This window comes from Microbacterium gawkjiense (assembly GCF_031932225.1).
Classification (GTDB): Bacteria; Actinomycetota; Actinomycetes; order Actinomycetales; family Microbacteriaceae; genus Microbacterium; species Microbacterium gawkjiense.
Map to the genome: position 1 here is coordinate 337057 of NZ_JAUZVV010000002.1, position 56976 is coordinate 394032.

58 protein-coding genes (2 of these 58 cut by a window edge) are annotated in these 56976 nt (G+C 71.1%); 51 read left to right on the plus strand and 7 right to left on the minus strand.

Translation table 11 applies throughout. The features are described 5' to 3' along the window. Positions 1-1017: the 3' portion of a threonine--tRNA ligase gene (thrS, locus tag Q9S71_RS09740; protein WP_311862041.1), read on the plus strand. It extends 993 nt beyond the left edge of the window; 1017 of the gene's 2010 nt are visible here — the last part of the coding sequence; its start codon lies off the left edge, out of view; its stop codon occupies positions 1015-1017. Then, positions 1014-1562: an HIT family protein gene (locus tag Q9S71_RS09745; RefSeq protein WP_311862042.1), complete on the plus strand. Its 549-nt coding sequence runs from the start codon at positions 1014-1016 to the stop codon at positions 1560-1562. Before thrS ends, Q9S71_RS09745 begins: the two co-directional genes overlap by 4 nt. A gap of 21 nt (positions 1563-1583) precedes the next feature. Here the strand turns inward: Q9S71_RS09745 and pdxY are convergent, their stop codons facing one another. Together pdxY and Q9S71_RS09755 are read right to left on the minus strand one after the other, a co-directional pair. Then, positions 1584-2435: a pyridoxal kinase PdxY gene (gene pdxY, locus Q9S71_RS09750; RefSeq protein WP_311862043.1), complete on the minus strand. Its 852-nt coding sequence runs from the start codon at positions 2433-2435 to the stop codon at positions 1584-1586. Next, positions 2432-3784 (minus strand): aminotransferase class I/II-fold pyridoxal phosphate-dependent enzyme, encoded by a 1353-nt coding sequence (locus tag Q9S71_RS09755; protein WP_311862044.1) that lies wholly within the window; start codon positions 3782-3784, stop codon positions 2432-2434. Before Q9S71_RS09755 ends, pdxY begins: the two co-directional genes overlap by 4 nt. Before the next feature lie 39 nt (positions 3785-3823). On the opposite strand from Q9S71_RS09755, the gene pdxS reads away from it, so the two are divergent. The 10 genes from pdxS to Q9S71_RS09805 all read left to right on the plus strand — a co-directional run bounded on the left by pdxS (position 3824) and on the right by Q9S71_RS09805 (position 14044). Beyond that, positions 3824-4714, plus strand: coding sequence for a pyridoxal 5'-phosphate synthase lyase subunit PdxS (gene pdxS, locus Q9S71_RS09760; RefSeq protein WP_311862045.1), 891 nt, complete (start codon positions 3824-3826; stop codon positions 4712-4714). Continuing rightward, positions 4708-5301: a pyridoxal 5'-phosphate synthase glutaminase subunit PdxT gene (pdxT, locus tag Q9S71_RS09765; protein ID WP_311862046.1), complete on the plus strand. Its 594-nt coding sequence runs from the start codon at positions 4708-4710 to the stop codon at positions 5299-5301. The genes pdxS and pdxT overlap by 7 nt, the downstream gene beginning before the upstream one ends. Positions 5302-5359: 58 nt before the next feature. Beyond that, positions 5360-6124 carry a YebC/PmpR family DNA-binding transcriptional regulator gene (locus Q9S71_RS09770; RefSeq protein WP_217531651.1) on the plus strand — a complete coding sequence of 255 codons (765 nt, stop codon included), beginning with the start codon at positions 5360-5362 and terminating at the stop codon, positions 6122-6124. 53 nt (positions 6125-6177) lie between these two features. Beyond that, positions 6178-6741 (plus strand): crossover junction endodeoxyribonuclease RuvC, encoded by a 564-nt coding sequence (ruvC, locus tag Q9S71_RS09775; RefSeq protein ID WP_311862047.1) that lies wholly within the window; start codon positions 6178-6180, stop codon positions 6739-6741. Between the two features lie 61 nt (positions 6742-6802). Next, positions 6803-7414, plus strand: a complete 612-nt coding sequence (ruvA, locus tag Q9S71_RS09780) for a Holliday junction branch migration protein RuvA (RefSeq protein ID WP_311862050.1) — start codon at positions 6803-6805, stop codon at positions 7412-7414. After that, on the plus strand, positions 7407-8438 hold the full coding sequence (ruvB, locus tag Q9S71_RS09785) for a Holliday junction branch migration DNA helicase RuvB (protein WP_253034626.1): 1032 nt from the start codon (positions 7407-7409) through the stop codon (positions 8436-8438). The genes ruvA and ruvB overlap by 8 nt, the downstream gene beginning before the upstream one ends. A 76-nt stretch (positions 8439-8514) precedes the next feature. Further along, positions 8515-8964: a preprotein translocase subunit YajC gene (locus Q9S71_RS09790; protein ID WP_311283723.1), complete on the plus strand. Its 450-nt coding sequence runs from the start codon at positions 8515-8517 to the stop codon at positions 8962-8964. A gap of 38 nt (positions 8965-9002) precedes the next feature. Continuing rightward, entirely contained in the window at positions 9003-10718 is a 1716-nt protein-coding gene (secD, locus tag Q9S71_RS09795; RefSeq protein WP_311862051.1) for a protein translocase subunit SecD, read from the plus strand. Next, positions 10718-11707, plus strand: a complete 990-nt coding sequence (gene secF / locus Q9S71_RS09800; protein WP_311862052.1) for a protein translocase subunit SecF — start codon at positions 10718-10720, stop codon at positions 11705-11707. Before secD ends, secF begins: the two co-directional genes overlap by 1 nt. 69 nt (positions 11708-11776) lie before the next feature. Further along, positions 11777-14044: a RelA/SpoT family protein gene (locus tag Q9S71_RS09805; protein ID WP_311862053.1), complete on the plus strand. Its 2268-nt coding sequence runs from the start codon at positions 11777-11779 to the stop codon at positions 14042-14044. Here Q9S71_RS09805 and Q9S71_RS09810 read toward each other — a convergent pair. From Q9S71_RS09810 to Q9S71_RS09820, 3 genes are all read right to left on the minus strand, one after another. After that, complete coding sequence (locus Q9S71_RS09810; protein ID WP_311862055.1) at positions 14023-14574, minus strand: type IV toxin-antitoxin system AbiEi family antitoxin; 552 nt, start codon at positions 14572-14574, stop codon at positions 14023-14025. The genes Q9S71_RS09805 and Q9S71_RS09810 overlap by 22 nt on opposite strands. Positions 14575-14667: 93 nt before the next feature. Further along, positions 14668-15930 (minus strand): DUF349 domain-containing protein, encoded by a 1263-nt coding sequence (locus tag Q9S71_RS09815; RefSeq protein ID WP_374209360.1) that lies wholly within the window; start codon positions 15928-15930, stop codon positions 14668-14670. 58 nt (positions 15931-15988) lie between these two features. Next, entirely contained in the window at positions 15989-16315 is a 327-nt protein-coding gene (locus tag Q9S71_RS09820; protein WP_311862057.1) for a dioxygenase, read from the minus strand. Positions 16316-16444: 129 nt separating this feature from the next. On the opposite strand from Q9S71_RS09820, the gene Q9S71_RS09825 reads away from it, so the two are divergent. The 15 genes from Q9S71_RS09825 (at position 16445) to nusB (ending at position 30119) form a co-directional block, all read left to right on the plus strand. Then, positions 16445-17764: a replication-associated recombination protein A gene (locus Q9S71_RS09825; protein WP_311862059.1), complete on the plus strand. Its 1320-nt coding sequence runs from the start codon at positions 16445-16447 to the stop codon at positions 17762-17764. Beyond that, a complete protein-coding gene (locus Q9S71_RS09830; RefSeq protein WP_311862060.1) occupies positions 17757-18659 on the plus strand; it encodes a tetratricopeptide repeat protein in 903 nt (300 codons plus the stop codon). Before Q9S71_RS09825 ends, Q9S71_RS09830 begins: the two co-directional genes overlap by 8 nt. A gap of 166 nt (positions 18660-18825) precedes the next feature. Further along, positions 18826-19455, plus strand: a complete 630-nt coding sequence (gene rpsD, locus Q9S71_RS09835) for a 30S ribosomal protein S4 (RefSeq protein ID WP_311862061.1) — start codon at positions 18826-18828, stop codon at positions 19453-19455. Between the two features lie 130 nt (positions 19456-19585). After that, positions 19586-19837 (plus strand): ATPase, encoded by a 252-nt coding sequence (locus tag Q9S71_RS09840; RefSeq protein ID WP_217531957.1) that lies wholly within the window; start codon positions 19586-19588, stop codon positions 19835-19837. A gap of 68 nt (positions 19838-19905) precedes the next feature. Next, positions 19906-22572, plus strand: coding sequence for an alanine--tRNA ligase (gene alaS, locus Q9S71_RS09845; RefSeq protein WP_311862063.1), 2667 nt, complete (start codon positions 19906-19908; stop codon positions 22570-22572). Next, positions 22569-23021, plus strand: a complete 453-nt coding sequence (gene ruvX / locus Q9S71_RS09850; protein ID WP_311283728.1) for a Holliday junction resolvase RuvX — start codon at positions 22569-22571, stop codon at positions 23019-23021. The genes alaS and ruvX overlap by 4 nt, the downstream gene beginning before the upstream one ends. 20 nt (positions 23022-23041) lie before the next feature. Further along, on the plus strand, positions 23042-24400 hold the full coding sequence (gene mltG / locus Q9S71_RS09855) for an endolytic transglycosylase MltG (RefSeq protein ID WP_311862064.1): 1359 nt from the start codon (positions 23042-23044) through the stop codon (positions 24398-24400). Further along, entirely contained in the window at positions 24400-25230 is an 831-nt protein-coding gene (locus Q9S71_RS09860; RefSeq protein WP_311862065.1) for a shikimate dehydrogenase family protein, read from the plus strand. Before mltG ends, Q9S71_RS09860 begins: the two co-directional genes overlap by 1 nt. A 4-nt stretch (positions 25231-25234) precedes the next feature. Then, positions 25235-26461, plus strand: a complete 1227-nt coding sequence (gene aroC, locus Q9S71_RS09865; protein WP_311862066.1) for a chorismate synthase — start codon at positions 25235-25237, stop codon at positions 26459-26461. Continuing rightward, a complete protein-coding gene (locus Q9S71_RS09870; protein WP_311862068.1) occupies positions 26448-26993 on the plus strand; it encodes a shikimate kinase in 546 nt (181 codons plus the stop codon). Before aroC ends, Q9S71_RS09870 begins: the two co-directional genes overlap by 14 nt. Then, on the plus strand, positions 26990-28069 hold the full coding sequence (aroB, locus tag Q9S71_RS09875; RefSeq protein WP_311862069.1) for a 3-dehydroquinate synthase: 1080 nt from the start codon (positions 26990-26992) through the stop codon (positions 28067-28069). The genes Q9S71_RS09870 and aroB overlap by 4 nt, the downstream gene beginning before the upstream one ends. After that, positions 28066-28599, plus strand: coding sequence for a GNAT family N-acetyltransferase (locus tag Q9S71_RS09880; protein WP_217531943.1), 534 nt, complete (start codon positions 28066-28068; stop codon positions 28597-28599). Before aroB ends, Q9S71_RS09880 begins: the two co-directional genes overlap by 4 nt. 9 nt (positions 28600-28608) lie before the next feature. Next, entirely contained in the window at positions 28609-29052 is a 444-nt protein-coding gene (locus Q9S71_RS09885; RefSeq protein ID WP_217531941.1) for a type II 3-dehydroquinate dehydratase, read from the plus strand. Positions 29053-29143: 91 nt separating this feature from the next. Next, positions 29144-29704 (plus strand): elongation factor P, encoded by a 561-nt coding sequence (gene efp / locus Q9S71_RS09890; RefSeq protein WP_311862073.1) that lies wholly within the window; start codon positions 29144-29146, stop codon positions 29702-29704. A 7-nt stretch (positions 29705-29711) separates the two neighbouring features. After that, positions 29712-30119, plus strand: coding sequence for a transcription antitermination factor NusB (gene nusB, locus Q9S71_RS09895; protein WP_311862076.1), 408 nt, complete (start codon positions 29712-29714; stop codon positions 30117-30119). 116 nt (positions 30120-30235) lie between these two features. Here the strand turns inward: nusB and Q9S71_RS09900 are convergent, their stop codons facing one another. Beyond that, the gene (locus tag Q9S71_RS09900) at positions 30236-31048 is read right to left on the minus strand and encodes an endonuclease domain-containing protein (RefSeq protein ID WP_311862078.1); all 813 of its coding nucleotides are present in this window, start codon (positions 31046-31048) and stop codon (positions 30236-30238) included. 166 nt (positions 31049-31214) lie between these two features. Beyond that, positions 31215-31733 (minus strand): hypothetical protein, encoded by a 519-nt coding sequence (locus tag Q9S71_RS09905; protein WP_311862080.1) that lies wholly within the window; start codon positions 31731-31733, stop codon positions 31215-31217. Between the two features lie 108 nt (positions 31734-31841). On the opposite strand from Q9S71_RS09905, the gene pyrR reads away from it, so the two are divergent. From pyrR to hisI, 24 genes are all read left to right on the plus strand, one after another. Continuing rightward, a complete protein-coding gene (gene pyrR / locus Q9S71_RS09910; protein ID WP_217531933.1) occupies positions 31842-32372 on the plus strand; it encodes a bifunctional pyr operon transcriptional regulator/uracil phosphoribosyltransferase PyrR in 531 nt (176 codons plus the stop codon). Beyond that, entirely contained in the window at positions 32369-33340 is a 972-nt protein-coding gene (locus Q9S71_RS09915) for an aspartate carbamoyltransferase catalytic subunit (RefSeq protein WP_217531931.1), read from the plus strand. Before pyrR ends, Q9S71_RS09915 begins: the two co-directional genes overlap by 4 nt. Continuing rightward, positions 33337-34641: a dihydroorotase gene (locus Q9S71_RS09920; RefSeq protein WP_311862083.1), complete on the plus strand. Its 1305-nt coding sequence runs from the start codon at positions 33337-33339 to the stop codon at positions 34639-34641. The genes Q9S71_RS09915 and Q9S71_RS09920 overlap by 4 nt, the downstream gene beginning before the upstream one ends. Next, the gene (locus Q9S71_RS09925; protein WP_311862087.1) at positions 34638-35171 is read left to right on the plus strand and encodes a PH-like domain-containing protein; all 534 of its coding nucleotides are present in this window, start codon (positions 34638-34640) and stop codon (positions 35169-35171) included. The genes Q9S71_RS09920 and Q9S71_RS09925 overlap by 4 nt, the downstream gene beginning before the upstream one ends. Next, positions 35168-36331: a glutamine-hydrolyzing carbamoyl-phosphate synthase small subunit gene (gene carA, locus Q9S71_RS09930; protein ID WP_311862090.1), complete on the plus strand. Its 1164-nt coding sequence runs from the start codon at positions 35168-35170 to the stop codon at positions 36329-36331. Before Q9S71_RS09925 ends, carA begins: the two co-directional genes overlap by 4 nt. Then, complete coding sequence (carB, locus tag Q9S71_RS09935; RefSeq protein ID WP_311862093.1) at positions 36324-39611, plus strand: carbamoyl-phosphate synthase large subunit; 3288 nt, start codon at positions 36324-36326, stop codon at positions 39609-39611. Before carA ends, carB begins: the two co-directional genes overlap by 8 nt. Further along, complete coding sequence (gene pyrF / locus Q9S71_RS09940) at positions 39608-40471, plus strand: orotidine-5'-phosphate decarboxylase (RefSeq protein WP_311862095.1); 864 nt, start codon at positions 39608-39610, stop codon at positions 40469-40471. The genes carB and pyrF overlap by 4 nt, the downstream gene beginning before the upstream one ends. Beyond that, positions 40464-41360 carry a guanylate kinase gene (gmk, locus tag Q9S71_RS09945; RefSeq protein ID WP_311862097.1) on the plus strand — a complete coding sequence of 299 codons (897 nt, stop codon included), beginning with the start codon at positions 40464-40466 and terminating at the stop codon, positions 41358-41360. The genes pyrF and gmk overlap by 8 nt, the downstream gene beginning before the upstream one ends. Positions 41361-41436: 76 nt before the next feature. Further along, on the plus strand, positions 41437-42276 hold the full coding sequence (locus Q9S71_RS09950; RefSeq protein ID WP_311862101.1) for an ABC transporter ATP-binding protein: 840 nt from the start codon (positions 41437-41439) through the stop codon (positions 42274-42276). Next, the gene (locus Q9S71_RS09955) at positions 42273-43295 is read left to right on the plus strand and encodes an aliphatic sulfonate ABC transporter substrate-binding protein (RefSeq protein WP_311862104.1); all 1023 of its coding nucleotides are present in this window, start codon (positions 42273-42275) and stop codon (positions 43293-43295) included. The genes Q9S71_RS09950 and Q9S71_RS09955 overlap by 4 nt, the downstream gene beginning before the upstream one ends. Positions 43296-43297: 2 nt before the next feature. After that, positions 43298-44122 (plus strand): ABC transporter permease, encoded by an 825-nt coding sequence (locus tag Q9S71_RS09960; RefSeq protein WP_311862106.1) that lies wholly within the window; start codon positions 43298-43300, stop codon positions 44120-44122. Next, positions 44119-46137, plus strand: a complete 2019-nt coding sequence (gene acs / locus Q9S71_RS09965; RefSeq protein ID WP_311862108.1) for an acetate--CoA ligase — start codon at positions 44119-44121, stop codon at positions 46135-46137. Before Q9S71_RS09960 ends, acs begins: the two co-directional genes overlap by 4 nt. Positions 46138-46162: 25 nt before the next feature. After that, entirely contained in the window at positions 46163-47500 is a 1338-nt protein-coding gene (locus tag Q9S71_RS09970; RefSeq protein WP_311862111.1) for an O-acetylhomoserine aminocarboxypropyltransferase/cysteine synthase family protein, read from the plus strand. Then, positions 47497-48036, plus strand: a complete 540-nt coding sequence (locus Q9S71_RS09975; protein WP_311862112.1) for a CoA-binding protein — start codon at positions 47497-47499, stop codon at positions 48034-48036. Before Q9S71_RS09970 ends, Q9S71_RS09975 begins: the two co-directional genes overlap by 4 nt. Positions 48037-48144: 108 nt before the next feature. Then, positions 48145-48399 carry a DNA-directed RNA polymerase subunit omega gene (gene rpoZ, locus Q9S71_RS09980; RefSeq protein ID WP_064002061.1) on the plus strand — a complete coding sequence of 85 codons (255 nt, stop codon included), beginning with the start codon at positions 48145-48147 and terminating at the stop codon, positions 48397-48399. Positions 48400-48515: 116 nt separating this feature from the next. Next, entirely contained in the window at positions 48516-49709 is a 1194-nt protein-coding gene (metK, locus tag Q9S71_RS09985) for a methionine adenosyltransferase (protein ID WP_311862116.1), read from the plus strand. Positions 49710-49713: 4 nt separating this feature from the next. Further along, the gene (locus Q9S71_RS09990) at positions 49714-51663 is read left to right on the plus strand and encodes a primosomal protein N' family DNA-binding protein (protein ID WP_311862118.1); all 1950 of its coding nucleotides are present in this window, start codon (positions 49714-49716) and stop codon (positions 51661-51663) included. 8 nt (positions 51664-51671) lie between these two features. Then, entirely contained in the window at positions 51672-52604 is a 933-nt protein-coding gene (gene fmt / locus Q9S71_RS09995) for a methionyl-tRNA formyltransferase (RefSeq protein ID WP_311862120.1), read from the plus strand. Continuing rightward, on the plus strand, positions 52601-53956 hold the full coding sequence (locus Q9S71_RS10000; protein WP_311862122.1) for an RsmB/NOP family class I SAM-dependent RNA methyltransferase: 1356 nt from the start codon (positions 52601-52603) through the stop codon (positions 53954-53956). Before fmt ends, Q9S71_RS10000 begins: the two co-directional genes overlap by 4 nt. Positions 53957-53988: 32 nt before the next feature. Next, the gene (gene rpe, locus Q9S71_RS10005) at positions 53989-54672 is read left to right on the plus strand and encodes a ribulose-phosphate 3-epimerase (protein ID WP_311862124.1); all 684 of its coding nucleotides are present in this window, start codon (positions 53989-53991) and stop codon (positions 54670-54672) included. Positions 54673-54724: 52 nt separating this feature from the next. Further along, positions 54725-54988 carry a phosphoribosyl-ATP diphosphatase gene (locus Q9S71_RS10010; protein WP_311862126.1) on the plus strand — a complete coding sequence of 88 codons (264 nt, stop codon included), beginning with the start codon at positions 54725-54727 and terminating at the stop codon, positions 54986-54988. A 46-nt stretch (positions 54989-55034) separates the two neighbouring features. Next, entirely contained in the window at positions 55035-55877 is an 843-nt protein-coding gene (hisG, locus tag Q9S71_RS10015) for an ATP phosphoribosyltransferase (protein ID WP_064002054.1), read from the plus strand. Between the two features lies 1 nt (position 55878). Then, positions 55879-56643, plus strand: a complete 765-nt coding sequence (gene hisF / locus Q9S71_RS10020; protein ID WP_064002053.1) for an imidazole glycerol phosphate synthase subunit HisF — start codon at positions 55879-55881, stop codon at positions 56641-56643. Beyond that, a protein-coding gene (gene hisI / locus Q9S71_RS10025) for a phosphoribosyl-AMP cyclohydrolase (RefSeq protein WP_064002052.1) crosses the window boundary here: on the plus strand, positions 56640-56976 show its 5' portion. 23 nt of this gene lie beyond the right edge of the window; the window shows 337 of its 360 coding nt (coding positions 1-337); it begins with the start codon at positions 56640-56642; the stop codon falls past the right edge of the window. Before hisF ends, hisI begins: the two co-directional genes overlap by 4 nt.

The following is a 56976-nucleotide window of genomic DNA, read 5'->3' on the forward strand; positions in this document are numbered from 1 at the left end:
GATGAGGTGGTGGATGCCGACGGTCACGTCTCACGCGAGGGCCAGGAGTACTACCTCAAGCCCATGAACTGCCCGTTCCACAACCTGATCTTCCGCTCGCGCGGACGCAGCTACCGCGAACTGCCGCTGCGGCTCAGCGAATTCGGCTCGGTCTACCGCTACGAGAAGAGCGGCACGCTCGCCGGCCTCACCCGCGTACGGGGGATGACGCAGGACGACACCCACATCTATGTGACCGCCGACCAGGTCAAGGGCGAGCTCGAGCACAGTCTCGAGTTCGTGCTGAAGACCCTGCGCGACTACGGGCTGAACGACTTCTACCTCGAGTTGTCGACGAAGGAGGAGGGCAACCCCAAGTTCATCGGCGACGACAGCCTGTGGGACGAGGCGACGCAGACCCTGCGGGAGGTCGCCGAGGGTTCCGGTCTCGAGCTCGTGCCCGACCCGGGCGGGGCCGCGTTCTACGGCCCGAAGATCTCGGTCCAGGCACGTGACGCGATCGGTCGCACCTGGCAGATGTCGACGATCCAGCTCGACTTCAACCAGCCGGAGCGGTTCGGGCTCGAGTACACCGGTCCCGACGGTGAGAAGCACCGTCCCGTCATGATCCACCGTGCGCTGTTCGGCTCGATCGAGCGCTTCTTCGCGATCCTCCTCGAGCACTACGCGGGTGCTTTCCCGGTGTGGCTCGCTCCGGTCCAGGTCGTCGGCATCCCCGTCGCCGAGGAGTACGGGCCGTACCTCGACGAGATCGTGGCGCGCCTGCGCGCCGAGGGCGTCCGCGCCGAGGTCGATCACTCCGACGACCGCATGCCGAAGAAGATCCGCACCCACACGACCCAGAAGGTCCCCCTTCAGCTCATCGCGGGGGAGCAGGACCGTTCGGGGGGCACGGTGTCGTTCCGGTTCCGCGACGGCTCGCAGACCAACGGCATCCCCGTCGACGAGGCGATCGACAAGATCGTCGCGGCGATCGCGGACCGCACGCTCGTGAACGCCGCCGCGGACCTGTCATGACGGACGACGACCGTCGTGTGGAGGATGCCGCTCAGCTCGCCGGCGTGCCCGACGAGTTCCAGCGCCTGTGGACGCCGCACCGGATGGCGTACATCCAGGCGGGCTCCGAGCCACTGAAGCACGACTGCCCGTTCTGCGCCGCGCCGGACAAGTCCGACGAGGAGGGGCTGATCGTCGCGCGCGGCGAGACGGCCTACGTGCTGCTGAACCTCTTCCCGTACAACTCGGGTCATCTGCTGGTGTGCCCGTACCGTCACTTCGCGACGTACGACGATGCGACCCCCGAGGAGGTCGCCGAGATCGGCGCGCTGACCCAGATCGCGATGCGGGTTCTCAGGACCGTCGCGAACTGCGACGGGTTCAACCTCGGAATGAACCAGGGGGCGGTCGCCGGCGCCGGTGTCGCCGAGCACCTGCACCAGCACGTGGTGCCGCGCTGGGCGACGGACGCGAACTTCTTCCCCATCATCGCCAAGACGAAGGCCCTGCCGCAGCTGCTCGGTGAGGTCCGCCAGGCCGTGCAGGAGGCCTGGCCGACTCTCTGACCCGGCCGGCCCTCCGTACGCTCAGCGGACCTGCGTGACCTCGAACTGCATCCGCGGGTGGGCGTAGGCCTCCTGCGCCTCGATCAGTCGGAGCTCGCGCGAACCCGCGTCGTACGTCTGCTGCAGCAGGTCGAAGACGCTCGAGGTCGTCCGCGCGAGGGCGTCCGCCGCGTCGCCGGTGCGGCGGAAGTGCGCCGTGAACAGAGCTGCCGTGACGTCACCCGAGCCGTTGGCCTTCATGGGGATGTGGGGGGTGCGGACGATCCACGCGCCGTCGTCCGTGACCGCGAGCATCTCGATCGTCCCCTCGGGGCGGTCGGGACGCTCGACGCTCGTGACGAGGACCGTCGACGGGCCCATCGCCCGGGCGGCGTCGACCGACGCGAGCGTCGACTCGAGGCCCGACGGCTCGGTCCCGGTGAGGAACCCCAGTTCGAACTGGTTCGGGGTGATGAGGTCGGCGGCCGGGACGACCCGCTCGCGCAGCAGGACCGGGATGGCGGGGGCCACGAAGCATCCGCTCTTCGCGTTGCCCATGACGGGGTCGCACGCGTAGATCGCGTTCGGGTTGGCGGCCTTCACCCGGGCGACCGCGTCGAGGATGACGTCGCCGATGCCCTCGCCGCCCTGGTACCCCGAGAGGACGGCGTCGATCTCGCCGAACGCGCCGCGCTCCTCGATGCCGGTGATGACGTCGGCGACGTCCTGCGGGCTGATGAGCGGGCCGCGCCACGCGCCGTATCCGGTGTGGTTCGAGAAGTTCACGGTGTACACCGGGTACACCTCGACGCCGATGCGCTGCAGCGGGAACACCGCGGCGGAGTTTCCGACGTGACCGTACGCGACGGCGGACTGGATGGAGAGGATCTTCACGGGGCGGTACTCGCTTCCGGTGAGGGCGCGATGGCTCGCGCCGAGGCGGCGACGTCGGCGGCCAGGCGCGCGAGGTCGGTGTCGGACAGATCGTGGACGGTCAGGCGCAGGCGGTGGGTCGCCGCGGGATCGGCGAGGACGAACTCGTCGCCGGGACGGGCGAGCCACCCACGACGCATGAGCTGCTCGGCGACGGCGCGGGCGGGAGCGGGGACACGCACCCACACGCTCAGCCCGTCGCCCGCCGCGGTGGGCAGGCCGAGTCGCGTGAGCTCCGCAGCGAAGCGGTCGTTACGCGCGCGGTAATGGCGTGCCGCGCGCTCCACCCCGGCCAGGACGGCGTCGTCGGAGACGAGCGCGAGCACAAGACGCTGCAGCAGGTGGCTCACCCACGTGGACCCGGGGCTCAGTCGGCGCGCCAGGCGCTCGGCGGTCTCGGTGTCGCTCGCGGTGACCGCGAGGCACATGTCGGGCCCGAGGAATTTCGACACCGAGCGGATGAGGGCCCACCGTCGGTGCCCGGGCCCGATGATCGAGTGGTACGGCTCGCGCGAGAGCATCGAGAAGTGGTCGTCCTCGATCACGAGGACATATGGATGCTGCTCCAGCACGGCGCGCAGCTGCGCCGCCCGCTCGGCGGTCAGGCTCACACCGGTGGGGTTCTGCGCGCGTGGGGTGCACACGATGGCGCGCACGCCGGCGTCGAGCGCGGCGCGTAGTCCGGCGACCGTCATCCCCTGATCGTCGACCGGGATCGGGACCGGCCGGTAACCGCCGATCCTTACCGTGCGGAGGGCGGAGAGGAAGCAGGGGTCCTCGAGCCCGACGGCGTCGTCGCGGGTGAGGGCGTCGGCGAAGAGGCGCTCGAGCGCGTCGACCGCACCGCCCGTGATGGTGAGGCGCAGCTCGGCGCGTTCGGGCAGATCCTTCGCGATCCACTGAGACGCCCACGCCTCGAGGTCGGGGTCGATCGTCGGTTCGCCGTAGAGGACGGGCCGACCCGCGAGGCTCGACAGCGCATGCGAGGGGTCCGGGATGAGCGCGGGGTCCGGGTTCCCGGTCCCGATGTCGCGCAGCACGGTGTCCGCGGCGAAGCCCTCCTGCGCCGGGTCGGAGCGCGGCGCGACGCGGGTACCGGCGCGGCCGGCGGTCTCGACCGCTCCGGCGGCGGCGAGGAGGCGGTACGCGGCGACGACCGTGTTGCGGTTCACCCCGACGAGCTCAGCGAGCGCGCGGACGGAGGGGAGTGCGGCGCCGGGGGTGAGGTCGCCTCGGTCGATGAGGGCACGGATGCTGTCCGCGATCTCGGCGGCGGTCTCGCCGCCGATCGTCAGGACATCGTCTGCCATGGGACGAGTCTATGTCCGTGTCATGCTAACTTTTGGCCTATGCCAACGAACACGACTGGAACCGCGCGGGTGAAGCGCGGCCTCGCCGAGATGCTCAAGGGCGGCGTCATCATGGACGTCGTCACCGCCGATCAGGCCAAGATCGCCGAGGACGCCGGCGCCGTCGCCGTCATGGCGCTCGAACGCGTGCCCGCCGACATCCGCGCCCAGGGTGGGGTCGCCCGCATGAGCGACCCCGACCTCATCGACGACATCATCGCGTCGGTCTCCATCCCCGTGATGGCCAAGGCGCGCATCGGGCACTTCGTCGAGGCGCAGGTGCTGCAGGAGCTCGGTGTCGACTACATCGACGAGTCCGAGGTGCTCTCACCCGCCGACTACGTGAACCACATCGACAAGTGGGACTTCACGGTGCCGTTCGTCTGCGGAGCGACGAACCTCGGCGAAGCCCTGCGACGCATCACCGAAGGCGCGGCCATGATCCGCTCGAAGGGTGAGGCCGGTACCGGCGACGTGTCCGAAGCGATGAAGCACATCCGCAGGATCCGCGGTGAGATCGCCGCCCTCGCCGCGCTGCCGAAGGACGAGCTCTACGTCGCGGCCAAGGAACTGCAGGCGCCCTACGAGCTCGTCGCCGAGGTCGCCGAGACCGGCAACCTGCCCGTCGTCCTCTTCGTCGCCGGCGGTGTCGCGACACCCGCGGACGCGGCCATGATGATGCAGCTCGGAGCCGACGGCGTCTTCGTGGGCTCGGGCATCTTCAAGAGCGGCAACCCCGCCGAACGTGCCGCGGCGATCGTCACGGCGACGACGTTCCACGACGACGCGAAGGTCATCGCCGACGTCTCGCGTGGGCTCGGTGAGGCGATGGTCGGCATCAACGTCTCCGACCTCGCCGCGCCGCACCGGCTCGCTGAGCGGGGATGGTGACCGCTCCCCGCGTCGGCGTCCTCGCCCTCCAGGGCGACGTCCGCGAACACACGCGCGTGCTCGCCGAGCTCGGCGCCGACGTCGTCCCAGTCCGACGGCCGGAGGAGCTCGCGAAGGTGCAGGGGCTCGTGCTCCCGGGGGGCGAGTCGAGTGTCATCGACAAGCTCGCCCGCGCGTTCGGGATGCAAGAGCCCATCCGTTCCGCCATCGCGGAGGGGATGCCGGTGTACGGCACCTGTGCCGGCCTCATCCTCCTCGCCGATCGCCTCGCGGACGGGATCGCCGGGCAGCAGACGTTCGGCGGCCTGGACGTGACGGTGCGCCGGAACGCGTTCGGCGGCCAGGTCGAGTCCTTCGAGACCGAGCTCTCGGTGCCGGCGGTCGGCGAGCCGCCGGTGCGCGCGACCTTCATCCGCGCCCCCGTCGTCGAAGAGGTCGGACCGGCGGCCGAGGCGATCGCCGCCCTCCCCGACGGCAGGGTCGTGGGGGTGCGCCAGGGTGCGGTCATCGGCCTCTCCTTCCACCCGGAGCTCGATGCCGAGACGCGTTTCCACGAGTTGTTCCTTGCGAGCGTGCAGGATGCGTAGCGGCCCCATGTCGGCACGGTCGTAGACTGGACCCCGCGCTTTTTCCGAGAGGAGTCCCGTGAGCGGACATTCCAAGTGGGCCACCACGAAGCACAAGAAGGCCGTCATCGACGCGCGTCGTGCGAAGTCGTGGGCGAAGCTCATCAAGAACATCGAGGTCGCCGCCAAGCTGGGTGGTGCGGACCTGCAGGGCAACCCGACCCTCTTCGACGCCGTCCTGAAGGCGAAGAAGACCTCGGTCCCGAAGGACAACATTGACCGCGCCATCAAGCGCGGCGCCGGCATCGGCGGCGAGTCGGTCGAGTACACCTCGATCATGTACGAGGCCTACGGACCCAACGGCGTGGCGCTCATGGTCGAGTGTCTGACCGACAATAAGAACCGTGCCGCCGCGGAGGTCCGCACGGCCCTCACCCGGAACGGCGGCACCCTCGCCGATCCGGGATCGGTCGCGTACAACTTCACCCGCAAGGGCGTCATCGTCGTCTCCGGTGAGGGGACGACCGAGGACGACCTCATGATGGCGGCTCTCGAAGCCGGTGCCGAGGAGATCGAGCCGCGGGCCGAGGGCTTCGAGGTCGTCACCGAGGCATCCGATCTCGTCTCGGTGCGCACCGCGCTCACCGACGCCGGCATCGAGTACGACTCGGCCGACGTCGAGTTCGTCCCGAACCTCAAGGTCGAGATCGACGCCGACACCGCGCGCAAGATCTTCCGCCTCATCGACGCCCTCGAGGACAGCGACGACGTGCAGAACGTCTACGCCAACTTCGACCTGACGCCCGAGGTCCAGGCCGAGCTCGAAACCGACGACGAGGACTGACTCCGCAGGCGCGCCGACGAGCGGATGCCGCACCTCCCGCCTAGCGTGGGGGAGTGGCATCCGCTCTTCGCGTCCTCGGCATCGATCCGGGACTCACCCGCTGCGGCGTCGGGGTCGTCGACGTGCGCGCCGATCGGTCGGCCACGCTCGTGCACGTCGGTGTCGTCCGTTCGGCGACCGATGCGCCGATCGAGCAGCGGCTCGCGAGCATCGCGGCCGGCATCCGCGCGGTGATCGCCGATCACGGGCCGGACGTCGTGGCCGTCGAGCGGGTCTTCGCCCAGCAGAACCGCAGCACCGTCATGGGGACGGCGCAGGCCAGCGGCATCGCGCTGCTGCTCGCCGCCGAGCACGGGCTGCCCGCCGCGACGCACACGCCGTCCGAGGTCAAGGCCGCCATCACGGGCTACGGCAACGCCGAGAAGCTGCAGGTGCAGACGATGGTCGCGCGGGTGCTGCGCCTCGACGCGCTGCCGCAGCCCGCCGACGCCGCCGACGCGCTCGCCCTGGCGCTCTGCCACGCGTGGCGTCGCGGTCCGGCCGCTGGAGGCGCCGTCGCGGCGCTCACCCCCGCCCAGCGTGCGTGGGCCGCCGCTGAGAAGGCGACGCGACGCTGAGACCGCACGTCCCAGGTGTGTCGCTCGAACATAGGTCCGAAGGCTCGCTTAGGCTCGGATCATGATCTCCTCGCTGCGCGGCCGTGTGCTGCACCTCGAACCCGACTCGGTCGTCATCGACGTGCACGGGGTCGGTTACGCGGTCGCCGTCACGGCGCAGCACGCGCGGCAGCTCCACCTCGGCGACGAGGTCCTCGTGCACACCTCGATGATCGTCCGCGAGGATGCCATGCTGCTGTTCGGCTTCGAGGACCGGTCCGAACTCGACGTGTTCGGCCATCTGCTCAGTGTCTCGGGTGTCGGACCGAAGTCCGCGCTCGGGGTGCTCTCGGCCCTCACAGTCGATCAGATCGCTACCGCGGTCGCCGATGAGGACGACGCGCCCTTCCGCCGCGTCTCGGGCATCGGCCCGAAGACCGCCAAACTGATCGTCGTGCAGCTCGCCGGCAAGCTCACCGCGCCGGCCCGCGCGACGCCCGGCGTCCCCGCCGCGCAGGGTCTCGGCGTGCAGCTGGCGGCGGCGCTCGTCGCGCTGGGGTGGAGCGAGCGCGTCGCGACGGAGACCGCCGAGAACGTCCTGGCCGAGGCGCCCGCGGGAGCCACCGTGCCGGCGCTGCTCAAGCTCGCTCTCGCCCATCTCGGTCCCGCACGTGCGGAGCGCACCGGTGTCTGAGGCTCGCGACCAGCGCCTTCCCGAGGACGAGGGCGAACTCGCCGTCGAAGGCGCGCTGCGCCCGGGGTCGCTCGCCGAGTTCGTCGGTCAGATGAAGGTGCGCGGGCAGCTGCAGCTGCTGTTGGATGCTGCCCGCATCCAGCAGCGTCCGGCCGACCACATCCTGCTGTCGGGCCCTCCGGGGCTCGGCAAGACCACCCTCGCGATGATCGTCGCGCACGAGAGCGAGCGTCCTCTGCGGATGTCCAGCGGTCCCGCGATCCAGCACGCCGGAGATCTCGCCGCCCTGCTGTCGAGCCTGGTGCCCGGCGAGGTCCTCTTCATCGACGAGATCCACCGGATGGCGCGCTCGGCCGAGGAGATGCTGTACCTCGCGATGGAGGACTTCCGCGTCGACATCATGGTCGGCAAGGGGGCCGGGGCCACCAGCATCCCGCTCGATCTCGCTCCCTTCACCCTCGTCGGCGCGACGACGCGGTCGGGAATGCTGCCGAACCCGCTGCGCGACCGGTTCGGCTTCACCGCCCACCTCGAGTACTACGAGCCGATCGAGCTCGAGCAGGTCATCGCCCGTTCGGCGGTGATGCTCGACGTCGACCTGCCGGCGGCATCCCGCGCCGAGATCGCACGTCGGTCGCGCGGCACACCCCGCATCGCGAATCGGCTGCTGCGCCGGGTGCGGGACTACGTCGTGGTCCACGGCGGCTCCTCGACGCAGGCGACGACGGCGGACGTGTCCGCCGCGCTCGACCTGTACGACGTCGACGATCTGGGACTCGACCGGCTCGACCGCGCGGTGCTCGACGCCCTCGTACGCCGCTTCCGCGGCGGCCCCGTGGGGCTCAACACCCTCGCGGTGACGGTGGGGGAGGAGGCCGACACCATCGAATCGGTCGTCGAGCCCTACCTCGTGCGCATCGGCTTCATGGGGCGCACCCCCCGCGGGCGCGTCGCGACCCCCGAGGCGTACGCGCACCTGGGCATCCCCCGCCACGACGGGGCGCTGACCCTCGATGACCTATAATCGCTGAAGGCTCCGGCCTCCCACCCTCTTCGCCGCATCGCTGCGGCGTGCCCACCCGAAAGGCGGACACCCGTTCATGTTGCTTCTCTCCCAGCAGAACACCACGCAGGCCACCGGAGGCAACTTCTTCACGGACTACGGCCTGCTCATCCTGCTGGCGGGTCTGCTCGTCTTCATGTTCATCAGCTCGCGTCGTCGCACGAAGCGGATGAAGGAGGAGCAGGAGAAGAAGGCCCTGCAGATGGTGCCCGGCGTGAAGGTGCTGCTCCAGGGCGGCCTCTACGGGACGATCGTCGAGTACGACCCGACCGACCTCTCGAAGCCTGCCCACGTCGAGCTCGCCCCGGGCATGGTCGTCGAGGTCCACAGCCAGGCGATCCTGCGCGCCGTCGAGGAGGAGGAGCCCGTCGTCGATGAAACCGAGCAGGTCCCCGGTGACGACGTGATCGTCTCCCGCGACGAGGCCGACGTCGACCCGCGCCCGGTCGACGGCACCCCCGACGCGGACGACAAGCCCAAGGCCTGACCTCACCGCTCCGGCGGCCCCTCACGAAAGTTCCCTCCGTGGCTTCATCCACCCCCGTCCGGCGCGCGTGGCGCGCACTGATCGGACTCCTGGCCTTGACGGCCGTCCTCTTCGGCGTGAACGCCGCGGGCGTCTACCTGTTCGAGCGGAGCTCGTGGGTTCCCGAGCTCGCCCTCGACCTGCAGGGCGGCACGCAGATCATCCTGCAGGCGCAGACGGAGGAGGGGGCGCAGCCCACCGCCGACCAGATGCAGCAGGCAGTCTCGATCATCCGCCAGCGCGTGGATGCCTCGGGTGTCGGTGAGACCGACATCACCACGCAGGCGGGCAACCAGATCGTCGTCCAGCTCCCGGGCATCGCCGACGAGGAGACCCGCGACCGCATCGGCCGTTCGGCGCAGATGCAGCTGCGCGCGGTGCTCTACACCGCCGCTCCGACGAACACCTTCATCGGCGACGACGGCAAGGAGACGCCCTACCCGACCCCGGGCCCCTCGCTGAACGCGACGCCCACCCCGTCGCCGACCAACGGCAGCGACCTGTCGTGGGCGACGGAGGAGGTCCAGGCCGAGTTCCTCGCCTACGACTGCGCGAACCCCGCGAACGACGCCGCACAGGAGCCCGCCGACCAGCCGCTCATCACGTGCGACGCCGACGGGTCGGCGAAGTACCTGCTCGGACCGGTCGAACTCGACGGTTCGGCCATCTCGGACGCGTCGAACGGTCTCAACTCGCAGAACGGTCAGTGGGCCGTCAACATCGTCTTCGACAGCGCCGGGACGGAGACCTTCGGCGAGATCAGCCAGCGTCTGTTCAACCTGCAGCCGCCGCAGAACCAGTTCGCCTTCGTGCTCGACGGCGAGGTCATCTCGGCGCCTTCGATGAACGCGGTCATCACCGACGGCAAGCCGCAGATCACCGGCAACTTCGACCAGGAGACCTCGAAGACCCTCGCCGACCAGCTCAAGTACGGTGCCCTGCCGCTGAGCTTCGAGGTGCAGAGCAGCAACGCGATCTCCGCGACGCTCGGTTCCCAGCAGCTGCTGATCGGCCTCGTCGCGGGCCTCATCGGCCTCGCCCTCGTCGCGGTCTACTCGCTCGTGGTCTACCGCGCGCTCGGGTCGGTCATCATCGCCTCGCTCGCCGTGATGGGCATCCTGACCTACATCACGCTCTGCATCCTCGCCTGGCGCATGGGCTTCCGCCTGTCGCTGGCCGGTGTCGCGGGCCTCATCGTGACGATCGGCTTCACCGCCGACTCGTTCATCGTCTACTTCGAGCGCATCCGAGACGAGCTCCGTGACGGCAAGTCGATCACGAGTGCGGTGGAGGACGGCTGGGCACGCGCCAAGCGGACGATCTACATCTCCAAGTCGATCAACATCCTCGCCGCCGTGGTGCTCTACATCCTCGCCGACGCGACCGTGAAGGGCTTCGCCTTCACGCTGGGTCTCACGACCGTCATCGACGTGCTCATCTTCGTGCTCTTCACCCACCCGGTGCTGCAGCTACTCGCGCGCACGTCGTTCTTCGGGGGCGGACACCCGCTGTCCGGGCTCGACCCGACCGCGCTCGGCGCGGTGTATCGCGGCCGTGCGCAGTTCCGCGCCCCGGTGGCCGCGGGCGGAAAGTCGCAGTCCGAGAAGCGGTCGTCGAGGTCCCGCAGTGAGGCGGTCCGCCGCCAGACGATCGCCGAGCGCAAGCTCGCGCAGCAGAGCGGCGATACCCGCTCCGCAGGGGAGGGGAACGACTGATGCGCTCCATGAACGATTTCGGTAACGACCTGTACACGGGGAAGGTCTCCTTCCCGTTCGTCGGCCGTCGGCGCCTCTGGTTCCTCATCGCGGCGATCCTCGTGATCGGTTCGGCGCTGGTGCCGGTCTTCCGCCCCATCCAGTTCTCGATCGAGTTCACGGGCGGCTCGCAGTTCACCGTCAACGACGTGGCATCCCCGGACCAGTTGCGTGCGACCGATGCGGTGCAGTCCGTCGTCCCGGATGCCGCGACCCGCGTCACCACGGTCGGCGACGACAGCCTCCGCATCCAGACCGACCAGCTCGGCGAGCTGGAGACGCGCGAAGTGACCTCCGCCCTCGTCGAGGCGTTCAACGTTCCGGATGACAGCGTGAGCTCGTCCTTCATCGGGCCGAGCTGGGGTGAGAGCGTCACCCGGCAGTCGCTGTGGGGTCTGGCGATATTCCTCGTGCTGACGTTCCTGATCCTGGCGCTGTACTTCCGCACGTGGAAGATGTCCGTCGCGGCGATGATCGGTCTGGTCGACGTGCTCGTCGTGACGGTCGGGGTGTACGCCCTGTTCGGGTTCGAGATCTCCCCGGCGGCCGTCATCGGCTTCCTCACGATCCTGTCGTACTCGCTGTACGACACGACGGTCGTGTTCGACAAGATCCGCGAGAACACGTTCGAAGACGGGGAGAAGTCCGGGAGGACGTTCGGCGAGTCGGTCAACCTCGCGGTGAACCAGACGCTCGTCCGCTCGATCAACACGACCGTCGTGGCCGTGCTGCCGACGGGAGCGATCCTCTTCATCGGCGCCCTGTGGCTCGGTGCGCAGACGCTCACCGACATCTCGCTCTCGATCTTCGTCGGAACGATCGTCGCGGCCTATTCGACGCTGTTCGTCGCGGCCCCGCTGTACTCGCTGCTGCGCGAGAACGAGTCCGACCTCAAGGCGCGGGATCAGCGCGTCATCGAGGCTCGTTCGGCCGCCGTCGCCGCGGTCTGAGCCGGATGCGCGCGGGCGTAGGATTGTCCTCCAGTTCCACGCGCGTGCGGACAGACGGGAGGCGATCGCATGGCTGAGGCGGTCACCCCGACAGGAGTCGCGACCGGGGGCCAGTCGCTGCGCCGACTCGTGCCGCGCATCTTCTCCCGCGCCCCCTCGCGGGACGCGCTCGAGGAGCTCATGCGCACGGTGCGCATGCACCACCCCAAGGGCGACATCGCGATCGTGGAGCGGGCCTACCGCACGGCCGCGAAGGCGCACGCGACGCAGAAGCGTCAGAGCGGCGAGCCGTACATCACGCACCCCCTCGCCGTCGCGCAGATCCTCGCCGAGCTGGGCCTCGGCCCCCGCGCCATCGCGGCGGCCCTCCTGCACGACACGGTCGAGGACACCGACTACTCGCTCGACCAGTTGACGGCGGACTTCGGCGACGAGGTCGCGATGCTCGTGGACGGCGTCACGAAGCTCGACAAGGTCAAGTACGGCGATGCGGCACAGGCCGAGACCGTGCGGAAGATGATCGTCGCGATGTCGAAGGACATCCGCGTGCTCCTCATCAAGCTCGCCGATCGCCTCCACAACGCGCGCACGTGGGGCTTCGTTCCGCCCGAGAAGGCCGCCAAGAAGGCCCGTGAAACCCTCGAGATCTACGCGCCGCTGGCGCATCGCCTCGGGATCCAGACCGCGAAGAGCGAACTCGAGGACCTCTCGTTCGCCGTCCTGCACCCGAAGCTCTACGCCGAGATCGACTCGCTGGTCAAGCAGCGCACCCCGCAGCGCGAGCAGTACGTGCACACGGTCATCGACGCCGTGGAGACGGACCTGCGCGATCTTCGTATCCGCGGTCGTGTCATGGGGCGGCCGAAGCAGCTCTACTCCGTGTACCAGAAGATGGTGGTCCGCGGTCGCGAGTTCGACGACATCTACGACCTCATCGGCATCCGGATCATGGTGAACACGGTCCGCGACTGCTACGCCGTGCTCGGCGCGATCCACGCGCGGTGGACCCCGATCCCCGGGCGGTTCAAGGACTACATCGCCACGCCGAAGTTCAACCTCTACCAGTCCCTCCACACGACCGTGATCGGTCCCGGCGGGCGCACGGTCGAGATCCAGATCCGCACCCACGAGATGCACCAGCAGGCTGAGTACGGTGTGGCGGCGCACTGGAAGTACAAGGAGCAGATCGCCGGCGGCAAGGCCGACTCCAAGGCCATCGACCAGGACATGGCCTGGCTGGCGCACATCTCGGACTGGCAGGCCGAGACCGCCGATCCGGGGGAGTTCCTCGACTCGCTTCGGTTCGAGATCGGTGCGAAGGAGGTCTACGTCTTCACGCCGAAGGGACGAGTCATCGGTCTTCCGGCCGGGGCGACCCCCGTCGACTTCGCGTACGCCGTCCACACCGAGATCGGCCACCGCACGATGGGCGCGAAGGTCAACGGCCGCCTCGTGCCGCTGGAGTCCGAACTCCACTCGGGCGACGTCGTCGAGGTGTTCACCTCGAAGAACCCGGATGCCGGGCCGAGCCAGGACTGGCTGGCGTTCGTCAAGAGCACCCGGGCGCGCAACAAGATCCGCGGCTGGTTCACGAAGGAGCGCCGCGACGAGGCCGTCGAGCAGGGCAAGGACGCGATCGCCCGTGCGATGCGCCGCCAGAACCTGCCGCTGCAGCGTCTGATGAGCCAGGACTCCTTCACCGCGGTGGCTCACCAGTTGCGCTACGAGGACGTCACCGCCCTCTACGCCGCAGTCGGCGAAGGACACGTCTCGACCCAGTCCGTGATCGAGAAGGTCACCGCGCTCGTGCGCTCGGAGGAGGAGGACACCTCCACCGGTCCGATCGACCTTCCGGCCGTCGGTCGGTCGAGGGCGCCGCGCGGCGGCGACTCCGGCGTGCTGGTGCGGGGTGCTCCCGACATCCTCGTGAAGCTCGCCAAGTGCTGCACGCCGGTGCCGGGCGACGAGATCGTCGGGTTCGTCACGCGCGGCAGCGGGGTCTCGGTCCACCGCGCGGATTGCACGAACGCGGCCGCGCTGCGCGACCAGCCCGATCGGATGATCGAGGTGTCGTGGGCACCGACGTCGAAGAGCGTGTTCCTCGTGCACATCCAGGTCGAGGCGCTCGACCGGTCTGGCCTGCTGAGCGACATCACGCGGGTGCTCAGCGAGCACCACGTGAACATCCTCTCGGCATCCGTTCAGACGACCAACGACCGCCTCGCCCTCAGCCGCTACGTCTTCGAGATGGGGGACACGGTGCACCTCGACCGCGTGCTGAACGCCGTCCGCCGGATCGACGCCGTGTACGACGTCTACCGGGTCACCTCGTCCTGACGACGCCGGAGCTCGGTGGCGGCCGCCCGTTTGTGGTGGACAGGTCCGGAGGTCTCGATCCAGCTCAGCGCATCCGCGAGGAGCTCCGGGCGCCAAGCCAGTACGTCGTCGACCAGCCGTGACGGACCGGCGCCGACGACGGCGTCCCGGACGAGGTCGACGAGCGTGCGCACCGGCGTCGTCACAGCCACGCCGCTGATGGTCTCGACGTCGGAGGCGGGGAGGGCCACGTCGCGGAAGCGGATGCGGGTGTCGAGGGGGACGGCGGCCCGCGTCCGGCCGGCGCGCTGCAGGGTCTGGATGAGGGGCGGTTCGGGGATCGCCCCGTGCACCCATGCCGCGCTCGCGTGCGTGACGGCCCGGTGGATCCCGGCAACCGCGCGGAACGAGGCCGCCCGCAGTTCGCGCGTCTCGACGGCGTCGGCGGGCATGAACGCCTCGCCGATCTCGATGAGGTCACCATCCAGCCGGGCCGCGGTCAACTCGGCGGTCGACAGGCGGTCATCGGCGAAGTAGAGGAACGGCCACATGAGGGCAGTCTGCGACACCGCGCCGAGACGACGACGCCGCGGCAGGACTCTGTGGAGAATCCCGCCGCGGCGTCGGTGCTGTGTCGGAGGCGGTCAGCCGCCGAGGGCGCGCAGCCAGCCCTTGCGGGCTTCGAGCGCGTCCTTCGCCTTGGCGATCGCGGCCTTGTCCTTCGAGGCCTCGGCGGCGGCGAGCTCGTCCTCGAGCTTGGAGATCGCATCCTGGAGCTGACTCGTCATGTCGTTCTGACGCGCCTTCGTCTCGGGGTTGTTGCGCTTCCAGTCCTCGTCCTCGCGCGCCTTCAGCGCGGTCTCGACCTTGCGGAGCTGGTCGTCCAGGCCGCGCTCGGTGTCACGCGGGAAGACCCGACCGATCTCATCCCACTGGCGCTGGATGTTGGTGAGAAGAGCGCGCGCCTTGCCGTTGTCTTTCTCCTTCGCGACGCCCGCGGCCTCGTCGAGAAGAGCGCGCTTGGCCTCGATCTTCTCCTTGGATGCCTCGACGTCGGCGTTCTCGCGTTCGATGCGCGCCCCGTAGAGCACGTCGCCGGCGGCCTTGAAGCGGGCCCACAGCGCGTCGTCGGCCTTCTTGCCCGCGCGGCCGGCGGACTTCCACTGGTCGAGGAGCGTGCGGTAGGCGGCGATGCCGTCCTCACCCTGCGGCGCGAGGGCCTCGGCGCGCTCGACCAGCCGGGTCTTCGCGTCGCGGGCGGCCTTGTGCTGCTCGTCGAGGCTCGAGTAGAACTCGCGGCGGTTCTTGTCGATGACCGCGCGGGCGTCGCGGAACCGCTTCCAGAGCTGCTGACCTACGGCCTTCGGCAGACGCGGGCCGCTGCTCTGGTGCTCCTGCCAGCGGGCGAACAAGGCAGCCACGTCCGCGGTCGTCTGCTTCCACTGGATGGAGCGGGGGTCCTTCGCGGCGATCGCCTCGATCTCGGCAACGATCGACTCGCGCTCGGCCACCGCGGCATCCACTGCGGCACGCTGAGCCTGGGCCTCCTCCGCGCTCGCCTCGGAGAGGGCGCCTTCGAGCGCGGTGACGCGGGCTTCGAGCGCGGCCAGGTCGCCGACGGCGGCGGCACCGTCCAGGCGCTCCCGGATGGTACGTGCCGTGGAACGGAGGTCGGATGCCGAGGCGCCGCCGCGACGGTGGCGCACTTCGAGGAGCGTCACCTCGGACGCGAGGTCGGCGAACTTGCGCTCGAAGTAGGCCAGCGCCTCTTCGGGGGTGCCGTCGGGGTACTGCCCGACGACACGCCACTGGTCGCCCTCACGGACGGAAACGGTGCCGTCGTCGTCGACGCGGCCCCACGGCTGGGTCTCGGCGGATTCAGGGGTGGCGGAACTCACGGGGGTCACCTCGTCGGCGGCATGCGCCGCATGGGGGTCGGATTAGTGACTCAGCCTAGTACGGCGGTCACGGGGTCGGAGAGGGGGTCGGCGAGCCCGACGGTGAGGCGGACGGCGTCGGCGACCCGCTCGGTCCCGGGGTGGGTGTCCCGCTGGGGGAGGTGGGCGCGGTCGGTGTCGGCTCCGGCTCCGGCATGCCCGGCCCGAGCGTGTAATAGGCGACCTGCGCACCCAGCAAGGCGGCGATCAGGAGGCCGCCGGCGACGCCCGCGATCAGGTTGTCCCGGCGCCTGCGCTGGATGACGGAGGCGTGGAACCGGCGCCGCGCCTCATACAGGCGGGCACGCTCGCGCTCCTGCGCGGTGTCGCGCCCCTTGCCTCTGCCCGCTGCCACGATGATCCTCTCGTCGGCGCCGCGCACGCCCGCGCGGCCATCTGCAGAGTATTCAGTCCCCGGCATCCGTTCCAAACCGGAGCCCCGCAGCCTCGGCACGATGTCGGTGGGGGCGGTTAGCCTGGGGGGATGGCCCAGAGTGACGCGCTTTTCCGTGGTGCGACGCCGCTGGCCGTGAGGATGCGGCCCGCATCGCTCGACGAGGTCGCAGGGCAGACGCACTTGTTGCGCCCCGGCTCTCCGCTCGTGGCTCTCGCCGACCCCGGCCGTGCGACGACCGGAGCCGTGTCGGTGATCCTCTGGGGCCCGCCCGGCACGGGCAAGACGACGCTCGCCCAGGCTATCGCGCGGACGTCGGGCCGTCGGTTCGTCGAACTGTCCGCGGTGACCGCGGGCGTGAAGGACGTGCGCGAGGTCATGCAGGAGGCGATGACCCAGCGCGACCTGTACGGAACGTCGACCATCCTGTTCCTCGACGAGATCCACCGGTTCACCAAGGCGCAGCAGGACGCCCTGCTCCCCGGCGTCGAGAACGGATGGGTCATCCTCATCGCCGCGACCACCGAGAACCCCTCGTTCTCGGTGATCTCGCCGCTGCTGTCGCGCTCGCTCCTGCTCACCCTGCAGCCGCTGACGGACGCCGACCTCGGCATGCTGATCGACCGCGCCGTGACCGACGCTCGCGGACTCGCCGGGGCCGTCGAGCTATCGGACGACGCACGTGCCGCGCTCGTCCACCTCGCCTCGGGCGACGCGCGCCGCGCCCTCACCTCGCTGGAGGCCGCCGCGGCCATGGCGGAGCCCGGGGAGGACGCCCCGGTCATCACCGCCGAGCACGTCGCCCAGGCCGTCGACCGCGCTCTCCTGCGCTACGACCGGCAGGGCGACGAGCATTACGACGTCATCAGCGCGTTCATCAAGTCGATCCGCGGTTCGGATCCGGATGCCGCCATGCACTACCTCGCCCGCATGATCGAAGCGGGGGAGGACCCGCGCTTCATCGCGCGACGGCTCGTGATCTCGGCCGCCGAGGACATCGGCCTCGCCGATCCGCAGGCGCTGCAGATCGCGGTCGCGGCCGCCGACGCCGTGGCCTTCATCGGGATGCCGGAGGGCCGCATCCCGCTCGCGGAGGCGACGGCGTACCTGGCGACGACGGCCAAGTCGAACGCGGCGTACAACGCCATCAACGCGGCGATCGCGGACGTCCGCGCGGGCGGCTTCGGGCGGGTGCCGGTGCACCTGCGCGACGCGCACTATGCGGGAGCCAAACGCCTCGGTCACGGCAAGGGCTACGTCTACCCGCATGACCTCGACGTGGGCGTCGCGACCCAGCAGTACCTCCCCGACGAGCTGCGCGGCCGACGCTACTACGAGCCGACCTCGCGCGGCGTCGAGCGCGACATCTCCGCCCGCCTAGAGAAGATCCGGAAGATCCTCGGTGACTGACTCGTGGGAGCGCCGCATCGAGGCCATCTGGGAGGGCGCCGACGACGGTAAGCCGGAAGCGCTGCGATCGGCGATGGCGGACGCCCTCGCCGATCGCCCGGAGGACGATGCGCGGTGCCTGTTCGAGCGGGCATCGGTCGAGGACTTCCTCGGGGAGGAGGCGGCCGCCATCCCGCTGTACCGGCGCGCGCTGGATGCGGGACTCCGCCCGCCCCTGCGCAGTCAGGCGATCATCCAGCTCGCGAGTTCGCTCCGGAACGTCGGCGATGCCTCCGGGGCGATGGCGGCCCTCAAGGGGATCGATCCCGCCGACCCGCTGTCCGCGGCGGCGGCAGGATTCGAGGCCCTCGCGCTCTACGACGACGACAAGCCCGCGCGTGCCCTGCGGACCGCGCTCGGCGCTCTCGCGGACGAGGTTCCCCTCTACGGTCGTGCGCTGCGCGCCTATGCGGCGGACGTCCGCACGCGCCCCCGCATCCGGGTCATCGCCGTCGCGGTGCTGATCCGCGACGGCCACGTCCTCGCCGAGGAGTACGCCGCGACGCCGGCCCGTCCCGTGTTCCTCCGTGCTCCCGGCGGAGGAGTGCAGCCGGGCGAGACCGCCGAGGCGGCCGTCCGCCGCGAGATCGCCGAGGAGCTGGGGGCGACCGTCACCGAGACCCGACTCGTCGGGGTGGTCGAGAACATCTTCGACAACGAGGGCCGGCCGGGACACGAGATCGCCTACGTCTTCGCGGTCCGGAGCCCCGAGCTGGAGGCCCACCCGCAGGGCGACCGCCTGCCCGTACTCGACGGCGACACCACCGTCGGCTGGTACCGCCTCGAGGACGTGTCGGAGGAGTCCGTGCCGTTCTATCCGCCCGGCGCCCTCGATCTGGCACGCGGCCGGGGATGATCCGGCCCGTCTGTTAGACTTGACCGGCTCGAAACCGTGTTTTCGGGCATCCTCTTCTCTCTTTCCCACCTTTCGGCGTGCCCCGGCGTGCAGTCCGGAAGGGCGAGAGACGGCGATACGCCCGTGAGCCGTGAAAGACATGGCCACGTCATGGAAGGAAGATTTCGTGGCAACGAAGTCCCAGGACCGCCGCAAGGTGCACCTCTCGCGCGCCCTCGGCGTCGCACTGACCCCCAAGGCCGCCCGCTACCTCGAGAAGCGTCCCTACGCTCCCGGTGAGCACGGCCGCACCAAGCGCAAGCAGGACAGCGACTACGCCGTCCGCCTCCGCGAGAAGCAGCGTCTGCGCGAGCAGTACGGCATCCGCGAGAAGCAGATGCGCAACACGTTCAACGAGGCCCGCCGCACCGAAGGGCTGACCGGTGAGAACCTCGTCGAGCTCCTCGAGATGCGTCTCGACTCGCTCGTGCTGCGTGCCGGCTTCGCCCGCACCACCGCACAGGCTCGTCAGCTCGTCGTGCACCGTCACATCCTCGTCGACGGCCAGCTCGTCGACCGCCCGTCCTTCCGCGTGAAGCCGGGCCAGACGATCCACGTCAAGCCCAAGAGCGAGGCTCTCGAGCCGTTCCAGGTGGCAGCAGCCGGCGGTCACGCCGAGGTCCTGCCCCCGGTTCCCGGCTACCTCTCGGTCGAGCTCGACAAGCTCCAGGCACGTCTCGAGCGTCGCCCGAAGCGCGCCGAGGTCCCCGTGACCTGTGAAGTCCAGCTCGTCGTCGAGTACTACGCCGCGCGCTGAGCGGGGCGTAGTACCGCTGCGGAGCAGCCAACGGCTCTACTACGCTGCGCGCTGAGCGAAGCTCATCACCGCCAGAAGGGGCGTCGGGTTCACCCGGCGCCCCTTCTGCTTTGCACCTAACATGGATCCCATGAAGAGCGTCCTCTGGTTCCTGCTGGGCATCGCCGGTGGCTTCGTCGTCGCGCACCTGGTCAACAAGGACCCCCGAGGTCAGGAGCTGCTCTCCGAGGTCGATCTCCGGATCTCCGAGTTCACCGACCGGATGGCCGACGCCTACCGGGCGCAGGAAGCGAAGATCGACGGCATCGTCGCCGACGCGAAGGACCTCGCCGCCGACGTGGCCGCCGCCGGCCGCTCGGCCGCAGCGAAGCTCGACGACTGACCACCCCCACATCTCCCGGTCGCCTCCTCGCGGATGCGACCGATCCCGCCTGCAGTTGAGGACACACGATGAAGACCGCTGAGATCGCCCGGCGCTACCTGGACTACTTCGAGAAGAAGGGGCACACGATCGTGCCCTCGGCATCCCTCGTCAGCGACGACCCGGCGCTGCTGTTCACGGTGGCGGGCATGGTCCCGTTCATCCCGTACCTGTCCGGCGACGTGCCCGCGCCCTACAAGCGCGCCGCCGACAACCAGAAGTGCATCCGCACGAACGACATCGAAGAGGTCGGCAAGACCCCTCGCCACGGCACCTTCTTCCAGATGCTCGGCAACTGGTCGTTCGGCGACTACTTCAAGGAAGGCGCGATCCGCTACGCCTGGGAGCTGCTCACGACGTCCGAAGAGGAGGGCGGCCTGGGCTTCGACCCGAAGGATCTGTGGGTCACCGTCTACGAGGAGGACGACGAGGCGATCAAGCTCTGGCTCGAGCTTTCCACGCTGCCCGAGGAGCGCATCCAGCGACTCGGCAAGGACACCAACTACTGGACGACCGGTCTTCCCGGCCCCGCCGGCCCCTGCTCGGAGATCTTCTTCGACCGCGGCCCGGCCTACGGCGTCGACGGCGGTCCCGCGACCGACGACGACCGGTACGTGGAGATCTGGAACCTCGTCTTCATGCAGTACGAGATCACGAACGTCCGCTCGAAGTACGAGTTCGACATCGTGGGCGACCTCCCGGCGCAGAACATCGACACCGGCATGGGCCTCGAGCGGGTCGCCTTCATCAAGCAGGGCGTCGACAACATGTACGAGACGGACCAGGTGCGTCCCGTCCTCGACAAGGCCGTCGAGCTGTCGGGCAAGCGCTACGGCGAGAACCACGACGACGACGTGCGCTTCCGCGTGGTGGCCGACCACATCCGGTCCTCGCTCATGCTGCTCTCGGACGGGGTGACACCCGCCAACGACGGCCGCGGCTACATTCTGCGCCGTCTGATGCGCCGCGCCATCCGTTCGATGCGCCTGCTCGGCGTCGACGGTCCGACGTTCGCCGAGCTGTTCGCCGTCTCCCGCGACGCCATGAAGGAGTCGTACCCGATCGTCGAGACCGACTACGCGCGGCTGTCGCAGTACGCCCTCGCGGAGGAGGCGACGTTCCTCCGGACCCTGGCGAGCGGTTCCGAGATCCTCGACACCTCGATCGAGTCCGCGAAGTCGTCCCAGTCGACGTCGCTCAGCGGCTCGCAGGCGTTCCTGCTGCACGACACCTACGGCTTCCCGATCGACCTCACCCTCGAGATCGCCGAAGAGGCCGGGCTCACGGTCGACCGCACCGGCTTCGACGCCCTCATGAAGGAGCAGCGCGAGCGCGCGAAGGCCGATGCGCGCTCCCGCAAGGGCCAGCTGGCAGACACGAGCGTCTACCGCGACTTCCGCGCGCTGGGCGAGACGGTCTTCACGGGGTACACCGACCTCGAGACCGAGTCCCGCGTGCTCGGCATCCTCGTCGGCGGCGCACCCGCCGACCGCGCCTCCCAGGGCCAGATCGCCGAGGTGATCCTCGCCGAGACCGCGCTCTACGCCGAGTCCGGCGGCCAGGTCGCCGACAAGGGCGTCATCGTCGGCCCGGGCTACGAGCTCGAGGTCCTCGACGTGCAGAAGCCCGTGCCGGGGCTGGTCAGTCACACCGTCGAGGTGACGACGGGCGAGGTCGCCGTCGGTCACGCCGCGACGACGGTGGTGGATGCCGCCAACCGCCGCGCGGCTGCGCAGGCGCACTCGGCGACCCACCTCGTCCACGCCGCGCTCCGCGACACCCTCGGCAAGGGGGCGACGCAGGCGGGCTCGCTCAACCGCGCCGGTTACCTGCGTTTCGACTTCTCGTGGGGTCAGGCGCTCTCGCCCGAGACCCGCAGCGAGATCGAGGAGATCGCCAACAACGCGGTCCGCGACGACCTCGAGGTCACGACCCGCGTCCTCTCGCTCGACGAGGCCAAGTCGGCCGGCGCGATGGCGCTGTTCGGCGAGAAGTACGGCGACCGTGTGCGCATGGTCGACATCGGCGGACCCTGGTCGCGTGAGCTGTGTGCCGGGACGCACGTGTCCTCGAGCGCGCAGATCGGGCTCATCAACCTGGTGGGGGAGTCCTCCGTCGGTGCGTCGAACCGTCGTGTCGAGGCTCTCGTGGGTCAGGACGCCTTCCGCGAGCTCGCCGCCGAGCGCGCGATCGTGTCGCAGCTCACGTCGGGGCTGAAGATCCCCCGCGACCAGTTGCCCGCGCGCATCGCGGAACTGCAGGCGAGCCTCAAGGCGGCGGAGAAGAAGATCGCCCAGTTCGAGGCCAAGGCCCTCGGCGAGCGCGTCCCGACGCTGGCGGCATCCGCTGTCCGCGCCGGTGCGCACAGCGTCGTCGCCCAGTCCGTCGGCACCGTCGGGTCCGCCGACGACCTGCGCTCGCTCGCCCTGCAGGTGCGCGAGCGCCTCGGCACCGACGCGGCCGTCGTCGCGCTCGGCGGCGAGGTCGGCGGGCGCCCCGTCGTCATCGTCGCCACGAACGAGGCGGCCCGCGCCGCGGGCGCCAAGGCGGGCCTGCTCGCGCGCTCTGCGGCGGGTGTGCTCGGCGGCGGCGGCGGCGGACGCGACGACGTCGCGCAGGGCGGCGGGACGGATGCCTCGGCACTGCCGGCGGCGTTGCAGGGCATCGTGTCGGCGCTGGAGAGCGCTGCCGCGTGAGCGGGTTCCGCCGCGGGGTGCGCCTCGGGATCGACGTCGGGCGCGCCCGTGTCGGCGTGGCGCGGTGCGACCCCGACGGCCTGCTCGCCGTTCCGGTCGAGACGGTGCCGCGTGCGGAGACCTCGGTCGCCCGCATCGTCGAGATCGCCCGCGAGTACGACGCGATGGAGGTGCTGGTCGGTCTGCCGATCAGTCTCGGGGGAGCGGAGACCGCGTCGACGACCGACGCCCGCGAGTTCGCGATCGCTCTGGATGCCGCGCTGGAGGTGCCCGTGCGCCTCGTCGACGAGCGTCTGAGCACCGTGTCGGCCAACGCCGTCCTCCGGCAGAACGGGCGTTCGCAGAAGTCATCTCGTAGGATTGTCGACCAGATCGCCGCGGTCGTCCTCCTCCAGCAGGCGATCGACGTCGAGAAGAGCACCGGTAACCCGGCCGGTGCGGCGCTGTAGGAAGACGCAGGAGTCCACCGATGCCCGAGACGCCTTCGCGCGACGACTATTCCGGCGCCCCCGCGGACGAGACCGCGACCACCGGCGCACCCGTGTCCCGGCGCGCCGCGCGTCAGGCTCAGCAGGACGGGACCGGTCCCGCGACGCAGGCGTCCGCTCCGACACCGCCGTCGCGTCCGCAGGCTCCACCGCGTGCGACGGTGTCCTCGACGGCTCCCATCGACGCCCTCTTCGAGGAGAAGGGCCTGGGCGCGCCCTCGACCGCGTCGAACCGCCACGACCGCGACCGGCGCAAGAGCCGGGTGGCGGCGTGGGGGGTCTTCGCGATCGTCCTCGCGATCCTGGGCGGTCTCGTCGCCGGCGGCTTCTACGTCTGGAACACCTACGAAGACCAGATCCGCGCCGTCATGGGCTGGGAGGAACCCAAGGACTACGACGCGGGTCTCGCCGAGGGCGAGGCGAGCGTCACGATCCTCTCTGGTCAGACGGGCGCCGACATCTCGCGTGCCCTGTTCGACGCGGGTGTCACGAAGACCTCCGACGCGTTCTACTCGTACCTCATCGACAGCGGCGAGGACCCCAACGTCCTGAAGCCGGGTGTCTACTCGCTCCAGCAGAAGATGACCTCCGAGGCGGTCTTCACCGCCCTCCTCGACCCGGCGAACAAGCAGGAGTACACGGCGCAGCTGCGCGAGGGGCTCACCGTCGCCCAGTCGGTGCCCCGTATCGCCGAGGGCATCGGTCTGCCCGTCGAGGACGTCGAGGCCGCCGTGAAGGACCCCGCCGCCTACGGCGTGAAGGCGCAGAGCCTCGAGGGGTGGCTGTTCCCCGCCACCTACACCTTCGATCCGGACGTCACGGCGACCCAGGTCATCCAGGCCATGGTGGATCGCACGGTGAAGGCCCTCGACGACGCCGGCGTCCCGGTGGATCAGCGCGAGCGGATCCTGACGGTGGCGTCGATCATCGAGAAGGAGGCCCGCAAGGAGGACGACTTCTACAAGGTCTCGCGCGTCATCGAGAACCGTCTCGACCCCGCCATCAGCGACACGAACGGCAAGCTTCAGATGGACTCGACTGCGCAGTACCCGTTCGCGGACCGCGAGGGCGGCACGAGCTCGCGGGCCGAGGAGCTCGAGGACGACAACCCGTGGAACACCTACGTCAACACGGGCCTGCCGGTGACCCCCATCGCCAACCCGGGCGAGCTCGCGATCAAGGCCGCACTCGAGCCGGCCGACGGACCCTGGCAGTACTTCGTGACCGTCAACCTCGACACGGGCGAGACCGTGTTCTCGGCGACCTTCGCCGAGCACGAGAAGGCTGTCGCGCAGTACCAGAAGTGGTGCCGGGACAACCCCGACGGAGGCTGCTCCTGATGACGACCGCCCTGGAGGTCTGGGGCGATCCGATCGGGCACAGCCTGTCGCCGGCCATGCACACGGCGGCCTACGCGCTGCTGGGGTGGGACTGGACCTACGGTCGGCGGCGGGTCGATGAGGCCTCCTTCGCCGATGAGCTCGCCTCGCTCGGCCCCGCGCACCGCGGACTCTCGCTCACGATGCCCCTCAAGCACGTCGCCTACGCCGCCGCTGCGCAGCACGACGCCCGGGCGACACTGACCGGCGCGGCGAACACGCTCGTCCGCTCCGGCTCCGGGTGGCATGCCTTCAACACGGATGCCGGGGGCATCGTCGCCGCGTTGGCGGAGGCCGGTGTCGTGGCCGCCCACCGGGCACGCATCGTCGGTGCGGGGGCGACAGCATCCGCTGCGCTCGTCGCGCTGTCGGAGATTGGCGTGCGGCAGGTGTGGATCGCGGCACGCCGTCCCGCCGCGGCCGCCTCGCTGCAGGACCTGGGGGAGCGGCTCCGGCTCCGCGTCGATGCGGTGCCGCTCGACTCGGCGACTCACCCGTCCGTGGACGTCACGATCGCGACGCTCCCCGGCGGCGTCTCGGTGGACTCGTCCGTCGCGGATCGTCTCGCCGCCGCCGGCGGCGCACTCCTCGACGTCGTCTACGGCCACTGGCCGACGGACCTGTCGCGGGCGTGGGACCGCATCGGCGCGCCCGCGCAGGGCGGGGCGGGGATGCTGCTGCATCAGGCCGTGCTGCAGATCCGCGCGTTCGCCTCGGGGGGTGTCGAGCAGCCGCTGCCGCGCGAGGACGAGGTGGTGGCCGTCATGCGCCGCGCGCTCGTGGGAGACTAGGGCAATGCTCCGCGTGCTCACCGCCGGCGAATCCCACGGCCCCGAACTCGTCGCCATCATGGAGGGTCTGCCCTCCGGCGTGCCCGTCTCGCTCGACGCGATCCGCGCCGACCTCGCCCGCCGCAAGCTCGGCTACGGACGCGGGTCGCGGATGAAGTTCGAGGAGGACGAGCTGAACCTCTCCGGAGGCGTGCGGCACGGCCTCTCGCTGGGCAGCCCGATCGCCCTGCGCATCGGCAACACCGAGTGGCCGAAGTGGGTCGAGGTCATGAACCCCGAGCCGGTCGAGATGACCGAGCGCTCGCGCGGGCGCGGCGCCGCTCTGACGCGCCCCCGTCCCGGCCACGCCGACCTCGTCGGCATGCAGAAGTACGACTTCGACGAGGCCCGCCCGATCCTCGAGCGCGCCAGCGCCCGCGAGACCGCGGCGCGCGTCGCGCTCGGCGCGATCGCCCGCGGATTCCTGTCGGAGCTCGGTATCCGCCTCGTCAGCCACACCCTGTCGATCGGTCCCGTGCAGGTGCCCGAGGGCTCCGCGCTCCCCGGTCCGGACGACGTCGCGACGCTCGACGCCGATCCGCTGCGCTGCTTCGACCCGCAGACCTCCGAGCGCATGGTCGCAGAGGTGGATGCCGCCAAGAAGGACGGCGACACCCTCGGCGGCATCGTCGAGGTGCTCGCCTACGGACTGCCCCCGGGACTCGGCTCCCACGTCCACTGGGACCGTCGCCTCGACGGCAAGCTCGCCCAGGCGCTGATGAGCATCCAGGCGATCAAGGGCGTCGAGGTCGGCGACGGGTTCGAGACCACGCGCCGCCGCGGATCCGCGGCCCACGACGAGCTCTTCGCAACGGCGGACGGCATCACCCGCGCGTCCGACCGCGCCGGCGGCACCGAAGGCGGCATGTCGACGGGTACCGTCCTGCGAGTCCGCGCGGGCATGAAGCCGATCGCGACGATCCCGCACGCGCTGCGCACCGTCGACGTCGCCACCGGCGACACCGCAGCCGCGCACCACCAGCGCTCGGACGTCTGCGCGGTCCCCGCGGCCGGCGTCGTCGCCGAGGCGATGGTCGCGATCGTCCTGGCCGACGTCGTCCTCGAGAAGTTCGGCGGCGACAGCGTGCGCGAGACGAGGCGGAACCTCGAGACCTACCTCGCGGCGATCCCCGAGACGCTGAAGACGACCCCTGCGTCAGAGGCGGCGCTGCTCGCGCATGACCTCGCCTGAGCGCCAGGCGATCGTCCTCATCGGCCCCATGGGGGCCGGCAAGACGAGCGTCGGCAAGCGCGTCGCGAAGCGATTAGGCCGCAGCTTCACCGACACCGACGCCGCCATCGTCCGTCAGCACGGTCCGATCGCCGAGATCTTCGCGACGCACGGCGAGAGTCACTTCCGCGTGCTCGAGCGCGACGCCGTCGCGGCGGCACTCGAGACCGGGGGCGTCGTGTCGCTCGGCGGGGGCGCGGTGCTCGACGAGACCACCCGGCAGCGGCTGCAGGCGCACCGGGTCGCCCTCCTGACGGTCGCCCCGCGCGTCGTCGCGCGTCGGCTCGGCGAGGCGGCGACCCGGCCCCTGCTCACCGCGGGCGACGAGACCCCGATCGCCCGCTGGGAGCGCATCTACGCCGAGCGGCGTCCCGTCTACGAGGCGGTCGCCGATGCGACCTTCGACACCTCGTCCGGCCCGCTCGAGAACATCGTGACCGCCATCGCGGAGTGGGCAGCCCCCTCCGCCGACCCTTCCGGAGCACACGAATGAGCCACACCACCATCAGCGTCACGGGAGCGACGGCGTACGACATCCACGTCGGACGCGGGCTCCTCGCCGGTGTCCGCGAGCACCTCGCGCCCACGGTGAAGAAGGTGCTCGTCGTGCACACGCCGCGGCTCGGCGCGAAGGCCGCCGACCTGCGCGAGACGCTCCTCGCCGACGGCACCCTCGAGGTCCTGACCGCCGAGGTGCCCGACGCCGAGGACGGCAAGCGCATCGAGGTGGCCGCCTTCTGCTGGCAGGTCATGGGCCAGGCCGACTTCACCCGCTCGGACGCGGTCATCGGCTTCGGCGGCGGCGCGGTCACCGATCTCGCCGGGTTCGTCGCGGCATCCTGGCTGCGCGGCGTGCAGATCGTGCAGATCCCGACCACCGTCCTCGGCATGGTGGACGCCGCCGTCGGGGGCAAGACCGGGGTCAACACGGCAGAGGGGAAGAACCTCGTCGGCGCCTTCTGGGCGCCGAGGTCGGTGATCTGCGACCTCGACGTGCTCGACACCCTGCCCCGCAACGAGACCGTGGCGGGCTTCGCGGAGGTGGTCAAGGCGGGCTTCATCTGGTTCCCCGAGATCCTCGACATCGTCGAGCGCGACCCCGAGGCCGCCGTCGACCCGACGACGGCGGAGTTCCGCCGCTGCATCGAGCTCGCCATCGAGATGAAAGCGCGCGTCGTGAGCGAGGACTTCCGCGAGGCGGGCCTGCGCGAGATCCTCAACTACGGCCACACGCTCGGACACGCCATCGAGCACGCCGAACGCTACCGCTGGCGCCACGGCGCCGCCATCTCGATCGGCATGATGTACGCCGCGGAGCTCTCGCGCCTCGCCGGCCGCCTCTCCGACGAGGACGTCGCCCGGCACCGCCGCATCTTCGATCTGCTCGGGCTCCCCGTGAGCTACCGCATGGACGGGTGGCAGCACCTGCTCGGCGTCATGCAGCGCGACAAGAAAGCCCGCGGCGGGATGCTGCGCTTCATCGTCCTCGACGCGATCGGCAAGCCGACGGTCATGCAGGCGCCCGACGAGTCGATCCTGTTCGCGGCGTACCAGGAGGTCGCGGGGTGACGGATGCCGTCGTCCGGCGGGTGCGCCTGCAGGAGTGGCGGCAGGTCCGGGATCTGCGTCTGAGGGCGCTGCGGGACCCGGTGGCATCGATCGCCTTCCTCTCCACCGCCGAGGAGGCGCTCGCCCAGGCCGACGACTTCTGGCAGCAGCGCACCGCGGATGCCGCGATGGGCGAAGACGCCGCGCAGTTCGTCGCCGTCGCGGGGGAGCGGTGGGTGGGCTCGGTGACCGTGCTGCTGCGCGCGGCGGGCTCGACCGACACCCTCGGCCGGACCGTCGACGCGCCCCAGGCCGACCTCGTCGGGGTCTTCGTCGACGCCGATCACCGCGGCCGCGGCATCCTCGACGCCCTCGTGGAGGCGGCCGCGGCGTGGGCGGAGGAAGCGGGCGCGAGCGGACTGACGCTCGACGTCCACACCGACAACGCGCGGGCGCAGGCGGCCTACCGCCGGCTCGGGTTCACGCCGACGGGGCTCGGTGTCGACACCGCAGCGGGGTACGAGATCCAGATGCACCGGGCCGCCCGATAGGGTGCTGACGTGTCGACCCGCCGCCTCCTGCTCGTCAACGGACCGAACCTGAACCTGCTCGGCATCCGCGAACCCGAGGTCTACGGCACCGAGACGCTCGCCGACGTCGAATCCCTGGTCGCAAGGACCGCGGCGGAGTCCGGCTACGAGGTGCGTGCCGTGCAGAGCAACCACGAAGGTGTGCTGATCGACGCGATCCACGCGGCACGCACCGACTGCGCCGGCATCGTCATCAACCCGGGCGGACTCACCCACACCTCCGTCGTCCTGCGCGACGCCCTCGCGGGTGTCGCCCTGCCCGTCGCCGAGGTGCACATCTCCGACGTGATGGCGCGCGAGGCGTTCCGCCACCACTCCTACGTCGCCGACGTCGCGGTGGTCCACGTCGTCGGTCGCGGGGTGGCGGGGTACGCCGAGGCGACCCGCGCGTTGCTCGCCCGGCTCGCGGACTGACCCGTTCCCGGGGCGGATGCCGCGGCATCCCGTAGAATCGATCGTCGGCCGCTCCGGCCCCCGAACTCATCGAACGGAAAACCGCACTCTCATGGCATCCACTGCAGACATCAAGAACGGCGTCGTCCTGTCCATCGACGGACAGCTCTGGAACGTCGTCGAGTTCCAGCACGTGAAGCCGGGCAAGGGCGGCGCCTTCGTCCGCACCAAGCTCAAGAACGTCGTCTCGGGCAAGGTCGTCGACCGCACCTACAACGCCGGCGCGAAGATCGAGATCGAGAACGTCGACCGGCGCGACTTCACCTACCTGTACAACGACGGTGACAGCTACGTCTTCATGGACGTGTCGGACTACGACCAGCTGAGCGTGTCCTCGACGGTCGTCGGTGACGCCGCGAACTACCTGCTCGAGAACCAGCAGGTCCAGATCGCGCTGAACAACGGCAACCCGCTGTACGTCGAGATGCCCGCGTCGGTCGTCCTCGAGATCACCTACACCGAGCCGGGCCTGCAGGGCGACCGCTCGTCGGCCGGCACGAAGCCCGCGACCCTCGAAACCGGGCACGAGATCCAGGTCCCGCTGTTCGTCGAGCAGGGCACGAAGGTCAAGGTCGACACGCGCACCGGGGACTACCTCGGCCGCGTGAGCTGACCCGTCGATGAGCGCACGGAGCAAGGCGCGCAAGCGCGCCCTCGACATCCTGTACCAGGCCGACATCCGCGGCGACGACCTCGCCGTCACCCTCGCCGCCGAAGCGAAGCGCGCGGCCAGCGAGCCTGCGCGTGAGGCGTCGTGGCTGTACGCCCGCGAGATCGTCGACGGCGTCATCGACACGCAGAGCGAGATCGACGAGCAGATCGTCACCCACGCCCGCGATTGGAAGCTCGAGCGGATGCCGGCGGTCGACCGCGCGATCCTCCGCATCGGCGTGTGGGAGATCCTCCACAACGACGACGTGCCCACGGCCGTCGCGATCGACGAGGCCGTCGAGCTCGCGAAGGAGTTCTCGACCGACGACTCCGGCTCGTTCGTGCACGGCGTGCTCGCCCGCATCGCGCGGAGCTGACCCCCCGGCCGCCGGCGGGCGCCGTCGCTGCGCTCGAGCGGAGATCCGCCTTCGCGAGGACGTTTGCGGTGGCATCCGTCCGCGGGAACGCAGATCTCCGCCGGACGGAAGCTCCGTCATGCGAGGTGGAGGCCCTGCGCCAGCGCCCGGAGGATCCGATCCTGGACGTCGGGCCACCGGTCCACGACGTCGGTGTATCCGACACGGATCACGGTGTAGCCGTGCAGGGCGAGGAGGGTGTCGTGCGCGTTGTCGGCATCGCGTTGTGCTCCGACGTGATGGCCTCCGTCGATCTGCAGCACGAGCCTGGCCCCGATGAGGAAGTCGACCCGGTGACCGTGCAAGTACACCTGGGGGTGGACGGTGGCCGGAATCCAGCGGAGCCGGACCGAGACGAAGGTCTCGAGGCCGGAATCGAGGTGAGCACAGGCATCCTCGAGCACGCGCCGCGCGGCCGGACGCAGGGCGTAGCGTCGCATGACCGCCGCGGACACCAGTCCCTGCCGCATCGCGGAGTCCCACACGGCGAGCGCCTGTTCGAACGGCCGGCACTCCGCGACGATCGCGAGGACGTTCTCGATGGGGTCCTCCAGCGCGCCCGGCACGCGTGCGATCAGCGGCGCGCTCCAGTGGACGCGCGCGCCGCGAGCAGCAACGGCACCGGATGCCGGTGGCGCGCCCACGTGCGGCCGTGAGGAGTCGTCCAGCGTCCAGAGACCGAGCCGCCGCGCCTGCGTGACGCACGTCAGGACCACGCCCGCGCGTGCCGCGCTGTACAGGAGCGGATCGGCTCCCTGCTCGGCGACCCAGCCGCGGCGCGGTCGTTCCAGGCCCGCCGTGCCGATCCGATGTCGGGAGAACCCGGCATCCCGAAGATCCGAGGTCCGCACCACGCCGCCGCGGTGCCGCACCCATTCGCGGATATCCATCCGTCGAGCGTGCCCCTATCGCCGCATCCGATCATGCGCGCGGGTGCCGTTGTGGGCGAGTGATCCGTCCGCAGCGGGTGTGGAGGGACCCAGGGACCGGCCCCCGAGCGGAGATCGGCCTTCCAGCGGACGACCGGGCCGCCATCCCTCCGCGCGAACGCAGATCTCAGCGCGCGGGGCGGAAAGCGGCGAGCTTCCCGACGCCGCGCCCGGCGCGGTGCACGAGGATCCCCGCCCCGACGCCGAGGGCGAGGAAGCAGGCGACGAAGCTCGTGCTCGCGAGGACGAGCCAGACCTCCGAGTCCGAGCCGCCGATGGGCAGCACGTCGCCGAGGTCGCCGAGGGACATCCCGACGCCGAAGGCCACGCCGAGGTAGGCGGGCAGACCGCAGACGAGCAGCGCGAGGTACGCGAGCGCGACCCACTCCGTCCGGAACACGGGGAACATGATCGCGGCGACGAGGACGGCTGCCGCCAGCGCGACCCCGACGAGCGGGAGGGCGACGGCGAGGGGCGTGAAGACGGGCTCACCGCCCGCCTCGGCGGCGACGGCGATCTGGCCGAGCGTCCGCCCCGGCACGGTCGACAGCGGTGTGAGGATCTGGGTGACGACGTACATCAGCTGCGCGTACAGGACGACGAGGACCGTCCCGGTCACCACGATGGTCGTGCGTACAGGTGCCATGTCTTCCCCCGGAGTCATCCTGGCATGCCGAGCGGGCGCACCCCGCTAGACTGGTCGCACACAAGCAACCTTTAACACCGTCCTGTGAGGCGGAGAAGGGAGCGGCGGATGACTTCGCGCATCGTCTTGCACGACAGCGACATCGCCCGCGCACTCACGCGCATCTCTCACGAGATCCTCGAGTCGAACAAGGGCCCCGACGGGCTCGTGCTCCTCGGGATCCCCACCCGCGGCGTCACCCTCGCCGAGCGGATCGCGTCACTCATCGCCTCGTTCACCGGGGCCACCGTCCCGGTCGGCGCGCTCGACGTGACCATGTACCGCGACGATCTGCACCGCAACCCGACCCGCACCCCGCGCCCGACGGAGATCCCCGCCGGCGGGATCGACGCCAAGACCGTCGTCCTCGTCGACGACGTGCTCTTCTCGGGGCGGTCCATCCGCGCGGCGCTCGACGCGCTGCAGGACATCGGCCGTCCCGCCGCCGTGCGGCTCGCGATCCTCGTCGACCGCGGTCATCGCGAACTGCCGATCCGGCCCGACTTCGTGGGCAAGAACCTGCCGAGCTCGCGCGACGAGCGCGTCAACGTCCGCCTCGCCGACGTCGACGGCGCCGAGGAGGTGACGATCGCGTCATGAGGCACCTGCTCGACACCCGCACGCTCGGCCGCGCCGACGCCCTCCGCATCCTGGACGTCGCCGAGGACATGCGCGACACGCAGTCGCGCGAGATCAAGAAGCTCCCGACGCTCCGCGGCAAGACGGTCGTGAACCTCTTCTTCGAGGACTCGACCCGCACCCGCATCTCCTTCGAGGCGGCGGCCAAGCGACTCTCCGCCGACGTCATCAACTTCTCGGCGAAGGGGTCGTCCGTCTCCAAGGGCGAGTCACTCCAGGACACGGCCCAGACCCTGCAGGCGATGGGGGCCGACGCCGTCGTCATCCGCCACGGCGCCTCCGGTGCCCCCCACACGCTCGCGACGAGCGGATGGATCTCCGCCGGCGTCCTGAACGCGGGTGACGGGACCCACGAGCACCCGACGCAGGCGCTGCTCGACGCCTTCACGATCCGCAAGCGCTTCTTCGGCGACGACAGTCGGGGTCGCGACCTGTCGGGCCTGCACGTCGCGATCGTCGGCGACATCCTGCACTCACGCGTCGCCCGGTCGAACGTCTGGCTGCTCACGACCCTCGGGGCGCGCGTCACCCTCGTCGCGCCGCCGACCCTCGTCCCGCAGGACGTGACGGCGTGGCCGGTCACCGTCCTCTACGACCTCGATCAGGCCATCGCCGACGCCCCCGACGCGGTCATGATGCTCCGCATCCAGCTCGAGCGGATGAACGCCGCCTATTTCCCGACTGAGCGGGAGTATTCGCGGCGCTGGGGATTGGATGCCGCGCGGATGGCCGCCCTGCCGACCGATAGCATTGTCCTGCATCCCGGGCCCATGAACCGGGGTCTGGAGATCTCCGCCGACGCCGCCGATTCGCCACGCTCGACCGTTCTCGAACAGGTCGCGAACGGGGTGTCGGTGCGCATGGCGGCGCTCTACCTGCTCCTGGCGGGGGAGCGACCCACCCACGACGCACAGGAGGAGGCCCGATGACCGAGACCACCCTCATCCGCGGAGCGCGGATCGACGGCGGCATCGCCGCCGACATCCTGATCCGGGACGGTGTCATCGCCGAGCTGGGTTCCGGACTCAGCGCCGCCGGGGCGCGGACGGTGGATGCCGACGGCCTGATCGCGCTGCCGGGACTCGTCGACCTGCACACCCACCTCCGCGAGCCCGGTTACGAAGCGTCCGAGACGATCCTGACCGGGTCGCGGGCGGCTGCCGCGGGCGGCTACACGACCGTCTTCGCCATGCCGAACACGTCGCCGGTCGCCGACACCGCCGGAGTCGTCGAGCAGGAGCTCGCCCTCGGCGAGGCCGCGGGTTACGTCCACGTGCAGCCGATCGGCGCCGTCACGGTCGGACAGAAGGGGGAGCGGCTCGCCGAGCTCGGCGCCATGGCGTCGTCGCGGGCCCGCGTTCGCGTCTTCAGCGACGACGGCTTCTGCGTGTTCGACCCGCTCATCATGCGGCGCGCGCTGGAGTACGTGAAGTCCTTCGACGGCGTCGTCGCGCAGCACGCGCAGGACCCGCGGCTCACCGAGGGCGCGCAGATGAACGAGGGCACCGTCTCGGCGGAGCTCGGGCTCACCGGCTGGCCGGCGGTCGCCGAGGAGTCGATCATCGCCCGCGACGTGCTGCTGGCTGAGCACGTCGGATCGCGCGTGCACGTGTGCCACCTCTCCACTGCGGGATCGGTCGACCTCATCCGGTGGGCCAAGAAGCGCGGCATCCACGTGACCGCCGAGGTCACGCCCCACCACCTGCTGCTCACCGAGGAGCTCGTCCGCGGGTACGACCCGCGGTTCAAGGTGAACCCGCCGCTGCGGCGCGACGAGGACGTGATGGCAGTTCGCGAGGGTCTCGCCGACGGCACGATCGACATCGTCGCGACCGACCACGCGCCGCACCCCGCCGAGGCGAAGACGTGCGAGTGGCAGGCGGCGGCGAACGGCATGGTGGGGCTCGAATCGGCGCTCCGCGTCGTCCACGCCGCGATGATCGAGACCGGTCTGCTGGAGTGGGCCGACGTGGCGCGCGTCATGTCGACCGCTCCGGCCCGCATCGGCCGCCTCGCCGACGCCGGCACGCCGCTCGCGGTCGGCGCCCCGGCATCCCTCACCCTCTACGACGCGAACCCGGTCCGCGTGTTCGGCACCGACGACCTGCGCGGCCGGAGCGTCAACTCGCCCTACCTCGGGCGCGAGCTGCCGGGCGAGGTGCGCGCGACGTTCTTCCGCGGGCGACAGACCGTGGCGGACGGCGTCGTCGTCGACGAGGTCGCCCCGTGAGCCGCGAGGCCGCCGGCCTCGTCATGGCGGCGGTCGCGGCACTGCTGATCCTCGCGGGCCTCCTCGCCTGGCGACGACGATCCCGGCGGGATGCGGGTCTGACCGCTCCCGTCGGCGAGGCACCGGCCGGCGCCACGACCCGACTGCGGTCCGAGGGACTGTACGTCGCGACGACGCGCCACGACGAGCCGCTCGAGCGGCTCGCGATCCGCGGGCTCGCCTTCCGCTCGCGCGTCGACGTCACCGTCACCGACCGCGGCGTCGCGCTCGATCTGACCGGCCAGCCGCGGGTCTTCCTCGCGGCGGACCGCCTCGTCGACGCGGGACAGGCCACCGTCGCCATCGACCGGGTCGTCGAGCGCGACGGGCTCGTCCGGGTCGCGTGGACGACGCCCGAGGGCACCCTCGTCGACAGCTACCTCCGCCCGCAGGACACCTCGGCCCGCTCGCTCGCCGACGCGATCGCCGGGATCCTCCCCGCCACCCCCACTCCCACCTCCCCCCAGCAGACTCCCGGAAGCGACGCATGAGCATTCAGAGATTCCAGGCTCCCGAACCCGCCGTCCTCGTCCTCGAAGACGGTTCCCGCCACCCCGGTCACGCCTACGGCGCGCGCGGCACCACCCTTGGCGAGGTCGTCTTCGCCACCGCGATGACCGGTTACCAGGAGACCATCACCGACCCGTCCTACGCGGGTCAGATCGTCCTGCAGACCGCGCCCCACATCGGCAACACCGGCATGAACGGCGAGGACCACGAGTCGCGCCGCATCTGGGTGTCGGGCTACGTCCTCCGCGACCCGTCGCGCATCGTCTCGAACTGGCGCGCCGACCACTCGCTCGAAGACGCCCTCGTCCGCGACGGCATCGTCGGGATCAGCGGCGTCGACACCCGCGCGGTGACGCGTGTGCTCCGTTCGGCCGGCTCCATGCGCGGCGGCGTCTTCTCGGGGGATGCCGCATCCCTCACCGACGACGAGCAGCTGCGCATCGTGCGCGAGGCGCCCGAGATGAGTGGGCAGAACCTGTCCGCCGACGTCTCGGTCGCCGCCGCCGAGGTGACCCCGGCGGTGGGCGAGAAGATCGGCAACCTCGCGATCCTCGACCTCGGCGTCAAGCAGGCCACCGTGAACAACCTCGCCGCCCGCGGGTTCGAGGTGCACATCCTGCCGCAGTCGATCACGTTCGCCGACATCCAGGCGATCGACCCGGTGGCGGTCTTCTACTCGAACGGCCCCGGCGACCCCGCGGCATCCGACCGTCACGTCGCGCTGCTGCGCGAGGTGCTGGATGCGCGCCTGCCCTTCTTCGGCATCTGCTTCGGCAACCAGCTGTTCGGCCGCGCTCTCGGGTTCGGCACGTACAAGCTGCCCTTCGGGCACCGCGGCATCAACCAGCCCGTCCTCGACAAGACGACCGGTCGCGTCGAGATCACGGCGCACAACCACGGGTTCGCCGTCGACGCGCCCATCGAGGGCGTCATCGACAGCCCGAACGGCTACGGCCGCGTCGAGGTGAGCCACGTCGGTCTCAACGACAACGTGGTGGAGGGCCTGCGCGCCCTCGACCTCCCGGCGTTCAGCGTGCAGTACCACCCCGAGGCCGCCGCCGGCCCGCACGACGCCAACTACCTCTTCGACCGCTTCCGCGACCTCGTGATCGCCACTCAGGAGACGACCCAGAATGCCTAAGCGCGACGACATCAACAGCGTCCTCGTCATCGGATCGGGCCCGATCGTCATCGGTCAGGCCTGCGAGTTCGACTACTCCGGCACCCAGGCGTGCCGGGTCCTCCGCGAGGAGGGCGTGCGCGTCATCCTCGTCAACTCGAACCCCGCGACGATCATGACCGACCCCGACTTCGCCGACGCCACCTACGTCGAGCCGATCACCCCCGAGGTCATCGAGACGATCATCGCCAAGGAGAAGCCTGACGCGATCCTGCCGACCCTCGGCGGCCAGACGGCGCTCAACGCCGCGATGGCGCTGCACGACCGCGGCATCCTCGAGAAGTACGGTGTCGAGCTCATCGGCGCGAAGGTCGACGCGATCCGCAAGGGCGAGGACCGTCAGGTCTTCAAGGAGCTCGTCCTCGAGTCCGGCGCCGATGTCGCCCGCAGCGTCATCGCGCACACGATGGACGACCTGCTCGCCGGCGCCGCCGAGCTGGGCTACCCGCTCGTGGTCCGCCCCTCCTTCACGATGGGCGGGCTGGGCTCCGGCTTCGCGTACGACGAGGAGGACCTCCGCCGCATCGGCGGCGCGGGCCTGCGCGACTCTCCCACGACCGAGGTGCTCCTGGAAGAGTCGATCCTCGGCTGGAAGGAGTACGAGCTCGAGCTCATGCGCGACACCGCCGACAACACGGTCGTCGTGTGCTCGATCGAGAACGTCGACCCGGTCGGCGTGCACACGGGCGACTCGATCACCGTGGCGCCGGCGCTGACGCTGACCGACCGCGAGTACCAGAAGCTCCGCGACATCGGCATCGACATCATCCGCGCCGTCGGCGTCGACACCGGCGGCTGCAACATTCAGTTCGCCGTCGACCCGCAGACCGGCCGCATCATCGTCATCGAGATGAACCCGCGGGTCTCGCGCTCGTCGGCCCTCGCCTCGAAGGCGACCGGCTTCCCTATCGCCAAGCTCGCCGCGAAGCTCGCGATCGGCTACCGCCTCGACGAGGTGCCCAACGACATCACGAAGGCGACGCCGGCGAGCTTCGAGCCGACGCTCGACTACGTCGTCGTCAAGGTGCCCCGCTTCAACTTCGAGAAGTTCCCCGCCGCCGACACGACGCTGACGACCACCATGAAGTCGGTCGGCGAAGCGATGGCGATCGGCCGCAACTACACGACCGCCCTGCAGAAGGCGCTGCGCTCCCTCGAGAAGCGCGGCTCGAGCTTCCACTGGGGCGCCGAGGAGCGCTCGGTGGAGGAGCTCCTCGAGATCGCGAAGACCCCGACCGACGGCCGGATCGTCGTGCTGCAGCAGGCGCTGCGCAAGGGCGCGACGCTCGAGCAGGCGTTCGAGGCGACGGCGATCGACCCGTGGTTCCTCGACCAGATGATCCTCATCAACGAGGTGGCCGAGTACATCCGCGAGGCCGACGAGCTGACCGAGGACGTCCTGCGCCTCGCGAAGGACCACGGCTTCAGCGACGCCCAGATCGCGGAGATCCGCGGCCTCGGCGAAGCGGAGGTGCGCGGCATCCGTCACGGCGTCGGACTGCGCCCGGTCTACAAGACCGTCGACACGTGCGCGGGCGAGTTCCCCGCACTCACGCCGTACCACTACTCCTCGTACGACCGCGAGACCGAGGTCACGCCGAGCGAGGGCCGCAAGGTCGTCATCATCGGCTCGGGCCCGAACCGCATCGGCCAGGGCGTCGAGTTCGACTACTCGTGCGTCCACGCGTCCTTCGCGCTGTCGGATGCCGGATTCGAGACCATCATGGTCAACTGCAACCCCGAGACGGTCTCGACCGACTACGACACGAGCGACCGGCTCTACTTCGAGCCGCTCACGCTCGAGGACGTCCTCGAGGTCCTGCACGCCGAGGCGCAGTCAGGCGAGATCGTCGGCGTCGTCTGCCAGCTCGGCGGTCAGACCCCGCTCGGACTCGCGAAGGGGATCGAGGCCGCCGGCTACACGATCCTCGGCACGAAGCCCGCCGCGATCGACATCGCCGAGGAGCGCGAGCAGTTCTCGCAGCTGCTCGACCGGGCGGGACTCATGGCGCCGCGCCACGGCACGGCCACCGACGAGGCGGGCGCCATCGCGATCGCCGAGGAGATCGGGTACCCCGTCCTGGTGCGCCCGAGCTTCGTGCTCGGCGGACGCGGCATGGAGATCGTCTACGACACCGAGAGCCTGCGCGACTACTTCGTCCGCATCGCCGACCAGGCGATCATCCGCGAGGACGCGCCGCTGCTCGTGGACCGCTTCCTCGACGACGCCGTGGAGATCGACGTCGACGCGCTCTTCGACGGCGAGCAGCTCTACATCGGCGGCGTCATGGAGCACCTCGAGGAGGCCGGCATCCATTCCGGCGACTCGTCGTGCACCCTGCCGCCGATGTCGCTCGGACGCGGCGAGATCGACCGCGTGCGCACCGCGACCCACGCCATCGCCGAGGGCGTCGGGGTACGGGGCCTGCTGAACGTGCAGTTCGCGGTCTCGGCCGGCGTCCTTTACGTCATCGAGGCCAACCCGCGCGCATCGCGCACCGTGCCGTTCGTGTCCAAGGCCCTCGGCATCCCGATGGCCAAGGCCGCCAGCCGCATCATGGCGGGCGCGTCGATCGCCGAGCTCATCGCCGAAGGCCTCCTGCCCGAGCAGGACGGCTCGCGCGTTCCGCTCGACGCCCCCGTCGCCGTGAAGGAGGCCGTGCTGCCCTTCAAGCGGTTCCGCACCGCCGACGGGCGCACGGTCGACTCCGTGCTCGGCCCCGAGATGCGCTCGACCGGCGAGGTCATGGGCATCGACCGGGACTTCCCGACGGCGTTCGCGAAGAGCCAGGCGGCCGCGTACGGCGGGATGCCGACCTCGGGCACCGTGTTCCTGTCGGTCGCCGACGACGACAAGCGCGCCGTCATCCTGCCCGCCCACCGGTTGCAGGAGCTCGGCTACACGCTCATCGCCACCGAGGGCACGGCCGAGATCCTGGCCCGCAACGGCATCCGGGTGGAGGTCGTCTCGAAGTACTCCGAGACGCAGGACTCCGGTGAGTCGAACGTCGTCGACCTCATCAACGCGGGCGAGATCGACATCGTCGTGAACACGCCCTCGGGCGGCATCGCCCGCGCCGACGGGTACGAGATCCGCGCCGCCGCCGTGGCCGCCGACAAGGCGCTGTTCACGACGATGGCCGTCCTCGGCGCCGCGGTGTCCGCGATGCCGGTCCTCCGCGAGGGCTTCGCGGTCCGGAGCCTGCAGGAGTACGCCGCCGACCGGAAGGCGGCGGTGTGACCTCATTCGGTTCACGGCTGGCCGCGGCGGTCGACGCCCGCGGCCCGCTGTGCGTCGGGATCGACCCCCACGCGTCCCTCCTGGACGCGTGGGGGCTCCCGGCATCCGCTGCGGGTGTCCGCGAGTTCGGCCTGCGGGTGGTGGATGCCGCGCGCACCCGCGTCGGCGTCGTCAAGCCGCAGGTGGCGTTCTTCGAGCGCTACGGCTCCGCGGGCTATGCCGCGCTCGAAGAGGTCATCGGAACCGCGCGGGCGGCGGGGCTCGTCGTGATCGCCGACGCCAAGCGCGGCGACATCGGCACGACGATGGACGGCTACGCCGAGGCGTGGCTGGCGGCCGGGTCCCCGTTGGAATCGGATGCCGTGACGGTCAGCCCGTACCTCGGCCCGGACTCGCTGCGCGGGACGATCGCGACCGCCGTGCGTGCGGGCAAGGGCGTGTACGTCCTCGCCGCGACGAGCAACCCCGAGGCCGCGGGCCTCCAATCGGCCGAGGTCACGGCCGTCGACGCGGAGCGCGGCCAGACGGTGGCCGACTGGGTCGCCCAGCGTGCCGGAGCCGCCAACGCCTCGGCCGTCGTCGGGGACGACCGGTTCGGACCGGTGGGGTTCGTCGTCGGGGCTACAGTGGAACGCGCCGACCTCGGACTGTCGGATGCCTCGCTGCACCGCGCATCGATCCTGGCCCCGGGATTCGGCGCGCAGGGTGCCCGCCTGCGCGACCTCACCGAGCGGTTCGGTCCGCTCGCACCGCAGGTGCTCGCCAGCGCGAGCCGCAGCATCCTCGGTGCGGGTCCCGACGGGATCGGCGCGGCCATCGACACCCACAACTCCGAACTCCAGGACGCACGACATGCCTGACTCCCGCACCCCTCCCGAGGTCGACCGCGCCGCCGCATCGCGACGCGCCGTCGCGGCACGCCGCGAGCGTGCCGCGCTCAAGCGCGACGTCTCGACGCGCGTCATCAGCCCGCAGGACCTCCTGCGACGCGCGTGGGCCGAGCCCCAGTCCGCGGCGGCCGCCATGCGCGTGACCGAATTCCTGACCGCGATCCCCGCCATCGGCGAGGGCAAGCGCGACCGCATCCTCGCCGACCTGCAGATCGCACCGGTGAAGAAGATCGGCGGTCTCGGCATCCGTCAGCGTCAGGTGCTGCAGGAGTACCTCGATCGTCGCCTGCCCGAGCCCCGCGCGCGCGCCGAGCGCAGCCGGCTGATCGTCCTGGCGGGTCCCACCGCGGTCGGTAAGGGCACCGTCGCCGCGCACATCAAGGAGCACCACCCCGAGATCCTGCTGTCGGTCTCGGCCACGACGCGGCCGCCCCGGCCGGGAGAGGTCGAGGGCGAGCACTACTTCTTCGTCGACGACGCCGAGTTCGACCGGATGGTCGCAGCCGGCGAGCTTCTCGAGCACGCGACGGTCCACAATGCCTACCGGTACGGCACGCCGCGCCGTCCCATCGACGCCGCCCTCGCGGAGGGCCGCACGGTCCTCCTCGAGATCGACCTGCAGGGCGCGCGCCAGGTGCGGGCCGCCGCGCCGGACGCGACGCTCGTCTTCCTTCTGCCGCCGAGCTGGGACGAGCTCGTGAACCGCCTCGTGGGGCGGGGCACCGAGGGCGAGGAGGAGCGCGCACGCCGTCTGAAGACCGCCCGGGTCGAGCTGGCCTCGCAGGGCGAGTTCGACTACCGCGTCGTGAACGACGACGTCGCCCGGGCTGCCGCCGAAGTGGCGGACCTCGCCCGCTGACGCCCGCTGGGAACGATTCGTTTCAGACCGTTACAGCCGATGAGGCGGGACGGCGGCGGTCCGGAAAGCTGGACGCATGTCCACCGTCCTGACCGCCACCGCGCCTGCGTCGAGTCCCGCCGCGGCACCCGGGGCGGTGTCGCTCGCGGGTGTGGAACGCACCTTCGCCGGCGCGAACGGCGCGGTCCCGGTGCTCCGCGGCGTCGACCTGACGATCGACCCCGGGGAGATCGTCGCCGTCGTCGGTCCGTCCGGGTGCGGCAAGTCCACGCTCCTGCGTCTGCTGGCAGGCCTCGACACCCCGACCGCGGGGTCGGTGACCGTCGACGGCACGCCGCTCCGCGACACCGACGAGCGCACCGCCGTCGCCTTCCAGGAGCCGCGCCTGCTGCCGTGGCGCAGCATCGCCGAGAACGTCGAACTCGGGATGCCGCGCGGCACCGCGCGCGCCGCGACGAGAGCCCGCGTCGCCGAGCTGCTCGACCTCGTGGGGCTGACCTCCGCCGCGACGCGTCGCCCGAGTGAGGTCTCCGGGGGGATGGCGCAGCGCGCATCCCTCGCGCGCGCCCTCGCCCGCGGACCCGAGGTGCTGCTGCTCGACGAGCCGTTCGGCGCCCTCGACGCGCTCACGCGGCTGCGGATGCAGGACCTCCTCCTCGACATCCACTCCGCCGAACCGACGACCGTCGTCCTCGTGACGCACGACGTCGAGGAAGCCCTCTACCTCGCCGACCGCGTGCTGCAGCTGCGTGCGATCGACGCCGGATCCCGGGAATCCTCGATCGCACGCGTGATCGAGGTTCCCGGCATCCGCCCCCGTGACCGCGCCGATCGCGGCTTCACGGACCTCCGCGCCGAGCTCCTCGACGGACTCGGCGTCGACACCCACCGCTCGACCCCTCAGGAGACCCGATGAGCACCGTCATCCGCCGCACCGCCCCCACGATCGTCGTGGCGGGAGCGGTGATGCTCATGGCCACGGGGTGCCTCGCCGGCGAGAACGCCGCCTCCACCTCCGAGAGCACGGGGGAGTGGTCCACCGACACGCTGTCGATCGACTTCGCGACCTACAACCCGCTGAGCCTCGTCGTGAAGGACCAGGGCCTCATCGAGAAGGCGCTCGGCGACGACGTCGACGTCGAGTGGACGCAGTCCGCCGGGTCGAACAAGGCCAACGAGCTGCTGCGCGCCGGTTCGCTCGACGTCGGATCCACGGCCGGCTCCGCCGCGCTGCTGGCCCGCGCCAACGGCTCGCCGATCAAGGTCATCGATGTCTACTCGCAGCCCGAGTGGTCGGCGATCGTCGTCGGCCCTGACAGCGACATCACCTCGGTCGCCGACCTGAAGGGCAAGAAGGTCGCGGCGACCAGCGGCACCGACCCGTACTTCTTCCTGCTGCAGGCGCTCGAGACGGCCGGTCTCGGCGTCTCGGACGTCGAGGTGCAGAACCTGCAGCACGCCGACGGCCGCTCGGCCCTCGACGGCGGGTCGGTCGACGCGTGGGCCGGTCTCGACCCGATCATGGCGGCCGCCGAGGTCGAGTCGGGCGACAAGCTGATCTACCGGAACGTCGACTTCAACTCGTACGGCTTCCTCAACGCGACCGAGGAGTTCCTCGCCGACCACGCCGACGTCGCGCAGGTCGTCGTCGACGCGTACGAGGAGGCCCGCCAGTGGGCTCTGGCGAACCCCGACGAGACCGCGGCGCTCCTCGCCGAGGTCGCCGGGATCGACCCCGCCGTCGCGACCACCGTCATCTCCGAGCGCTCGAACCTCGACGTCAGCGGCATCCCCGGCGACGCCCAGCTGGCGGTCCTCGAGAAGATCGCTCCGGTGCTCGTCGACTCCGACGCGGTGACCGGTGGGCAGGATGCCGTGGACACGGCGCTCGACACGATCATCGAGCCGACGTTCGCCGAGAAGGCCGCGGGCTGATCATGACGGCCTCCGCAGAGGCGACCACCACCGCCGCGGCGCCCTCGGGTGCGGCGGCGGTGCGGCCGTTCTGGTCCCGCACGAGCGTCCGCGTCGTGGGCGGACTCGTCGTCCCCGTCGCCCTCCTCGCCGTGTGGCAGGCGGTGACGGCGTTCGGGGTGATCCCGACCTATCGCCTGCCCGCGCCGGTCGACGTCCTGAACGGGGCGGTGGGGCTCGCCCAAGACGGGACCTTGTGGCGCCACATCGCGATCTCGGTGCAGCGCGTCGTTCTCGGCTTCGCGGTCGGGTCCGTCGTGGGCCTCGCCGTCGCCGCGGTCGTCGGGCTGACCCGTTCCGGGGACGTCCTGCTCAGCCCGATCCTCGCGGGTTTCCGCGCGATCCCGTCGCTGGCGTTGGTGCCGCTCCTGCTGTTGTGGATGGGCATCGGCGAGGAGCCGAAGGTGACGCTGGTGGCGATCGGCGCGTTCTTCCCGGTCTTCACGACCGTCGCGGGCGCCCTCCGCCATGTCGATCCGCACCTCGTCGAGATGGCGCGCTCGTTCGGTCTCCGCGGGTGGGAGCTGTTCCGCACCGTCCAGCTGCCGGCGACCGTCCCCTCGCTCGTCTCGGGTCTGCGCCTGGCGCTCGCGCAGGCGTGGTTGTTCCTCGTCGCCGCTGAGCTCATCTCCGCCTCGATGGGTCTCGGATACTTGCTCACCGATTCGCAGAGCACAGGACGCGTCGACCGCATCTTCCTGGCGATCGTGATCCTGGCGGGCCTCGGGGTGCTCTCGAACGCGCTCGTCACCCTGCTCCAGCGCCGTGTCTTGCGGAAGTGGTCATGACTTCGACGACCGCAGACGACGAGCTCCGCCTCGTCGAGATTCGCACGTACCCGGCGCCAGCAGCGTTCGCCGCGCAGGCCAACGTGACCGCCGATGCGTACGGGGAGGCTGCCGCGGATCCCCTGGCCTTCTGGGAGCGTGCCGCGCGGCGCCTGGATTGGACGACCCCCTGGCACACCGCGCTCGACTGGCAGCCCCCCGCCCGCTCCGACGACGGCACACTGGCCGTCCCGGTCGCCCGCTGGTTCGACGGGGGCACCCTGAACGTCGCCGTGAACTGCGTCGACCGCCACGTCGCCGCCGGGCGAGGTGAGAAGGTCGCTCTCTACTTCGAAGGCGAGCCCGGCGACCGCACCGCCGTCACGTACGTGGACCTGCAGCGTCGGGTGTCGCAGGCGGCGAACGCGCTGACCGCCCTCGGCATCCGTCCGGGCGATCGCGTCGTCGTGTACCTGCCGGTCCTCGTCGAGACGGTCGTGATCACCCTCGCGTGCGCGCGGATCGGCGCCGTGCATTCGCTCGTGTTCGGCGGGTTCTCGGCCGAGGCCCTGCGGTTCCGCCTCGAGGACACCGGCGCGAAGCTGCTCGTCACGAGCGACGGGCAGTTCCGCCGCGGGGGAGCGGTCGAGGTGAAGTCCGCCGCCGACACCGCGGCTGCGGGACTGCCGGCCCTCGAGCACGTGCTGGTCGTCCGGCGCACCGGCGACGAGGTCGCGTGGACCCCGGGTCGCGACGTCTGGTGGCACGATGTGGTCGACGCGGCGCCGCCCGTCCACGTGGCGCCGGCGTTCGAGGCGGAGCATCCGCTCTTCATCATCTACACCTCGGGCACGACGGGCAGGCCGAAGGGTCTCGTGCACACCTCGGGTGGGTACCTCACCCATGCGAGCTGGGCGCACTGGGCGCACTTCGACGCGAAGCCCGACGACGTGCACTGGTGCACCGCCGACCTCGCCTGGGTCACCGCGCACACCTACGAGATCTACGGCCCCCTCTCGAACGGTCTCACGCAGGTCATCTACGAGGGCACCCCCGACGCGCCGCACCGCGAGCGTCATCTCGAGATCATCGAGCGCTACGGGGTGACCGTCTACTACACGGCGCCCACCCTCATCCGCACCTTCATGACCTGGTTCGGGGACGCGCTCCCGGCCGGTCACGACCTGTCTCGCATCCGCCTGCTCGGCACCGTGGGCGAGGCGATCAACCCCGCCGCGTGGGTGTGGTTCCGTCGCACGTTCGGCCGCGACGAGGTGCCCGTCGTCGACACGTGGTGGCAGTCCGAGACCGGTGCGGCGATGATCGCTCCGCTGCCCGGCGTCACGACCCTGAAGCCCGGCTCCGCGACCGTCCCGCTGCCGGGGATCGACGCGGCCGTCATGGACGACGAGGGCCGCGAGGTCCCGCCGGGACGCTCGGGCACGCTCGTCGTGCGGCGGCCCTGGCCGGGCATGGCGCGGACCGTCTGGGGTGACCCGGACCGCTACCGCGACGCGTACTGGTCGGCCTACGCCGGGCACGGGGAGTACGGCGGCTACTACGTCGCGGGAGACGGTGCGACCCGCGACGCCGACGGCCACATCCGCATCCTCGGGCGACTCGACGACGTCGTGAACGTCTCCGGTCACCGCCTGTCGACGATCGAGATCGAATCGGTCCTCGTGGCGCACGAGACGGTGGGCGAGGCGGGCACGACGGGTGTCGCCGATCCCGTCACCGGCCACGCGGTCGCGGCCTTCGTCGTCCCGTCCGGGGCGGGGAGGCCGGATGCCGCCGACCTCCGCGCGCACGTCGCGCGCGAGATCGGGCCGGTCGCCAAGCCCCGCCATGTGGTCGTCGTCCCGGACCTACCGAAGACCCGTTCCGGCAAGATCCTCCGCCGCTTGCTCGCACAGCTGTGGCAGGCGGAGCAGGACCGCCGTGCCGGCCGCGAGCCCGCGCCGCTCGGCGACACCACGTCGCTGCAGAACCCCGACGCCGTCGCAGAGATCGCCGCCGCCCTCGCCGCGGCCTGACACGCGGCATCCCGAAAGAGAAGACATGACCGACGAACACCGCTTCGGCTTCCGCACCCGCGCCCTGCACGCCGGGGGGACCCCCGATGCCGCCACGGGCGCCCGCGCCGTGCCGATCTACCAGACCTCCTCGTTCGTCTTCGACGACGCGACGGATGCCGCGAACCTCTTCGCGCTGCAGAAGTACGGCAACATCTACTCCCGCATCGGCAACCCCACCGTCGCCGCGCTCGAGGAGCGCCTCGCATCGCTCGAGGGCGGGATCGGCGCGGTCGCGACGGCGTCGGGGATGAGTGCGGAGTTCATCACGTTCGCCGCCCTCGTCGGCGTCGGCGACCACGTCGTCGCGTCGGCGCAGCTCTACGGCGGCACCGTCACGCAGCTCGACGTGACGCTCCGCCGCTTCGGCGTCGACACCACGTTCGTCGCCTCGAGCGATCCGGCCGACTACGCCGCGGCGATCCGGCCCGAGACGAAGGTCCTCTACGTCGAGACGATCGGCAACCCGTCGGGCGAGATCGCCGACATCGAGGGGCTCGCCGAGGTCGCTCACGCGGCCGGCATCCCGCTCGTCGTCGACTCGACCCTCGCGACCCCCTACCTCGCCCGGCCGCTCGAGCACGGCGCGGACATCGTCATCCATTCGGTCACCAAGTTCCTCGGCGGGCACGGCACCACCCTCGGCGGCGTGGTCGTCGAGAAGGGGACGTTCGACTGGGGCAACGGGAAGTTCCCGCAGATGACCGAGCCGGTGGCCTCCTACGGCGGCATCCGCTGGTGGGACAACTTCGGCGAGTACGGCTTCCTGACCAAGCTCCGCACCGAGCAGCTCCGCGACATCGGCGCGGCGCTCAGCCCGCACTCCGCGTTCCTGCTGCTGCAGGGCGTCGAGACCCTGCCGCAGCGCATCGACGCGCATCTCGCGAACGCGCGCATCGTCGCCGAGTGGCTGGACTCCGACCCCCGCGTCTCGTTCGTGACGTGGGCGGGGCTTCCCGGTCATCCGCACCACGCACGGGCGGAGAAGTACCTGCCGCTCGGGCCGGGGTCGGTCTTCGCTTTCGGCGTGAAGGCGGGCGACGACACGTCGACGGAGGAGGAGCGGGTGGCCGCGGGGCGGCAGGCGGGCGAGGCCGTCATCGACGCGCTGCAGCTCGCGTCGCACCTGGCCAACATCGGCGACGCGCGGACCCTCGTCATCCACCCCGCCTCGACGACGCACCAGCAGCTGAGCGCCGAGCAGCTCGTCGCCGCCGGCGTCCCCGCCGACCTCATCCGCATCTCGGTCGGTCTCGAAGACCCCGAGGACATCATCTGGGACCTCGACCGGGCCCTCACTAGAGCCACAGGAGTCAACCGATGAGCGACGCGAACGCGTGCGCCCTGCCCACGCCCGCCGGGCACCACTCCGCCCCCCGCACGTGGCCCGCTGCCGGCGCGCAGGAACGGTTCGAGATCCTCCGCCGGGCGAAGACGGTCGCGATCGTCGGTGCCTCCGACAACCCGGCGCGGGCGAGCTACTTCGTCGCGACCTACCTGCGGGGGAGTTCGCCGTACGACGTGTACTACGTCAACCCGCGGGCCACTGAGATCCTCGGGCAGCCCGCGTACGCCTCGCTCGCCGACCTCCCCGTCGCCCCCGACATCGTCGACGTGTTCCGAAAGCACGACGACCTGCCGGGCGTCGCCCAGGAGGCGGTGGATGCCGGCGCCTCGACCCTCTGGCTGCAGCTCGGCTCGTGGCACGAGGGAGCCGCGAAGATCGCCGCCGACGCGGGACTGTCGGTCGTCATGGACCGCTGCGTCAAGATCGAGCACGCGCGCTTCCACGGCGGGCTGCACCTCGCCGGGTTCGACACCGGAGTGCTGAGCTCGAAGCGGCAGCTGCTCGGCCGGTGACCGCCCGCGCGGCGGAACCACCGCGCGCCCTGTAGACTGGCGGGATGCCGCGCCGCGCACACGCGCGTCCGTGCAGTCTTCTCGCCTCACCGATCCTGGAGGACCACCATGGCCAACCGTGACCAGGGCATCATCGACCCGCCCATCGACGCACTGCTCGACAAGGTCGACTCGAAGTACCAGCTCGTGATCTACGCATCCAAGCGTGCGCGTCAGATCAACGACTACTACTCGGACCTCCACGAGGGCAACCTCTTCGACAACGTGGGCCCCCTCGTCGACTCGAACGTCGAGGACAAGCCCCTCACGATCGCCCTCCACGAGATCCACGAGGACAAGCTGCGCCTGCGCGCGGCCGAGTGACCTCGACGTCATGACCCGGGCGCCACACGGCGTCATCCTCATGCCCGCGAATCCCCGGTGTCGGGGACCGCGGGCATGATGGTTTCCACACCCCCGATCCGCCCTCTGGAGGACCGATGACCGCGCTGCGCCTGTTCACGTCGGAGTCCGTGACCGAAGGTCACCCCGACAAGATCTGCGACCAGATCTCCGACAGCATCCTCGACGCCCTGCTCGAGGTCGACCCCGGCAGCCGCGTCGCCGTGGAGACCCTCGTCACGACGGGGCTCGTGCACGTCGCGGGCGAGGTGCGCACCGACGGCTATGTCGACATCCCCGGGATCGTCCGTCGTGTCGTGAACCGCATCGGCTACACCTCGTCAGAGACCGGCTTCGACGGCGACTCCTGCGGCGTGACGGTCTCGATCGGCGAGCAGTCCGGCGACATCGCCGCGGGTGTCGACAACGCGCTCGAGCACCGCGAAGGCGGTTCGGTGGACCCCGTCGACGCGCTCGGGGCGGGCGATCAGGGCATCATGTTCGGCTACGCCACGAACGAGACGCCCCAGTACATGCCGACCGCGATCTGGACGGCGCACCGCCTCGCGGAACGGCTGACCGACGCCCGCCGCAGCGGCGCTCTGCCCTTCCTCCGTCCCGACGGCAAGACGCAGGTGACCCTCGGGTACGACGGCACGACGCCGCGCACCGTCGACACGGTCGTGCTGTCCACGCAGCACCACCCCGACATCTCCCTGCCGGCGCTCCGCGCGGCGGTCCAGGCCGAGGTCATCGACCCCGTGCTCGCCCAGACGGGGCTCGACGTCTCGGACGTCCGGTACGTCATCAACCCGGCCGGCCCCTTCGTCGTCGGCGGTCCGAAGGGCGATGCGGGCCTGACGGGACGCAAGATCATCATCGACACCTACGGCGGCGCCGCCCGACACGGCGGCGGGGCGTTCAGCGGCAAGGACCCGTCCAAGGTCGACCGTTCGGCGGCCTACGCGATGCGCTGGGTCGCCAAGAACGCGGTCGCGGCGGGTCTGGCGGATCGTCTCGAGGTGCAGGTGGCCTACGCCATCGGGAGGGCCGCGCCGGTCGGGCTCTACGTCGAGACGTTCGGCACCGGTCACGTCTCCGACGAGGCGATCACTGCCGCGATCCGCGACGTCTTCGACCTGCGTCCGCAGGCGATCATCGACGACCTCGACCTGCTGCGTCCCATCTACGCGCAGACCGCCGCGTACGGGCACTTCGGGCGCGAACTCCCCGAGTTCACCTGGGAGCGCACCGACCGCGTCGACGCGTTGCGGGCCGCCGCCGGTCTCTGACCCCGTGATCGACGTCGCGCGGGTCCTCATCGACTCGCCGCTGCCGCAGCTCGATCGGCTCTTCGACTACGCGGTCCCGAGCGCCCTCCGAGAGGACGTCCGCCCGGGCGTGCGTGTGAAGGTGCCGCTGCGGAGCGCCGGACGCGTGGTCGAGGCCTGGGTCATCGAGCGCGCCGAGGTCGAGCCGGGCGGGCGGCCGTTGTCCGAGGTCGCCGCAGTCGTCTCCCTCGTCCCGATCCTCCCCGACGAGCTCTACCGGCTCGCCCGACGGGTGGCGGACCGTGCCGCCGGCTCGGCGAGCGACATCCTGCGTCTGGCTGTCCCCAAACGGATGGTGCGCGCCGAGAAGGCGTGGGTGGCGGCGGAGCCCCCCGCGGCGCCGACGGTGGACCCGGATGCCGCGACCCGCGCACGCGCGGTGGCATCGGCGTACCCCGGGCTCGCCGATGCGGTCCTCGCGGGGGAGCGGCTCGCGGTGGATGCGCCCCCGCATCCCTCGCCCGGGCAGCTGCGCGGCGCGTGGGCGGATCTGCTCGCGTCGCTCGCGACCCTCGTCCTGGACGGCGGCCGGAGCGCGCTCATCGTCGTGCCGGACCACCGCGACCAGTCGCAGGTCCTGGAGGCGCTCGCGGCGCTCGTGCCGGCGGATGCCGTCGTCCGCGACGACGCCCGGCGGTCGGGTCCGGAGAGATTCGCGACCTACCTCCGCATGCTGAGCCCCGCGCCCTGCATCGTGGTGGGCAACCGGTCGAGCGTCTACGCCCCGGCCCACGACGTCGGTGCGGTCCTCCTGTGGGACGACGGCGACCCGCTGCTCGCCGAGCCGCTGAGTCCCGGGGTCCACGCCCGCGATGCGGCGCTCGTGCGGCAGGAGGAGGAGCATTCCGCCCTCGTCTTCGCCGGTCACACCCGGACGACGGACGTCGAACGCCTCGTCCAGCTCGGCTGGGTGCGGGAGGTGCCCGCGCAGCGCCGCGTCAGCCCGCGGGTCGTCCTGTCGGCCACGCACGAGGCCGAGTACCGGGGCGCCCGCGTGCCGTCCGCGGCCTTCGCCGCCGCGCGCGATGCCCTGCAGCACGGTCCCGTGCTCGTGCAGGTCGCCCGTCCGGGGTACTCGCCCGTACTCGTGTGCGCCGAGTGCCGTCACCCGGCGCGGTGTCGGCATTGCGCGGGCCCGCTCCGCGCGCGCCGGCCGGGAGCCACCCCGGACTGCGGCTGGTGCGGCCGGTCGGCGCCGAACTGGACCTGCGCGAACTGCCAGGGAACGCGGTTCCGGATGGCGTCGTCGGGCAGCGAGCGCACCGCCGACGAGCTCGGGCGGGCGTTCCCCGGCATCCGGGTCGTCGTCGCCGACGGCGATCACCCCGTCGCGTCCGTCGACGCCCGTCCCGCCCTCGTCATCGCGACGCGGGGCGCGGAGCCGCCCGCCGAGGGTGGGTACCGCGCGGTGATCCTCCTGGACGGCGACAAAATGCTCATGGCCGAGCAGCTGCGCATCGGCGAGTCGTGCCTCCGGTGGTGGTCGAACGCCGCCGCCCTCGCGGCGCCCGGCGCTCCCGTCCACCTCGTCGGGGTCACCGGTCCGGTTGCCCGCGCGCTCGCGACCTGGACGCACGCGGCCTACGCCCGTGCGGAACTGTCCGATCGGGCGCCGCTGCTCATGCCGCCGACGGTCCGGGTCGCCGCCGTCGAGGGAGCCGCGGCATCCGTCGACCGCGCCCTCGCCGAGCTGCGCGAGGAGGTTCCGGGCCTGGGTCCCCTCAGCGTGCTGGGGCCGGTGCCGACCGACGACGGCGCGCGTGCGCTGGTGCGGGTCGACTACGCGCACGGGCGGGCGGTGGCCGAGCAGCTGCGGGCCTCGGTCGTCGCCGACGCCGTCCGCGGTCGACGGCGGGGTCCGGGGCCGCGGACTACACTCAGGGTTCGGCTCGATGTGCCCGAGCTCGATCTGTGAGGACCTGAATGCGCGTCGTTTTCGCCGGAACCCCCGAACCGGCCGTCCCCTCGCTCCGCGCCCTCGTCGCCTCGTCCCACGAGATCGTCGGCGTCGTCACCCGTCGCGACGCCCCCGTCGGACGCAAGCGCGTGCTGACGCCGTCCCCCGTCGCGGTGGCGGCCGAGGAGCTCGGACTGACCGTCGTCAAGGCCGACCGGCTCGACGAGGCGGCGACCGCCGAGATCGCCGCCCTCGGCGCGGACCTCGGTGTCATCGTCGCTTACGGCGGTCTCGTGCGGGAGCCCCTGCTCTCGACGCCCCGGCACGGATGGATCAACCTGCACTTCTCGCTCCTCCCCAAATGGCGCGGCGCCGCGCCGGTGCAGCACGCGCTCATCGCGGGCGACCGGGTGACGGGCGCCGCCGTGTTCCAGCTCGTCCCGGCCCTGGATGCGGGCGACGTGTACGACGAGCTGCGCTACGACGTCCCGCGCGGAGCGACCGCGGGTGACGTGCTCGCCGACCTGGCGGTCTCGGGTGCCCAGCTGGTGTCCCGCGTCGTCGACGCGATCGACGACGGCAGCGCCGTCGCGACCCCGCAGCACGGCGAGGCGACCCTCGCCCCCAAGCTCACGCAGGCGGACGGCGCGCTCGACCTGACCCAGCCCGCCGACCGTGTCGTCGACCGCTTCCGCGGGACGACCCCGGAACCCGGCGCGCACCTCTCCGTCGGCGGCGCCCGAGTGAAGGTCCACGCCGCCCTGCGCGGTCCCGACACCGACCTCGCGGTCGGCCGGCTCGCCCTCGTCGGCCGCGACGTGCTCGTGGGGACGGGGGAGGGGACGCTGCTCCTGCGCACGGTGCAGCCCGCCGGCAAGGGCGCCATGCCCGCCGCGGACTGGTGGCGTGGGCTCCGGTCCGACGATCCGCGCGCCGACCTGCCGGGGGAGTCGTCGTGACCGCCGCGCGCGACGTCGCGTACACCGTCATCCACGCGGTCGGTGCGGAAGACGCCTACGCAAACCTCCTGCTCCCGCGCGAACTCGAGCGCGCCCGGCTGTCGACGGCGGATGCCGCCCTCGCCACCGAACTCACCTACGGCACGCTCCGCCGGGTGGGCACCTACGACGCGATCATCGAGATCGCCGCGGCACGCCCGGTCTCGGGCATCGACCCCGCCGTCCTCGACGCGCTGCGACTGGGCGCGCATCAGCTGCTGGCGACGCGCGTCCCCGCGCACGCCGCGGTCCACGAGACGGTCGACCTCGTGGGGCGCGTCGCCGGACGTCGTGCGACGGGTTTCGCGAACGCCGTCCTGCGCCGCGTGTCCGAACGGGATGCGGACGAGTGGCTGTCGCGTATCGAGGATGCCGCCCGCTCCGACGACGAGCGGCTATCGGTGCGATACGCCCATCCCGTCTGGATCATCCGCGCCTTCCGACGCGCCCTCGCCGCGGAGGGTCGCGAGGCGGAGCTGCTCGACCTGCTGGCGGCGGACAACGCCGCGCCCACGGTGACGCTGTCGGCCCTCCCGGGCGTGGGCGAGATCCCGGCGGACGCCGATCGCACGCCGTTCTCGCCGCTGGGCTTCCGGCTCGCCGGCGGCGACCCCGATCGCATCGTGCGCGCCTCGGGCGGCGCCGTGCGCGTCCAGGACGAGGGGTCCCAGCTCGCCGCCCTCGCGCTGTCCCGTGCTTTGCCCGTCCGCGAGGGCGAGCGCTGGCTCGACCTGTGCGCCGCTCCGGGCGGCAAGACGGCGGTCCTCGCGGCCGAGGCGCTCGCGCACGACGCCCGGCTCGAGGCGAACGAGCTCTCCCCGGCACGCGCGCGACTGGTGCGCCAGTCGGTCGCCGCGGTCCCGCTCGAGGTGCCGGTGTCGGAGGAGGACGGCCGCTCGCGTGCCGGGCGGGGCGTGTACGACCGCATCCTCGTCGACGCGCCGTGCACCGGACTCGGTGCCCTCCGTCGGCGCCCCGAGGCGCGGTGGCGCAAGGCCCCCGCCGACGTCCCCGAGCTCACGCAGTTGCAGACCGAGCTCCTCACCGCGGCGGTCGACGCGCTCGCTCCCGGCGGAGTCGTCGCCTACGTCACGTGCTCCCCGCACCTGGCGGAGACGGCGGGCGTGGTCGCCGAGGTGGAGCGTCATTTCGGCGCCGAGCTCACCCAGCTCGACGCCCGCGCGGTGCTCCGTGAGATCTCCGGCGGCGACATCGATCTCGCCGCACCGGCCGACGGTTCCGGTCGCGCGCAGCTGTGGCCGCACCGTCACGCGACCGACGCCATGTCGATCTGGCTCTTGCGCCGTTCGTGACCCTGCAGGAAAGACGACGGGGCGCCGGGATAATGGCTGACGTGGCCGACTCCGACGTACGCATCAACCCCAGCATCCTCGCCGCCGACTTCGTGAACATGCAGGCGGAGCTCGCCCGCATCGCGTCGGCCGACTTCGTCCACGTCGACGTCATGGACAACCATTTCGTGCCGAACCTGACGTTCGGCCCGCAGATGGTCGAGCGCATCCAGGCGACCAGTCCCGTGCCGCTCGACGTGCACCTCATGATCAGCGACGCCGACCGGTGGGCGCCCGGCTACGCCGAGATCGGCGCGGCATCCGTCACCTTCCACCTCGAAGCGGCCGCCGAACCCGTCGCGCTCGCGCGGCGCCTGCGTGACATCGGGGCGCGCGCCGGTGTCGCCGTGAAGCCGGCGACCCCCGTCGAGCAGCTGTTCGACGTGCTCGACGAGTTCGACCAGATCCTCGTGATGACCGTCGAGCCCGGCTTCGGCGGGCAGAGCTTCATGGCCGACCAGATGCCGAAGCTCCGTCGCCTGGCCGACGAGGCGCGTCGGCGCGGGTCGCACGTCTGGTTGCAGGTCGACGGCGGTATCGGCGAGTCGACCATCGCGCAGGCGGCGGAGGCCGGGGCCGACACGTTCGTGGCGGGCTCCGCGGTGTTCGGCGCCGAGGAACCCGGCGCGGCGATCCGCGCCCTCCGGTCAGCCGCGGCATCCGCTCACCGGCACTGACGACCTCGTCACGGGAACCGGCCCGCGGCGCCGTGCCGGTACCCTGGAGGGTGTGAAGACCTTCGACGGACTGTTCTCCGAGCTGACCGAGACGGCGGAGACCCGTCCCGAGGGATCCGGAACCGTCGCGCAGCTCGACCGGGGCGTCCACGCGATCGGCAAGAAGATCGTCGAAGAGGCAGCCGAGGTCTGGATGGCCGCCGAGTACCAGTCCGACGCCGAGACGGCCGAGGAGATCTCGCAGCTGCTGTACCACCTGCAGGTGCTGATGCTCGCGAAGGGGCTGACGCTCGAGGACGTGTACCGACATCTCTGATCGGTCCTTCCCGCCGTCCGCACACCTCCACACCGAAAGACGTTCCATGCTGCGCATCGCCGTCCCCAACAAGGGCATGCTCGCCGAGACCACGGCGGGGATGCTCGCCGAAGCCGGGTACACCGGCCGACGCGACCCCAAGGACCTCCACGTCATCGACCCCGTCAACGACGTCGAGTTCTTCTACCTCCGTCCGAAGGACATCGCGACCTACGTCGGTTCCGGCGCGCTCGACGTCGGGATCACCGGCCGCGACCTGCTGCTGGACGCCCGGATGCCGGGGGCCCGCGAGATCGAGCAGCTCGGCTTCGGCGGTTCGACCTTCCGTTTCGCCGGTCCTCCCGGACGCTTCACCGAGCTCGCCGACCTCGACGGTCTGCGCGTCGCGACGGCCTACCCGGGCCTCGTCGACGGCTACCTCGACGAGCACGGCGTGGCTGTGGACCTCGTGCCCCTCGACGGAGCGGTCGAGTCCGCCGTGCAGCTGGGCGTGGCGGATGCCGTCGCCGACGTCGTCTCGACGGGGACGACGCTCCGCCAGGCCGGGCTCGAGATCTTCGGCCCCGTCCTGCTCGAGTCCGAGGCGGTCCTCATCGGCGCCCCGACCGAGGCGCCCGGCACCGAGACGCTGCTGCGGCGCCTGCGCGGTGTGATGGTCGCCCGCCGCTACGTGCTCATCGACTACGACCTGCCGGCGCACCTCGTCGACCAGGCGGTCGCGCTGACCCCGGGCATCGAGTCCCCGACGATCTCGCCGCTGCGCGACCCGGAGTGGGTGGCCGTGCGCGTCATGAGCCCGCGCAAGACCGTGAACCAGGTCATGGACGCGCTGTACGAGATCGGCGCCCGCGCCATCCTCGTGACGGCGATCCACAACGCGAGGCTCTGACGTGTCGCTCGTCTGCCGGGTCATCCCGTGCCTCGACGTGGCCGCCGGCAAGGTCGTGAAGGGCGTCAACTTCGAGAACCTGCGCGAGATGGGCGACCCCGTCGAACTCGCCCGCCGGTACTACGAGCAGGGTGCGGACGAGATCACCTTCCTCGACGTCACCGCGACCGTCGACGCGCGCGACACGACCTACGACGTCGTGCAGCGCACCGCCGAGCAGGTCTTCATCCCACTCACGGTCGGCGGCGGCGTGCGCTCGGCCGAGGACGTCGCCCGCCTCCTCGGCGTCGGTGCCGACAAGGTCGGCGTGAACTCGGCGGCCATCGCGCGGCCGGAGCTCCTCGGCGAGATCGCCGACCGGTTCGGCGCGCAGGTGCTCGTCCTGTCGCTCGACGTCAAGCGCGCCCCGCACACTGCCTCCGGGTTCGCCGTCACGACCCACGGCGGCCGCACCCTGACCGACCTCGACGCGCTCGCCTGGGCGCGCGAGGCGATCGAGCGCGGTGCGGGCGAGCTCCTCGTCAACTCGATCGACGCGGACGGCACGAAGGACGGTTTCGACCTCGAGCTCGTCGCCCTCATGCGCGAGGTCTCGTCCGTGCCCGTGATCGCCTCGGGCGGTGCCGGCGACGCCGCGCACTTCGCGCCGGCGATCGAGGCCGGCGCCGACGCGGTGCTCGCGGCATCCGTCTTCCACTCGGGCCAGCTGACCGTCGGCGACGTGAAACAGGCCCTCGCGGCCTCGGGTGTGGAGGTGCGGCGATGACCGGATCGATCGACGAGCGCATGGCGCGGGTCGTCTACAACGCGGACGGCCTCGTGCCCGCGATCGTGCAGCAGCACGACACGCGCGAGGTCCTCATGCTGGGGTGGATGGATGCCGAGGCCCTCCGCCGCACGCTCACCGAGGGTCGCGTGACGTTCTGGTCGCGGTCGCGGCAGGAGTACTGGCGCAAGGGCGACACCTCCGGCCACGCGCAGTTCGTCCGCGGCGTGCGCCTCGACTGCGACGGCGACACCCTCCTCGTGAGCGTCGAGCAGGTCGGCGCCGCCTGCCACACCGGCGACCGCACGTGCTTCGACGCCGACGACCTCGACC

Excerpts from the sequence above, each read along its gene's own strand:
- Q9S71_RS09745 (WP_311862042.1), top strand. The coding sequence starts at position 1,014 with ATGACGGACGACGACCGTCGTGTGGAGGATGCCGCTCAGCTCGCCGGC.
- Q9S71_RS09755 (WP_311862044.1), bottom strand. The coding sequence starts at position 3,784 with ATGGCAGACGATGTCCTGACGATCGGCGGCGAGACCGCCGCCGAGATC.
- pdxS (WP_311862045.1), top strand. The coding sequence starts at position 3,824 with ATGCCAACGAACACGACTGGAACCGCGCGGGTGAAGCGCGGCCTCGCC.
- pdxT (WP_311862046.1), top strand. The coding sequence starts at position 4,708 with ATGGTGACCGCTCCCCGCGTCGGCGTCCTCGCCCTCCAGGGCGACGTC.
- ruvA (WP_311862050.1), top strand. The coding sequence starts at position 6,803 with ATGATCTCCTCGCTGCGCGGCCGTGTGCTGCACCTCGAACCCGACTCG.
- Q9S71_RS09790 (WP_311283723.1), top strand. The coding sequence starts at position 8,515 with ATGTTGCTTCTCTCCCAGCAGAACACCACGCAGGCCACCGGAGGCAAC.
- secF (WP_311862052.1), top strand. The coding sequence starts at position 10,718 with ATGCGCTCCATGAACGATTTCGGTAACGACCTGTACACGGGGAAGGTC.
- Q9S71_RS09805 (WP_311862053.1), top strand. The coding sequence starts at position 11,777 with ATGGCTGAGGCGGTCACCCCGACAGGAGTCGCGACCGGGGGCCAGTCG.
- Q9S71_RS09810 (WP_311862055.1), bottom strand. The coding sequence starts at position 14,574 with ATGTGGCCGTTCCTCTACTTCGCCGATGACCGCCTGTCGACCGCCGAG.
- Q9S71_RS09825 (WP_311862059.1), top strand. The coding sequence starts at position 16,445 with ATGGCCCAGAGTGACGCGCTTTTCCGTGGTGCGACGCCGCTGGCCGTG.
- Q9S71_RS09840 (WP_217531957.1), top strand. The coding sequence starts at position 19,586 with ATGAAGAGCGTCCTCTGGTTCCTGCTGGGCATCGCCGGTGGCTTCGTC.
- alaS (WP_311862063.1), top strand. The coding sequence starts at position 19,906 with ATGAAGACCGCTGAGATCGCCCGGCGCTACCTGGACTACTTCGAGAAG.
- mltG (WP_311862064.1), top strand. The coding sequence starts at position 23,042 with ATGCCCGAGACGCCTTCGCGCGACGACTATTCCGGCGCCCCCGCGGAC.
- Q9S71_RS09860 (WP_311862065.1), top strand. The coding sequence starts at position 24,400 with ATGACGACCGCCCTGGAGGTCTGGGGCGATCCGATCGGGCACAGCCTG.
- aroC (WP_311862066.1), top strand. The coding sequence starts at position 25,235 with ATGCTCCGCGTGCTCACCGCCGGCGAATCCCACGGCCCCGAACTCGTC.
- Q9S71_RS09870 (WP_311862068.1), top strand. The coding sequence starts at position 26,448 with ATGACCTCGCCTGAGCGCCAGGCGATCGTCCTCATCGGCCCCATGGGG.
- aroB (WP_311862069.1), top strand. The coding sequence starts at position 26,990 with ATGAGCCACACCACCATCAGCGTCACGGGAGCGACGGCGTACGACATC.
- efp (WP_311862073.1), top strand. The coding sequence starts at position 29,144 with ATGGCATCCACTGCAGACATCAAGAACGGCGTCGTCCTGTCCATCGAC.
- nusB (WP_311862076.1), top strand. The coding sequence starts at position 29,712 with ATGAGCGCACGGAGCAAGGCGCGCAAGCGCGCCCTCGACATCCTGTAC.
- Q9S71_RS09900 (WP_311862078.1), bottom strand. The coding sequence starts at position 31,048 with ATGGATATCCGCGAATGGGTGCGGCACCGCGGCGGCGTGGTGCGGACC.
- Q9S71_RS09905 (WP_311862080.1), bottom strand. The coding sequence starts at position 31,733 with ATGGCACCTGTACGCACGACCATCGTGGTGACCGGGACGGTCCTCGTC.
- pyrR (WP_217531933.1), top strand. The coding sequence starts at position 31,842 with ATGACTTCGCGCATCGTCTTGCACGACAGCGACATCGCCCGCGCACTC.
- Q9S71_RS09915 (WP_217531931.1), top strand. The coding sequence starts at position 32,369 with ATGAGGCACCTGCTCGACACCCGCACGCTCGGCCGCGCCGACGCCCTC.
- Q9S71_RS09920 (WP_311862083.1), top strand. The coding sequence starts at position 33,337 with ATGACCGAGACCACCCTCATCCGCGGAGCGCGGATCGACGGCGGCATC.
- carA (WP_311862090.1), top strand. The coding sequence starts at position 35,168 with ATGAGCATTCAGAGATTCCAGGCTCCCGAACCCGCCGTCCTCGTCCTC.
- carB (WP_311862093.1), top strand. The coding sequence starts at position 36,324 with ATGCCTAAGCGCGACGACATCAACAGCGTCCTCGTCATCGGATCGGGC.
- gmk (WP_311862097.1), top strand. The coding sequence starts at position 40,464 with ATGCCTGACTCCCGCACCCCTCCCGAGGTCGACCGCGCCGCCGCATCG.
- Q9S71_RS09950 (WP_311862101.1), top strand. The coding sequence starts at position 41,437 with ATGTCCACCGTCCTGACCGCCACCGCGCCTGCGTCGAGTCCCGCCGCG.
- Q9S71_RS09955 (WP_311862104.1), top strand. The coding sequence starts at position 42,273 with ATGAGCACCGTCATCCGCCGCACCGCCCCCACGATCGTCGTGGCGGGA.
- Q9S71_RS09960 (WP_311862106.1), top strand. The coding sequence starts at position 43,298 with ATGACGGCCTCCGCAGAGGCGACCACCACCGCCGCGGCGCCCTCGGGT.
- acs (WP_311862108.1), top strand. The coding sequence starts at position 44,119 with ATGACTTCGACGACCGCAGACGACGAGCTCCGCCTCGTCGAGATTCGC.
- Q9S71_RS09970 (WP_311862111.1), top strand. The coding sequence starts at position 46,163 with ATGACCGACGAACACCGCTTCGGCTTCCGCACCCGCGCCCTGCACGCC.
- Q9S71_RS09975 (WP_311862112.1), top strand. The coding sequence starts at position 47,497 with ATGAGCGACGCGAACGCGTGCGCCCTGCCCACGCCCGCCGGGCACCAC.
- rpoZ (WP_064002061.1), top strand. The coding sequence starts at position 48,145 with ATGGCCAACCGTGACCAGGGCATCATCGACCCGCCCATCGACGCACTG.
- metK (WP_311862116.1), top strand. The coding sequence starts at position 48,516 with ATGACCGCGCTGCGCCTGTTCACGTCGGAGTCCGTGACCGAAGGTCAC.
- fmt (WP_311862120.1), top strand. The coding sequence starts at position 51,672 with ATGCGCGTCGTTTTCGCCGGAACCCCCGAACCGGCCGTCCCCTCGCTC.
- rpe (WP_311862124.1), top strand. The coding sequence starts at position 53,989 with ATGGCTGACGTGGCCGACTCCGACGTACGCATCAACCCCAGCATCCTC.
- hisG (WP_064002054.1), top strand. The coding sequence starts at position 55,035 with ATGCTGCGCATCGCCGTCCCCAACAAGGGCATGCTCGCCGAGACCACG.